This is a genomic window from Mariniflexile sp. (assembly GCF_041583155.1).
GTDB lineage: Bacteria > Bacteroidota > Bacteroidia > Flavobacteriales > Flavobacteriaceae > Mariniflexile.
Window position 1 is genome coordinate 1 of record NZ_JBFHGK010000025.1, and the last position, 56,584, is coordinate 56,584.

A 56,584-nucleotide genomic window follows, 5' to 3' on the forward strand; every position below is an offset into this window, starting at 1 on the left:
ATTATGGGTAACTATAATATGGGACTTATTACCAACAACGAGCGTTACAACCAGGTTATTGATATCTGGACTTCTACAAATGCGGAATTGACTGAATTGTCTATGAAACGTATTCGTGAAGACCAACAAGGATTCAACTCGGTGTTTATGATGCTTGATTCTGGAGCTCGTGGATCTAAAGAACAGATTCGTCAGCTAACAGGTATGCGTGGATTAATGGCGAAACCAAAAAAATCGAATGCAGGTGGTGGAGAGATTATTGAAAACCCGATTCTTTCTAACTTTAAGGAAGGTCTTTCAATTTTGGAATACTTTATCTCTACGCACGGTGCTCGTAAAGGTCTTGCGGATACGGCTCTTAAAACGGCCGATGCTGGTTACTTAACACGTCGTTTAGTTGACGTTTCTCAAGATGTTATTATTAACACAGAAGATTGTGGAACATTAAGAGGTGTTGAAGTTGAACCATTGAAGAAAAACGATGAGATAGTTGAAAAACTTGAAGAAAGAATTGTTGGACGTGTTGCCTTAAATGATGTTTATGATCCATTAACAGATGAGTTATTAGTGGCTTCAGGACAATTAATTGAGGATGATATTGCTAGAAAGATTGAAAATTCTCCAATTGATAGTGTAGAAGTACGTTCAGCACTAACTTGTGAAGCATTGCAAGGTATTTGTGCTAAATGTTACGGTCGAAACTTGGCTACTGGTAAAATGGTACAACGTGGTGAAGCTGTTGGTGTTGTAGCTGCTCAGTCTATTGGTGAGCCAGGTACTCAGTTAACACTTCGTACGTTCCACGTAGGTGGTATTGCAGGTAACATTTCAGAAGAAAATAAATTAATCGTTAAGTTTAACGGTATTGCTGAAATAGAAGACTTAAAAACAGTTAAAGGTAAAGATAATGAAGGTAATGATGTTGATATCGTTATTTCTCGTACTTCTGAACTTAAATTGGTTGATAAGAAAACAGGTATTACATTAAGCACAAATAATATTCCTTACGGATCTACTTTATTAGTTAAGAGTGGAGCAGAATTAAATAGAGGCGATGTTGTTTGTACATGGGATCCATATAACGGTGTAATTATTTCAGAATTTGCTGGAAAAATTAAATACGAAAATATTGAACAAGGTGTAACATACCAAGTTGAAATAGATGAGCAAACAGGTTTCCAAGAGAAAGTAATTTCAGAATCTAGAAACAAGAAATTGATTCCAACACTTCATATTGAAGATGCTAGTGGTGAAACAATTCGTTCATACAACTTACCAGTTGGTTCTCACTTAATGATTAATGATGGCGAGAAAATCGGTGTAGGTAAAATTTTAGTTAAAATACCTCGTAAATCTGCTAAAGCAGGGGATATTACAGGTGGTCTTCCACGTGTAACGGAGTTGTTTGAAGCTAGAAATCCTTCTAACCCGGCTGTTGTAAGTGAGATTGATGGTGTTATTTCATTCGGAAAAATTAAACGTGGTAACCGTGAGATCGTTGTAGAATCTAAATTAGGTGAAGTTAAAAAATACTTAGTGAAGTTATCGAATCAAATTCTTGTTCAAGAAAATGATTATGTTAAAGCTGGTATGCCTTTATCTGATGGTTCTATTACTCCAGATGATATCTTGAATATTAAAGGCCCTTCGGCGGTTCAACAATATTTAGTGAACGAAGTACAAGAGGTATATCGTTTACAAGGTGTGAAAATTAATGATAAGCATTTTGAAGTTGTTGTAAGGCAAATGATGCGTAAAGTACAAATTATTGATTCTGGTGACACATTGTTCTTAGAAGATCAGTTAGTACATAAAGATGATTTCATTCAAGAGAATGATGCTATATTCGGATTAAAAGTTGTTGAAGATGCTGGAGATTCTTCAAATCTTAAACCAGGGCAAATTGTAACGCCACGTCAATTAAGAGATGAGAATTCAATTTTAAGAAGAGAAGATAAGAATCTTGTTACGGCTAGAGATGCAAAACCTGCAACAGCGACACCAATATTACAAGGTATTACTAGAGCATCGTTACAGACGAAATCGTTTATTTCGGCAGCATCTTTCCAAGAAACAACTAAAGTACTTAACGAAGCCGCAGTTGCTGGTAAAGTTGATAGTTTAGAAGGCTTGAAAGAAAATGTAATTGTTGGACACAGAATTCCAGCAGGTACAGGTATGCGTAAATATGCAAACATTATTGTAGGTTCAAAAGAAGAATTTGACCAAATGATGCAAGTAAAACAAGAATTAAATTATAATTAATTAAGAAGCCTGCAAAGGTAGGAATCTATAAAATAAAGCCTTCTTGTAATTTAACTTGAAGGCTTTTTTAATTAAAAAAAAGATTATGGCAGACGAAAAAGAAGGTCCAAAACCAGGACAAATAAATATAGAGTTAGATGAAAAAGTAGCCGAAGGAACTTACTCGAATTTGGCTATTATAAATCATTCTGTATCAGAATTTGTAGTAGATTTTGTTAATATTATGCCGGGTGTTCCAAAAAACAAAGTTAAATCCAGAATAATTTTAACACCGCAACATGCTAAACGATTAGTTAAAGCTTTGACTGAAAATGTAGCAAGGTTTGAAAGTGCACATGGTGAAATCAAAGATTATGAGCAGCCTCCAATGCCTTTAAATTTTGGGCCAACGGGTCAAGCATAAAAATTAAAAATCCCTTTGAGAATATCAAAGGGATTTTTTTATAATGATGATTTTATGAAGCGTGTTTGTTTATGTTTTCGCGATAGGACAAGGCACCTGATGGACATCTTTTTATTTGCTTTATAATGCGTTTCGTTTCAGTGCCTTCTAAATTTATCCATGGTAGAATACTTGTTCTAAAAACCTCCGATAATTCTCTAGCACATTTTTCTGCATGTATGCACTTGCAAGGCTCGTAACTAACGGTTATTTCGTTATTACTGAATTCGTTTTTATAAGATTCCATAGGTTTTCAAGTTTTGGGTGCTAAACTTCTATGTGATTTTGATATTATTGGAATAATACTATAAAAATAGTTATTTGATAATTAATTATATTAAAAATTACGAATACCTTATTTTGTGCAGAAAAATAATCGTTGAAAAACTAAAATTCTGATGTAAAATGGAATTTTAAAGTTGGATATGTTTGTTGAGTCATTTGTAATGAAAACGCTGAATCGGCCAAAAATACCAATTGATTTTGTTTGTCCTTAGCCAAATATCGTTGTTTAACTCTAATAAATTCTTTGTACTCATCAGTTTTAGAATTTTTAGGGTCTACCCAGCAAGCTTTGTAAACATTTAAGTTTTCATAAGTACATTTAGCGCCATACTCATGTTCTAAACGGTATTGTATAACTTCATATTGAAGCGCACCAACAGTACCAATTACTTTTCTACCATTAAGTTCTAAAGTAAATAATTGTGCAACACCTTCGTCCATCAATTGGTCGATGCCTTTAAATAATTGTTTTGATTTTAATGGGTCGGCATTATTAATATACCTAAAATGCTCTGGAGAGAAACTAGGGATGCCTTTATAATTAATATTTTCGCCTTCAGTTAAAGTATCACCAATTTTAAAATTCCCAGTGTCATGTAAACCCACAATGTCTCCAGGGTAGGATATGTCTACAATTTCTTTTTTCTCTGCAAAAAAGGCATTCGGGCTAGAGAATTTCAATTTTTTACCATGGCGAACATGTAAATAGGGCTTATTTCTTTCAAAAGTTCCAGAAACTATTTTTACAAATGCTAAACGGTCTCGGTGGTTCGGATCCATATTAGCATGAATCTTAAATACAAATCCAGAAAATTTATCCTCTGTAGGTTCTACTAAGCGTTCTTCACTATGTTTAGGTCTTGGTTTAGGAGCAATTTCTGTAAAACAATCTAGCAACTCTCTAACTCCAAAGTTATTTAAAGCTGAGCCAAAAAATACGGGTTGTAAATTACCATCTAAATAAGCTTGTTTATCAAATTGGGGATAAATACCTTCAACTAATTCTATTTCCTCGCGTAGGGTTTTTGCGGCTTTATCTCCAATAAGTTTATTCAATTCAGGAGCTTCTAAATCTGAAATTTCAATGGTTTCTTCAATGTTTTTTCTGCTATCGCCACTAAACAGATTAATGTTTTTTTCCCAAATATTATAAATTCCTTTGAAATCGTACCCCATGCCAATTGGGAAACTTAGAGGCACTACCTTTAATCCTAATTTTTGTTCAATTTCATCCAATAAATCAAAGGCATCTTTACCTTCACGATCCATTTTATTTATGAATACAATCATGGGGATATTGCGCATACGGCAAACTTCTACCAGTTTTTCGGTTTGCTCCTCAACACCTTTAGCAACATCTATAACAACAATAACACTATCAACAGCAGTTAAGGTTCTAAACGTATCTTCAGCAAAATCCTTATGCCCAGGCGTATCGAGAATATTGATTTTAATTCCGTCATATTCAAAAGCTAAAACAGAAGTAGCTACGGAAATTCCACGCTGACGCTCAATTTCCATAAAGTCACTAGTAGCACCTTTCTTTATTTTATTACTCTTTACTGCACCAGCCTCTTGTATGGCGCCACCAAATAATAATAGTTTTTCCGTTAAGGTTGTTTTACCTGCATCGGGATGGGAAATAATACCAAATGTTCTTCTTCTGTTAATCTCTTTAATAAAACTCATAAGTATTGCTGAAAATAGTGTGCAAAGATACTGTATAAATTAGTATTTCATAATTATGCTTTTAGATTTTATATTAAGATTAATAATTAATTGTTTGTATTTTTGTTTTCTATGGAAGAAGAAAAAGTAATTCTTGTTAACGAGAAAGACGAGCAAATAGGGACGATGCCAAAAATGGAGGCCCATGAAAAAGCGCTGTTACATCGGGCATTTTCGGTATTTGTTTTTAATGATAAAAAGGAGTTGATGCTCCAACAACGTGCGGCTCATAAATACCATTCGCCGTTATTATGGACTAATACTTGCTGTAGTCATCAGCGTGTTGGAGAGAGCAATATTCAAGCTGGAAAACGCCGTTTAATGGAGGAAATGGGATTTGTTGTAGATTTGGAAGAATCTATTTCGTTTATATATAAAGCGCCCTTTGATAATGGTTTAACTGAACATGAATTTGATCATATTTTAATTGGTCATTTTAATGAAACTCCAATAATCAATCCAGATGAGGTTGCCAGTTGGAAATGGATGCCTTTGGAGGCTGTAAAGCATGATATTTTAAAGCATCCCGAATTATACACGGAATGGTTTAAAATTATTTTCGACAAATTCTACGAACATATAAATATTGGCAAATGAAAGTAAAAGTAAGTCGTAAAGCTCATTTTAACGCAGCGCATCGTTTGTATAGAAAGGATTGGTCCGATGAAAAAAATACGGCTGTTTTCGGTAAGTGTAACAATCCTAGTTTTCATGGTCATAATTATGAGCTAATTGTTAGTGTTACCGGTGAAATTGATAAGGATACAGGCTTTGTTATAGATATGAAAGTTTTAAAAGATATTATTAGAGATGAAGTTGAAGAGGCTTTTGATCATAAAAACTTGAATATGGAGGTGCCTGAGTTTAGTGATTTAAATCCAACAGCTGAAAATATAGCGGTAGTAATATATAATAAAATAAAGCCTAAAATAGATTCTAAGTTAGAACTGGAAGTAATGCTTTTTGAAACGCCACGAAATTTTGTGTCTTATTCAGGAAGTTAAAAACGAGTTTAATTAAAAAATTCCCAAGTATTTTTCTTGGGAATTTTATTTAACAAGCAGTTCTGTTTGTTTTAAGATATTTGGTTTCTAAAGGGAAATCAAACAATGCACTACAAATCCGTTCCTGGTTATTTGTGTTTTCTTTTGCTTTTGTTACGGTTATATTTACCCAATAACCTTCTTTTGTTTTCTTTACTAATTGGGCTTGAATGGTAAGTTTATCGTTTACAAATGCATTTTTATACATTTTAAATTTGAAATCGCCAACATCAGGAATGTCTTGTAAATAAAATTCTCTTATGGGGTAGGTAGCAACAGTTTTAATTTTGTCGTAAAGCGCATTAGGTAATAAAAACCCATTAGGGTTACTTATTTCTTTAGTTACTATAAAAGGTACGTTTGTGTTTAAATGTGTGTTCATAATGTTTTTATTTAAGGGTGTAATAAAGGAGTTAAGTTGTGATTGCTATAGGTGCAATACATTGCTTTTGAGGCTAAAGTGACATAAATAATAACTTGAAGATTCAGTTTAATCGCTTGTAATGTTTTCATAGTTTTTAAAATTTAAAGGGTTAAAATAAAAAAGGTGCCTTGTAAAAAGCACCTTATTGATATAATTGTAATTGTTTTGATTTATCGTTTATTCAAGATGCATGTAGTATTTAGGTACGACCATATAGAATGTCGCCGACTTATCCTGTTGAAGGATTCGGTTACAAATCTGGGTATATGACATCTTTATTGTGTTCATCTTCCACCAAATGTAATAATAATTTTTATAAAATAGTGTGCTTTTATGTGAAATTTGACTAAGATTAATGTAATTTTGCATGAAATTAAATTATTTGAATTATGGCAAATGTTAGAAACCTAAAAAAAGATATTAATTATGTTTTAGGTGATATTATTGAAGCAGCGTATGTATGGGAGTTAAACAACCCAAGTGAAGACAACACAAAAAGTGAAGCGATTGTTGACGAGGCAATTGAAACTTTTGATGCATTAATAGCTAAAGTAAACGCTAAGGATGTAGACAACGCAAAGGCTCATTTTAAGGCAATTAGCGAAGAACTTGAGGCTAAAGGAAATGCATTGATTGAAAAAATTAATAAATTAGGATAAAATTTTTACTGGAGTGCTTGCAAATTTAATTTTTGCGCTTATATTTGCACCCGTAAAAACGCCGATGTAGCTCAGCTGGCTAGAGCAGCTGATTTGTAATCAGCAGGTCGTGGGTTCGAGTCCCTCCATCGGCTCTAAAAAAAAAAGACCTTTCACAAGAAAGGTCTTTTTTTGTTTATATACTTATAATTTTATTCTTCAGAATCCTTAATCTTATCTATATATTCTTGTAATTCTTTGCCGTATTTGGAAGCTTTTACTTTAGGAGTTAAAGATTTGTTTATGGTGTCTAATAATTTAATGTTCGCATCGTAAATTTCAGTCATTGCAAGGTATGGAGCTACTTCACTGTCCTTATGGTTTAAAGCGAAGTTAACTGTAAATAGATAGCGTCTTTTTATATTGTTTTCAGACTTTCTTACAACTTGGTTGGATCTTGTTGTGTCTCCCGCTCTTTTAGCTTCAAAATCTTCCTTAATTAATTCCAAGTTTTCATGATTGAAACGGGTGATCATGGATTTATATTCTTCATAAACTTTTTGTTGCGATGAACCTTTTATTTTGGCATCATATCCGAAATTTTTTAGGGTTGTACTTATTTCGGTAACACCTTTGTCGGCAAAAAATACAATACGGTCTTTTTCTGAACTGTTTTTGTCTAAAAATAAATAAAATACCTCAGGAGAATCTAAAGGCGCATGTAATTCAACTTCTGAATTACCATTGATGGCAACCGTATCGATAGTTATTAAGTTTTCATTTTTAATCTTTTTTAAATGAAGTACACCTTTCTTTAGTCCGTTTACATTTACTTTAACGATTAAATCGCTTTGTTCTTTGCTACATGCTGTAATTAGTAGTACAAGTAGAAAGTATAAAATCTTTTTCATGAATTAAATTATTGTTTTGAAAAGCAAATATCTTATAATTATCATTTAAAAGCTAATTGCTTTTGTTTTTTTAAATAACAAATAAATGCATAATGTCTTCGGTTTTTATAAGATAATTTAATGGTTTTAGCATTTTTGGCACAGTAGTTGTTAAGTAGATAAATAATAGTTCTTATAAAAAATTTATTGAGTGGTTACTTTAAATTTCAAGAACCTATTTCATATTTTTGGTTAGTTAGTTAGTAAAAAAGCACCCTATTTGGGTGCTTTTTTGTTTATTATTGATTACTGTATTTTTCTGAATATCGCTTCCAGAGTGTTGTTTGATGTGTTTCTAAACTTAAAAGGCGCCCATCAATAAAAGCATGAGTTATTATATTGGTACGCATATCTAGGGCGTCACCTTCAGAAATAAATAGTGTAGCACTTTTACCGCTATCTAAAGTTCCATACATATGGTCTATACCTAATATTTTCGCTGGATTAAGCGTTATTAATGTTAATGCATCTTCTTTGGAAACACCATGAGCAACGGTGGTGCCTGCATAAAAAGGAAGATTTCTAACGCTTGCTCGTTCATGGTCGCCACTTGATTCTAGGGCCACAACTATACCTTGGTCTAATAATAATTTAGCCGATTTATAGGGTAAATCGTAATCATCATCATCGCTATTTGGTAATGAGTGCACACGCATGAGTACCACAGCAACGTTATTGTCTTTTAAAATATCTGTAACTTTATAAGCTTCTCTTCCGCCAACAATAACAAGATGTTTTACATCTTTAGATTTTGCTAAGGTAACGGCATCTATAATTCCCTTTTCATCATCAACATGAATATATAGTTTTTTTGAACCATCAAAAATACCTTGTAAAGCCTCAAATGGGAGGTTAGTTATTGTTTTTTCACCTTTATTGAAAGCGATGGTGTTTTCAAAATAGCTTTCAATTTCTGAAACTTGTTCGGAGTATTTTTCGTTTGGTTTTAATGATCGGCCTTCACCTAACCACGCACGACTTCGGGTAAAGTTACTTGGCCAATTTAAGTGAATACCATCATCTACTTTTATGGCAGCATCTTCCCAGTTCCATGCATCAAATTGTACTATAGAGGATGAGCCAGATATGCGTCCGCTTCTAGGGGTAATTTGTCCTAAAAGCACACCGTTAGGTCTCATGGTTTCTACAACTTTAGATTCTGCATTATAGGCTATTAAACTTCTAATATGTGGATTCCATTCTCCTAGTTCGGCCTCATCATTGGAAGCACGCACAGCATCAACCTCAACCAGTCCTAGGGTGGCATTTGGTATAATAAAACCTGGATAAATATGTTTTCCTTTGGCTTGTATTATTTCCATGCCAGTAAGATCTATTTTTGTAGCAGAAACGTCATTTATAGAATTTATTTTTCCATCTTGTAAAATAATCAAGCTGTTTTCTATAATGGTTCCATTACCAACATGAGCGGTTCCACCTGTAATGGCAATGGTTTTAGTTTGCTTTTCAGCGGGTGTTTGTTGTGCTATTAAAACTAAAGAACACAACATTGATATATATGTTATTACTAATTTCATTTTCAAATTTTTTAAATTTCGTTATCCATTGTATCGCAATGCATTAATTCTTTTTCTTTCTTTTTAATAGGTTGTGTTTTTAAACCTTTGTTTTTAGCTTGCATCATCAAATTAATAAGTTCACTTTTTTCTTTTTGAATTTCAGAACGTATCATTTCATCGCGTTTTAAATCGAAATATGTAACACCTTCAATTATCGTTTTTTCAGCCTTAGCGTAAACTGAAAGCGGATGGTCTGTCCACAACACGACATCAGCATCTTTTCCAACTTTAATGCTGCCAACTCTATGGTCTATATGTAAAAGCTTTGCTGGATTAAGTGTTACAAATTTCCAAGCTTCTTCTTCATTTACACCTCCATATTTAACCGATTTAGCGGCTTCTTGGTTTAAGCGTCTAGACATTTCTGCATCGTCACTATTAATGGCAACCGTTACCCCTGCATTGTGCATGATGGATGCATTGTAAGGGATAGCATCATTCACTTCATATTTGTAAGCCCACCAATCACTAAAGGTAGAACCGCCAACACCGTGAGCAGCCATTTTATCGGCTAGTTTATAACCTTCTAGAATATGTGTAAAGGTGTTAACTTTGAAGTCGAATTTTTCAGCAACCTTCATAAGCATGTTAATTTCACTTTGTACATACGAGTGGCATGAAATAAAGCGTTCCTTGTTTAAAATTTCAGCTAAAACTTCTAGTTCAATGTCCTTTTTATATGGTTTTCCACTTTTCTTTAGGGCGTCATATTCTTTAGCTCTGCTAAAATAGTCGATATACAATTGCTCAACTCCCATCCGTGATTGAGGAAACCTTGAATAACTTCCCCAATTCGATTGTTTTACGTTTTCACCAAGAGCAAATTTGATGAATTTTGGTGTGTTAGTATAAATTAAGTTGTCTGCAGATTCTCCCCATTTCAACTTAATAATTGCCGAACGCCCACCAATGGCATTTGCAGAACCGTGTAACACTTGAATAGAGGTTACACCACCTGCAAGATCTCGGTAAATATTAGTGTCTGTTTCGTCAAGTACATCTTCAATGCTTACTTCAGCTGAAGAATTTTGTCCGCCTTCATTAACTGAAGCAGTTGCAAGATGCGAATGCTCATCAATAATACCAGCAGTTAAATGTTTCCCTTTGGCATCAACGATGGTAGCTCCTTTTTCAGAAAGATCTGTTCCTATTTTAGCTATTTTCCCGTTTTTGATAAGCACATCGGTGTTTTGCAAAATACCTTCCTTTTCATTAGTCCAAACCGTAGCATTTTTAAATAATAGGGTTTCTTGTTTTGGTAATTCTGAAAAACCATAAGCCTTATTTGGGAAGGTGATAGGATGCAATTTATTATTTGTTTTAGCTTCCTTTTTATCCTCGGATTTTGATTTTGTGTTTTCTTCCTTTTTTAATTTGGTAACATTAAAGGGAAACGTATCGCCGTTAGGTAAAATGTATTTTCCGCTTAGCGTATTTGCATTTTCAGCCTTAGCTACAATTCTAATAAAATCTTGTTTGGTTGAATCTATGGTCGTTAAGGAAATGTTTAGCCAATCTTCATCATAAGTTATTTTAGAACCCAAGGTTTTTTCATTAGTTGTGATTTCGAGTTTAGGTTTACTTAGCTCGCCATTTATTGAAATTTTATAGGTATCTCCGTTGGCTGTAAATTCATAATTACCTCTAATATCTTTTTTGTTGAAATCTTCGAAGCTATTTTTTTCTCCACGAACCCAATTTTCATAAAGTGTGGTTTTTTCGTCAAAAATATCACCTGAAGTAATTAAAAAATTGGCTAAACTTCCGTTTTTAAGGGAGCCAATTGTATCCGATTTTCCAATTAATTTAGCAGGGTTTATGGTTAAAGCTTCCAAAGCCTTTTCTTTGGTTAAGCCCGCTTCAATAGCTTTTTGTAGGTTTTCTTTAAAATCTTTTGTCGATTTTAAGTTATGCATGGTGAAAGCAAATGTAATATTGTTATCTGCTAAAATTTTTGGGTTTGAAGGCTTTTGGTTCCATGCGCGCATGTCCTCTAAACTTAAGGTAGAAGCTAAAAAGGTATTTTCAACATCATAAGCATCAGGAAAATTTAATGGTAAAATGATGTTGGCGTTAGTGGATTTAATATCTGCGATGCGTTCGTATTCATCGCCACCACCAAGCATAATGTATTGGATGCCATAAGCGTCACCAACCTTATCTGCGCGCATAATATTAGCCCTGCTGCCTGCTTCAAAAATCTGTACTAGATTTTTGTTTTTGTTTAAAGCTTCTAATGACAAATCTTTGGTTTTTATATTGCCTTTAGCATACCAGTCTGCATCAATATAAAGCTGTTTTAGTAATGCAATGCTACCCATTATGGATGAAGGATATGATTGATTTGAAGTTGCACTTTTACTAAATGAAAGGTATTGAGCAGAATTTTGGTCTATAATTCTAAGTTCACTACTTGCCTCTGAATTTAATGCAACTAATGCACCAGTACCTCTAACGATACCGTCTTGAATATGGGTGTTTACCACTCCAAAACCAGCTTTAAGTAATTCGGATGCATTTTTGGAATCGAATTTTAACTTGTCAAATCCATTGTTTTCAGGCATTACGTGGTCATTCCAATAATAACCACTTCTAGTAGGTTCGTATTGAGATGTTCTTCCTTGCGACTCTCTTTTTGGTTTTTCTATACCGAAACTGGAATAAATATCTATAAAAGAGGGGTAAATACTTTTACCAGTAGCATCGATAATAACCGAATTTTTTGGAACTGATACCGTAGCTCCCGAAGCTACAATTTTTCCATCTTTAATAAGTAGTGTGCCATTTTCAATAACTTGCGTAGGGGTTATAAAAATTTTGGCATTTGTAATGGCGGTGTAATTAGTGTTTTTGGCAACCACACCATCATTTTTTGGGAAGTAGTCTTGGGCATTTAAAACTAAGGTGCACACCATAGTTAAAAAAGCGAGTTTTCTTTTTAACATATTTTAGAGTTTGTTTTGGTTAAAAATAGAAAAATTAAGATTTAGTTAAATAATTCTTAGCGTTTTTTAACTTTTCATAAAGATTTTTCATTAAAATAATTAACCAACAAGGCAACTACATAGCTGTAGCTTTCCATACCTTTGGATTGGTTATTAGCTTTGAGGTAAGAACTATAGGATTTTTTAAAAAGAGGTTCCAAAGGGTTTTCGTAGCTATCCCAAAAATCGCGCGCTTCTTGGTAATTTTTTAAAATACCTTTATTAACGCTGCTAAAAAGTTCTTCAAACAAGACTTCATCACGTCTGTAAATTTCATTCAGGCAAAAACGTAGCGCAAAGGTATAGCCTGAATACTGAAAATACAGATCATCGTGATTCATCGCGGCTAAAGATCCAATAAAATTGGCTTCATTCTCGGCAGCATATCCAACCTGATGAGCCATTTCATGCGATGTAGTGGTTGGAAATAGATAAATAGGTATTAAAGCATCAACATGTGCTTCGTTAGTGAGCGGATTTAAATAACCACTAAAGCCCATATAGGTTAAAGGGTAACTGAACAAGGATCTCTTGGCGCTTTCTGGATGATATTCTAAATTAGGAAAGGTGTTTTTAAGATTTGTATAACCCAGAGCAGCCATATTTAAAATTTCGCTTTTACTGTACGGAATGTCAATTTTTACGGTATCGTTTCCTGCAATTTCAAAATATAAGGCATTCGATTTTGCTATAATTTTTTTAGTTACCGAAATCAATTGTTCTGTATTATAATCACTTTTTAAATTTAAACTTTTGTGTAACGGTAATCGATAATAGTTTAACCCCCAAAAAAAATGGAAAGCAAAATATATAATGGAGACAGCACTTAATACATCTATAAACCACTGTTTGGTGTCTTTTCTTAATCGTTTTCGGTTTTTAAAAAACCATCTTAAAATATAAATTATAGCTAAAGTGTAAACAATATCTCCAAACGAAAAAGGCAACCATCCTAAAGTAAAACTAAGTGTTTTAGAAATGTAAGGGTAAAGGCCTTCACTGTAATATGCTTCTATAAATTCCGGATATTTTGAAAGCCATTTTACCGTTAGGTACTGTGGTATCAATAAGATGGCGATAATCGTTTTGGTGTTTTTCAGCATGCCTCAAAAATAGGAAAATGTTTATTAATCCTAATTAGTTATATTACCTTTGTGGAACTTAAATTAAAGATGATGAATACAGAAATACGACAACTGGAACCAAGAGAACTTTGGAATAAATTCGCCGATTTAAACGCCATACCACGTCCTTCAAAAAAAGAAGAAGGGGTTATTGCTTTTATGAAAAATTTTGGAAAAAATTTAGGTTTGGAAACCATTGTAGATGCTGTTGGTAATGTTATTATTAAAAAACCAGCAAGCCCTGGCATGGAAAACCGAACCACAATTGTTATGCAATCGCATTTAGATATGGTTCACCAAAAAAATAATGATACTGTTTTCGATTTTGAAAATCAAGGTATTGAAATGTATGTGGATGGTGACTGGGTTCGTGCTAAAGGAACAACCTTAGGCGCAGATAATGGATTGGGAGTTGCTACCATTATGGCTGTTTTGGAAAGTTCTACAATTCAACATCCTGCAATTGAAGCTTTGTTTACTATTGATGAAGAAACTGGGATGACAGGGGCTAAAGGATTGAAAGGTGGTTTGCTTGAAGGTAAAATTCTTTTAAATTTAGATACAGAGGAAGATGATGAAATAGGTGTGGGATGCGCCGGAGGAATTGATGTAACTGCAACCCGAACTTACAATGAAGAAGAAACCCCTGAGTTTAAGATAGGGTTTAGTATTGAGGTTAAAGGTTTGCAGGGAGGCCACTCTGGTATGCAAATTCATGAAGGTTTGGGGAATGCTAATAAGATTATGAATCGTTTGTTGTTTGACGGTTTTGAGAATTTTGGTTTACGTATTTCTGAAATTGATGGCGGTAGCTTGCGTAATGCCATCCCTAGAGAAAGTAAGGCTATTGTAGCTATAGATGCCATTCATGAGAATACATTTTTAGCAGAAATTAACGACCATGCTGAAATTATAAAATCAGAATTGAAAACCATGGAACCTGATTTAAAAATCGAGGTTTCTAAGGTTGAAACTCCAGAATTTATTATGGATTTAGGTGTTCAGGAAGGTTTCACAAGAGCTATGTATGCAGCCCAAAACGGGGTATACCGAATGAGTGCAGATATTCCAGATTTAGTAGAAACTTCAAATAATATAGCGAAAGTAGTTGTTAAAGAAGGCGAAATTTATGTAGGTTGTCTTACACGCTCGTCTGTGGAAAGTTCTAAAACGGACTTAGCAAATACGTTGCGTTCAACTTTTGAATTAACTGGTTGTGAGGTAGAATTTTCTGGAGACTATCCAGGTTGGACTCCTAATATGAAATCACCAATTTTAAAAGTGCTTTCTAAAATATATAAAGATATGAATGGGGAAGAGGCGCATGTTGCTGCCTGCCACGCCGGATTAGAATGTGGTATTCTTGGGCAAAATTATCCGGAAATGGATATGATTAGTTTTGGACCAACCATAAAAGGAGCGCATTCTCCCGATGAGCGTGCTCAAATTTCATCGGCTCAAAAATATTGGAAATTTGTTTTGGAGATATTGAAACAGATTCCTGCTAAATAATTGCCATTTTAAAATAGTTTTAAAAGGTAGTCCTTTGAATTAAGAGTTTCTTTAAAAGACTACCTTTTTTATGTAATTATTTTGTTCTTTTTAATATTTCAACATTTTTTAATTTGTCCGATTTTGTTTTTATTTCATCACTGTTTTCAAATATTTTATTTAGTTGTGAATTAAACAAAAGGGTATTTTTTTCTAAACTAGGACATTTAGCTAAATCTTTCTCTAATTGAATTTTAACGTCGTATAAGGATTGTATTTGATTTTCTTGAGTTGTAATTTGAGAGGTTAAATCGGTTATTTTAGTTTCATAGCTTATTATAGCATCTTGTAGTTTGTTAACCTGCTCTTTACTTGCTTTAATTTCTATACCAAACACTTTAAATTCTTCGGCATTTGTTAGTAAATGTTGTAATTGTTCCTTAAAAACAAATAATGCTATAACAGCTACTAATGCCCAAATTAAAGTTTTATACGGAAAACTTGTTTTTTCTTCCATGATATTGGTTGGCTTTATATCTTGTTCAATTTGTTTATAATGAAGCTATTAAGTCTTCATTCGTGTTTAAGTGTGTTTCTGTTTCCGCTAATCCCGTATCATGCAAAAAGGTGTTTGAAAATAGTGCCATCATCTCATAGCCTAATAAAGCTCGTCGGAATTGTTTCCATGCGTTAACGGTTTCCTTGCCATACATATGGTTTACCAAATCGGGAAAAGACCAATCGCTATTTTTTCCCCAATGAATGGTAAAAGGGATGTTGTTTTGCTTCAAAACTTCTATCATTCGCCTAGAATACTCCGTAAGACTCATTATTTTTCGTGTTTTTTTCCATAAAACACCATCAATTTCTAACATACAAGTTATTGGAAATTTTGTAAAACCAAGAGTAGCCTTAGTTTGTTTAACAAATCGCATGGCAAATATCCCTGGAATTGGACCTTCATTTTTAGTTAAGTCGGCAAGTAATTTCATGGCTTTAGAGGAGTCTTTATGATGAATGCCTACAGAACAAGCAAACGCAGGACCTTGGTATGGTGCATCCCAAAAAATTTCAGGAAGTGTACCAATTAATTCTTCATCTACCGTTGGCATGATGGTTTTTCGCAACTTTTTTACCAACCAAGGAATGCTTTTTGGGAAATTCTCCGCCATCTTTGTGAATAGGTGAATTAAATCACGATATAAGGATTGTTTAATTATCGGGAAAGGGTCTTTGTAGTCTGTTCTAAATGGCTTTTTATACATTAACTCCACAACGTACTCAGATTCGGTGCTGTACGGATTTATAAAAACTTTGTAATGATAAGGCGTTAACCCAAGTCCATCGAAAGTAGTTTCTTCAGGGATTTTAAAGGCGGAATTTTTAAAATCTAAAGTATCAGCCAGTTTTAGCGCTACATCTTTATTAATTTTTTTTACGTAACGCTTTAATAGAAATCGAGGTTCTACTTCAATCACAATACCATGCACAAAGCCGAAGCCTCCTAATCCAACCAAAGCGGCATTAAATAGGTGGTCGTTTCTTATAATTTTTGAACTAATTTTTTTAGCAAACGTATCATTTAGAGCTGGTTGGGTGTGACGTTCCAAATAAACAACATCGGTTTCGTTTGGGCCAATTATTAAATTTAGTCCAACCACATAATCCTGCACTGCACCAACCTGTAATGCCGAACCATGAACCCCCGTTGAAATACATCCTGCCAGGGTTTGTCCATTGCTAGCTCCTGTGGTTTTTAAAGATTTTCCGTGGGAAGAAAGTACTTCTGAGGCTCGTTTAATAGTTGTGCCACATTCAAACAAGAATAAGTTGGAAGCTTCAAAGCTAGTATTGGCATGGCAATTGGCCTCAACAATGGGGATGTGGATATTCATGAAGCCATTATAGTGCATTCGGTCTTTATGACTTGCAATGTGGTTCATGGACCAAGCAGAACCATAGGCTCTAAAACCTTCATTAGCGTCCTTGGTTTCTTTAATTAGCCTTCTAATTTCCTTGGCAGCATCATTAAAGCGATCTAATTTATCGGGCATATTACCATCGCCTTCTAATTCGGTGATATAAAGCTTTTTTAGGGGAAAGGGACCATTGTTGTGTAGGGTATCCCATGCTTTTAAGTTATGTGTTTTTGTAGTTGCCATAATGTTAATTTACTGGTTTCATGCACACGTATTTGATTTTCATTTTACGTTTTTTACCAAAAGTTACCATGCTTAATAACGAGCTTCCAAAGGTGTTTTTAAATTCTACGGTGTGAAGTTTTCCTGTTTTACATTTATCGGTTTCTTTAATGAGGTATGTGAAATCTTTAGAAGTCATATCTATTTTAATTACTGTGTCAACTTCTACAACTTCCATATTTCTATAATAATCATCGCGATTAGAAATAGGGTCGGGTTGCGGTGTACCATTGATGCTTCGCAACCTAATGGAATAACAAGAAGTGAGTAGGCTAGAAATTACTATTAAAACGATTATTTTGAAGGTGTTTTTCATGATTTCAACATATTAAATTTCATTTTATAATGACTTTACACGGATTTTAAACGTTTTAAGGTATCTGCAGCGAATTGTGGCCCGAAATTATTGGATAGTGCTAATGATTCTTCTCGACCTAACGTATAAAATAAGCTATTTACATTCTCGGGTGCATAGCATAAAATTAAATCGGTTAATACATTGTAAGCACCCTTGGTTTGTTTGTTGGAATCGGTAAGCCCACCATAACTGGATGAAGCAAAACTTGAACAGTTTTGCAATTCATTTTTATGGTTTATATAACTTTTTCCTGCTATAACTTGACAGCCTGCTGAATAATTAGTACTCCCAATACCAGACCAATGTATATTTATAGAAGCGTTTACCTGCATGCCTTTAAGGTTGCCGTTATTATCTTTTACCTTTAAATCATCATCGGTTAGTGCGTTATCATTATTCCAATCCCGAAGAATCATTACGCCTCTTGGGTCTTTGGGTTTTAGAGCTCGATAAATTTTTTGTTCTTCCGAAATTTTATGCCAGCCAAAACGGTATTCATGTTGTCCTTCAATTAAAAAAGCTTCGTCGCTTCTTCCTGCCATATTTACACTGGAATCTGTGGAGCCCCAAAATGTGAAAACCATGCCATTTATAAGTAAAAAGAACAAATCGTCATTCTCCCGTCTTATAGTACTTTGAGTCTGATTTCGTCTTACGCCTATGAGGTGAATATCCTTAGTGTTAAACGTCCAATCCGAAGGTTTTTTGGTGGCATATGTTTTTGATAGACTGTTTAAGTGTTTTAAAATAGGACCTGGATTCGATTCATAATGCTCTTTAGCTTTATGCAATAAATTCACCCACTCGGTATAAGTTTTGGTTGGGTTGCTTGCGCTAATGTTACCCCATTCTGATACTTTATTTTCGCGTTGCCAGCGTTCAACATGTTTCATAGTTCCAGAACCTACAATGCCATCGGGAACCATATCTGTTACGTGGTCTATGCTTCTCACGTATTCCTGAAATAATCGAACGGCAGCTTGAGTTACATATCCAAAAACACCATCAAAAGCACAACGAGGCATAAAGCCTGCTTTGTGTAAAAATTGTTGTAGTTTCAAAACTTGACTGCCTTCATTTTCACGGAATGAACGCCATTTAGTTCTGTCGTCATCTCTAAACGTTACTTTTCCAATTAATAAACCATCTATATGAAACGGTTTAAGGTACTTTTGTCGGTTAGTTGGTTGTTTACCTCTGTCACAATCTCCTAAAAATAAAGCTGCCATAATTTTAATTTTTATAGTTAATTAATTCATTTTCGATAAGTTTTAAACATTTTCTAACTTTTTCAATTTTTACATAGTGAAGTAGGAAACCAATTTGTTCTATCTCAATACTTATGTAGCGTGGACTGTATAATTGTTGAAAAATTTGTTTGTACCACATTAAGATGGTTTCCTCGTGATGGTTTTTGTTATTCGGATTGATTAATAAAATGGCATAACTAACCTCGGTCATGCCAATTAGTACTGAAATATCTAAGTCTGCTTTATCAAATTCATCAAGTTCTTTGTATAAATTTTCAAGAAACTCTTCAAGGTTTTTAACATGTTTAAAGGCTTTACTTTTCTGTAACTGTGGCAATAGTTTTTCATTACCCAAACTTTCAAGAACAAATGCAGTAAATATCATGTTGGAAAGGGCATCAAGGTATTGTCCGCTAAAGCGATCATCTGTGGCGTCTAGAGCTTCATTATAGTATTCAAAAGCTATTTTTAAATATTCAATTTCTTTTTTGGAATCTAAGTATTTGGCGGTGTGTTTATAGGTGTTACCAACAATATTCAAACGTCTGGCGTTACGTCCGGCCAAGGTTAAAAATTCTACGGTGGCAATGTACTTGGAAATAACCTCATTTACCGCATCAGGTTTTTTTGATTCTTTAGCCTTTAAAATATCACTTTTTACTACTGAAGAGAGCACCATACAATATTGTTCTAAAGCCTTAATGGAATAATTGCCATTATCGTGAACGAATAAGTTTGTGTATTTTTCATAGGCCACATTGCTCATGCCTAATTCGTCGTAAATCATCGCTTCTTTTTCAAGTACCATGGCATCTAGTAAATTGGATTCTTGGGCTAAGGTTATGTATTTATCCAATCGGATTTGTGCAGAATTTTTATCTTCTTTTTTATCTCGGATTGCAATTAGTAAATTGTCTAAATCCGTATGTATCTGGGATGCCACAACATATTCCTCTTTGTTTTGATTTAATCGTGTTCTATCTCTGAATTTATAAAATTGATTTCCATAACACTGATAAGCACCCCAGGTATTAGAATTACGGTATTTCTGATAACATTCCAAACGAGCCATTTGTACGGCGTTACCAAAATTGTAACCTTGGAACATACGCTCGTAAAAGGTTTCAGAAAATACTTTGGCAGCACCATCATTTACAGCCCAACCAGAAATGATAATGGCTTTAACGCCCATTTCAATAAGCTGGGTACCTATGTTGGCTGCTAAACGGTTCCGATTTTTACTATAAACATCGTCTTCAGCGTCAAGAACGCCAGAATAGCAACAATTTATAAAAATGAAATCGGGAACATAACCAATTTGATTTATCATAGCCGGGTCTATACAGATACCACTACCTATAGCTATACCCACATTACAATGTTCCGGATCGTATACACCATGGCCAGCAAAATGCATTATTTTGTAATGCTTGTTAAAAAGCTCCATCATAATGTTTTTAGCATTGGAATTTATTAAGGTATTAGTATTGTAGCCTGCTTTTTTTAGTTTAATGGCAACCCATTCGGCCTCCGCCTTGGCTGCTGGTAATTGCGGCAGTTCTTTTTGGTTGTAAATAGGGTCTCCCACAATGAAAGCCTCTATGTTATTTAAGGATACTTGGTTGTAGCGTACGGAATCTTCAGTAATAAGCTGTCTTATAAAACTTGAGGTGACCGAGGCAGGTGTTTCCGAAGCTGTATTGTCGTGTAATAATTCCCATGGGATTTGGGCTGCATGTTTGTCTAATTTTAAAACCAGATTGTTTTGATCTCTAAACTTTGTTTTGAAATCGTTGGGGACTAACATTTCAAACAAGGATTTGGATAATCGGACGTCCCAAGTTGAACTCGAAGACATTTCTTTTAGTAAATGATTAATTTTAAACAATCCGATACCAACCATTTCTTGCTCTACTCGAGCCAAACTGCTAGAAGAAAAATATTTAAATCCTATAATTTCATGTTCTTGGCCACAGGTTTTATCGTCGTTTTCAACACTATCAATGTGCAAATTGTACCACCAATCATATTCATTGGAATGGAACATTCTGCGTTTTTTAGCACCGGCTCGTTTTGTAATACCTTTATTCAATATGAAAGGAATACGATCGTCTGTGCCTTGTTGTCGCGATAAACTGAAATAGGCTTCACTAGCATAACTTTCGTAATAATTTATTATTTCAATTTCTTGAATTACCTCTAGGCCTTCTTTTGTATCTAAAATTTGATTATTGGCTTTTGAAACACCTAGTAAAATACCTTTTACAGAGTCTTCTACAGATAGTTTCCCGTAACCACTTCCAATTAGCACGAAGGATATACCTTTGGCGTATTTTTTGGCTCTAGAAAGCGTGTAGTTGTCGCGCATAAACATGGCATATTTAAGTGTGGCCTGTTTTACCGCATTTGAAAGTAGGTAATGGGTAAGACCTTCGGTACTTCCCAATCCACATACAATGGCGCCTTTTGGTTGGGTGTCTAAGTTAAAAAACACTTCACTTTCTCCAACCTGTCCTGGATAATAGCCAATACCCATTCTTTGTGAAAGACGTTTTTCTAAATAATTATCCAGAGCTTTTTCGGCACTTAAAATAAGGTCCATAAAGAAATGCCCCACCATAACGGGGTAGGAGGCTACCCTTAAATCGCCATGAATAACCTTAACATTGAAATAAGAATTTTTTGCTTTTTCCTGTTTTTTTATGTCGAAAATAGCATTGAGTACGGCATCGGAATTGTAAGCAGGTTCTGGTGCTTCATACACTTCAGAAATAACTTCTCCACCTCTTGATGCCGGTTTTTGGGTACTAAGTGCATTGGTGCTTCCAGTGGACAAAATTTCAGAAATCCCTTGAAAGATTTCAGGATCGTTTGCCAAATCGCCATGCGATGTTTGGGAATAAAACAAATGATTACTCCCCAGCAATTGTTTCGGGATTCCCGATGCCCAAGTAACACTGCCGTCTCCAAAAGATGTTGCCTTGTAAACTAATTTTCGTTTACTTGATAAAAAACGATTTTGTAAGCTGTAATCAAATACGGTTTTGTCTGCTTGTCCGCAGATGTAAAATATGTTTTTAAAGGTTTTTTCTTCTAAAGCATTTAGGTAGTCCTGAACATTTTTTCTATAGTCTTTAAACCCCGACAACGATTTTGTGTTGGTGTCTGGGTTCGGCATATTTTTTAAATCCGCTTCACTATCTAAGTCTTTCCAAAATTTAGGATCCCAAAAATCACGATTTGTTCCTTCTTCAATAGGTAACAATTCAAATATACCTGGATATTTCCAAAATATTTTTAAGAGGTCCGCTCTATTATTTTTAAAATCGATTGCGGCTAGTTGCTTCACTCTACTGCTATGGCCTGTAAGCACTTCCATTATTAAATAGGAGCCGAGCCAAGGGGTGCCCAACATGATGAATTTATTAGATTCGTTTCGGTTAAATTCCGACCATACATTGGAAAAATCCATCATGAGTTGGCGAACAAGTAACCCACCCATAGAATGAGCAATGATATGAATTTTTATGTTTTGATATTTTAATACAGATTCTATTTTGTCTTTTAAAATTTTTGCTGCGTCTTTTAAAGATTTTCGCCAATCGAATTCCATCGTAATTACATCGTATTGCTCTAAAAGATGTTCTGCTAAATTGTTGTAATATTTTTCAATAACGCCCGTTGCTTCTACATTACTGGCACTTATATTCAGGCTCTTGGTTATACCACCATCATTTAACTTTCGCATATCTACCCAGAGGTGGTCGCCGTTATGCGCTATGGTAGAACCCATGATACCTGGTACAATTATAACCACATCTCTCGTGATTTTTTCGGGAGCATAGCGAATGCCTTTAAGAGAAAGTGCATCTAATAATACACCGCGTTCACCATTAATATATTCCGATTTTGTAAACAAGGTTACATGGTTTTGACTGGATGCATTTAAAGCTTCTAAAATAGCCGGGCAGGAGCCATTTTCTGAAAAATAATTAAAATGATTGGTGTCGCTACCTTGCGAAACATGTTTATAGATGCCATTTTTTCTAACAACACCATGTTCCATGCGTCGGGTGTCTACCACCAAATCGTTTGCTTCCTGATAAAATAGATTTGCAAGGATTACTTTTAAAGAACTGAAGTTGATACCACCAACTTCCGAATCACCTGCAATATTATATAAGTCACTTTCTACCACCGAGCCAGAAATGTTCATCATTTTTTGAAACATGGATTCAGGCATCATGGCATTTAAGCCAGGTAAGATGTCTGGGTTATCTTTTTGACTAACCAGTTCTAGAAGAAATCCTTTAACCGTATGGTACAGTGGATTGGCTATGCCAAACGCAATAGAAACGGCATTTAAAAACAAATTAAAAAAATGATCTATACGACGTGAAAGTATAGTGGTTCCGCTAGCCGGAGCAGCAACACGTATCACTTTATTTACCGTTAGTTTTTTGTTTTTAGCTATTTTATTAATAGCCTCCATGAATTCGTAATGTGCTTTTTCGCCTTCACTTTTTAGAATGTTTATTTCATTGGTACTAAATCCTACAACGTTGTTTCTATAATCGCATTTTGCTAATATATCTGCTACAAGACCGCCTCTAGAATGACTTATTATGTCTATAGTACATCCATTAGGACAAGCATTTAAAAAATCCAAGGCATTTTGAAGAGGACTTACGGAAAGGGTATAATGATCCAAGGCCCAAATTCGGTTGCCATATTTACCAACAATATCATTCCATGCAGAGTTGTTACTGTTTAATTTTTGAAATGCATCCATGGATGTGGATAAGGTACCGTGAAGCAATAGTAAAAAAGGCTTTGATGTATTACTAGGTGGGCTATACTTTATTCTTTTAAAATTTGAATCTACTAGATATAAACCAGGATTTGGTTGAATTTTTTTATCATAAGATTTAGCTAAATCCATAATAGCAACTTCGGCCACTTTTTTAGGAGAAAAAACGCTAAAAACTTTAACCAAAGCACGTTTTATAACACCACGATTGGCATCTTCGGATATAATTTGTATATCGAAAATATAATCTTCGGCTGCTAATGAACGCTTGGCTAAGGTTTTATTGTCATAAATAGCTTGTACATCTTCTGGATGTCCAATCCACTCCGTGTTATCAGTGAACTGAATGGCAATAAGGTCATTTTCTTCAAGTTTAATGGTGTTAATAGTATTGTTGGAACGATTTGAAGTCACCTCAATGTAAGATTTTAACTCAAATTGTTGTTCAAGCGTGTTAGGAATCGTGTGGTTAAACGATTTCACATCATGCTCTATTCCTAATATTTTAGCCGTTTTAGTCATAGTTTAGTTTTTAATATTTAAAAAAGGAATTCTAATTCTGGTAAGCTTGAATAAATTGAAGATAGACTGCTTTGAAAAAGTGTATTCAAAGTGGTAAAGGTGAATTTGATTATATTCATAGCAATTTCAATTTTTTAATCTTTAAAAAATAAAGCACTTAACAAATTCTAGATTTTTAATCTTAGAATATGCCAGGTCAACATGAAATGTATGCGCATAAATTTCATTTATAAAAAATGATTTTATAATACACATTGCTATTAAAAAGTAATAAGTGGGGGACTAATAAAAATTAGGTGTAGGGAATGATTTAAAATTAATAAATTAAACCTAACTATCAAAGAATTAATGTGTTATTTTATTTTTGTGTGTAAAATTACATCATTTTTGGAGGCCATGGAATCTAGGAAACTCACTGTTTAAGCCTTCTAACGTATTAATTGAAAATGCTTGTTAAAACTAAAAGCATAGGGTATAATAGTAAAATAAATGGAAATTGAAATTGAAGAAAATGGATTTATGGTACAGGATCATAGCCCGATCCACCCCAAGGGTGACAACTAAAAATACGTTTTATTGCTAACCAGCCACCTTTAAATAATCCATGTTTTTGTAATGCTTCTTTGGTGTAATGGGAGCATGTAGGTTGGTATCTACAAGATGCAGGTGTTAATGGTGATATTACGGTTTGATATACTTTTATCAGAAATAGGAATGGGGCTATGAGTAATTTCTTCAAAATTTTGGTTTAGTTGTTTGTTATTAAGTTGTTTAGTCGAAACAGACTATTTAACTTAACAACAAACGACATTAAGATAAATTAAACTAGGACAAACTAAAAGTTGTGCCTTCTTTTCCATCTTTTAACATTATACCAGCCTCGGCCAATTCATCACGAATTTTATCCGATAAAGCAAAGTCTTTATTGGCTCTTGCTTCTTGCCTTAATTTAATTAAAATATCAACGGCGCTTGATAATTTATCGGTGCCTGATTCTTTTTTAGTCACATTTTCTAAACCTAAAACATCAAAAGTAAAAATGTTGATAGTGTTTTTTAAAAGGGCTAAATCTTCCGCAGTTACCGAAGCAGTACCTTCTTTTATTTGATTAATATATTTTACGGCCTCAAATAAATTAGCAATTAAAATAGGTGAGTTAAAATCATCATTCATTGCATTATAACATGCTTGTTTCCATGTTTGAATATCTATTGTTGAGGTTTCTGAAGCTTTTAAATTATCTAGAAAATTAATAGCGTCCATTAATCGGAAAAACCCTTTTTCACTTGCCAATAAACCATCATCTGTTAAATCGAGAACGCTTCTGTAATGTGCTTGAGCTATAAAAAATCGAATTACGCTTGGTGCGAATGCTTTGCTGAAAAATTTATTATTTCCAGAAAGTAATTCATCAGGGTTAACGGTGTTTCCTGTGGATTTAGACATGCGTTGCCCGTTTAACTCTAGCATATTAGCGTGCATCCAGTAATTTACAGGCGATTGCCCTTTGGCTGCTTCATTTTGTGCAATTTCACATTCGTGGTGTGGAAATTTTAAATCCATACCACCACCATGAATATCAAATTGGTCACCAAGATATTTTGTGCTCATGGCAGTACATTCTAGGTGCCAACCAGGAAATCCGTCACCCCAAGGTGATGGCCAACGCATAATATGTTGCGGCTCCGCTTTTTTCCAAAGTGCAAAATCTTGCGGATTTTTTTTATCACTCTGTCCGTCTAATTCGCGTGTGTTGTGTATTAAATCTTCTAACTTACGTTTGCTTAATTTTCCGTAATCGTTGGTTTCATTAAATTTATGAACATCAAAATACACGGAACCGTTTACTACGTAAGCGAATCCGTTATTAATTATGTCTTTTATAAGTTCAATTTGTTCAATGATGTGCCCAGTTGCCGTTGGCTCTATACTTGGTGGTAAAAAATTGAACGTGTTTAGTATATTATGAAAATCTACGGTATAGCGCTGTACTACTTCCATAGGTTCTATTTGTTCTAATCGTGCTTTTTTGGTGATTTTATCTTCACCAGCATCGGCATCATTTTCTAAATGACCTGCATCGGTAATGTTTCTTACATAACGCACTTTATAACCTAAATGCTTTAAGTAGCGAAAAATCATATCAAACGACATGAAGGTTCTAACGTTTCCTAAGTGCACATTACTATATACGGTTGGTCCACAAACATACATCCCAATATAACCTTCCGTAATGGATTTGAATGTTTCTTTGGTGCCGGTGAGTGAATTGTATATTTTTATTTGATGGTCTTTGTATAGTTGCATACCAGTTCTTGGTTGGTTTTTAGTTCTTGGCTAGCAGTTGTTGTTTCAATTCGACTTAACAACTCTCAATTCAAAAAACAAACATTTTAGAATTTTGTTTCTAATTTTATATAATCCAAAAATTCTCTTCGAGTAGATTCTTCTTTAAATTTTCCACCAAATTCTGAAGTTACGGTACTACTTTCAATATCGCGGATACCTCTTGAATTCACACATAAATGTTTGGCATCAATAACGCAGGCAACATCATCTGTATTTAAAACTTCTTGAAGTTCTTTTACAATTTGGATGGTGAGACGTTCTTGAACTTGCGGACGCTTTGCGTAGTAATCAACAATTCGATTCATTTTTGATAAACCTACAACCGAGCCATTTGATATATAAGCAATATGTGCTTTTCCAACAATAGGAAGTAAATGATGCTCGCAAGTTGAATATACTGTAATGTTTTTTTCAACAAGCATTTCACCATATTTGTATTTGTTATCAAAGGTAGATGCACTAGGCTTTCTTTTTGGGTCTAATCCTCCAAAAATTTCTTTAACAAACATTTTAGCCACCCGATTTGGTGTGCCGTTTAAACTATCGTCTGTTAAATCTAAACCTAAGGTTTCCATAATGTGGCGAACATCATCCTTAATTATTTCTATTTTTTCTTCATTAGTAAGTTTAAAAGCGTCGGCTCTTAAAGGTGTATCGGATGAGGTTCCAATATGATCTTCTCCTAATGATTCAAATTCTTCTATGTTGTTTTCAATTTTCATGTATCAACTAAGTCACTATTTTAGGGTGCAAAGATAAGTAAAACACTTTTCTTATGTTTTGTATTATTGAACAAATAATTTTCTTGGGTTTGTCGGCTTTAAATACATCTAATTACATAAAAATAAAAAAGCTTGAATATTTAAATTCAAGCTTTTAAATATTTTCAAAATATTGTTTTAAATATTGAAACTTAAAGAAAAAGTTATGTTGGAGTTTGTTCTGTCTATAATTGCAGCATCGGTTAAGCCAACATTGTATAATGGCGTTTCATTTGTGCGATTAGCTTGGTCATAAGTTATATCCAATTTGGTGTTTCCAAAGTTATAACCAATACCTAAGGAATAGCCTGTTAAATCGCCAACGGTTACTCCATCTCTATATGGACTTTCTTCAAAACGATACCCACCTCTAAAACTAAACTGATTCACTTTGTACTCACCACCAATTCTATAAGTGGCAGCATCGGTTAAAGTGTTGGTAATGTTTGTATTTTGATTTGCAAAAAACGTATCTGAAGTTGGTTTAAATTTTGTTTTACTATAATCTTTTTTAGAATAATCAAAACTCAATAAGCCTTGTGTTCCAAATACATAAGCTAAACTTCCTGTTATTTTTGAAGGGGTTTGTAGTTTGTATTGTGGATACACATTAACAATATCTCTTATATAATGAATATCATCTGCGGCTTCATTAGTATTTATATACTGTGTAGTTTCTTCTTCTATGGTGTACCAGGTAGGAGAATCGAAGGTTAATCCAACTCTAAATTCTTGACTTACTTTTAAGATACCACCCAATTGAAATGAAAATCCGTTTCCTCTGGTTGATAAACTGTTATCAAAATCAATTTCTGTAATTAAATTACCATTTGAATTGTCTTCCAATAATGATGACGTACGATTGTAATTAATAAAATGCGAATTAAGATTTACACCCAAATATAAGTTGTCTTCATATTGGGTTGCAAAGTTGAATGAAATTTTTCCATTGTAACCTGTTGACGCATAAAGATAATCGTGATAAAAATCTCCTGCATTCACATTAGCATAATATTCAGTATTATTATCGTCGTTAGTAACAGGCTCAAGTATGTACGATTGATAACCTAAAAAAGCTTGTTGTGGTTTAAAACCATAGCTATTTCCTATGTTATTGTATGCTACTTCAACATAACGACCGTTTAATGAAATGTCTTGTAAGTGAACACCGTTTGCATAGTCGTAAAAGTAGCTGGCAATGGAGTTACTAAAATTACCATCATCATTAGTATTTAAACCAACAGCATTCCAAGTATCATCGTAATTATTGGTTCTTTCATAGGCAATTCCAAAAGTGAATTTGCGCCATGGTGAATTACTCCTTGTAGCAAACACAAAAGAAGCACCACCTTGGTTAACATCAAAATTAGAATTCCCACTAGTTGTTAATCCATTAAAATATCTTGTATCGTTATTAAAATCAACATTTGAAAGTGAAAACGATGCGTGACTTTGGCTAAATACTGCCGCGCCAGCAGGATTTATACTTACGGCACTCATATCACCACCCAACGCGCCAAATGCACCACTTAATGCTCTAAAACGAGCAGTTCCTTGAATTTCACTTTGTGAATATCGTAATGCATCCGAGATGTCTTGTGCACTTAAAGAGTACACTGATAATATGCCTATAAGCAGTAGGTTTAACTTTTTCATAGATTATATTTTTTGTTTTTACAGGTGGGATATGACTTCCATAAATGCTATTTACTGATTACTGAAAAGATATTATGGAAGCTTTATTTTTTTTATTTCGTTTTAATAGATTTATCCGCGACGTCCTCCGCTACTTGAAGAACCAGAACTTCTGCTAGAGCTACCGCTTGAAGTGCTAGAACGACTTGATGAAGAGGAACTAGAACTTCTACTTGGTGTGTAAGACGAGTTGTTCGAAGAAGAAGGTGTTGAATAAGTTCGTGAACTCGTATTGCTGCTTCTTGTTGGTACATTAATAGTACTAGAACTTCTTCTCACTGTAGAGGATGACGATCTTGATGTAGAATTCGCCGAAGGTGTAGTATAAGTTCCGGATCTTCCTGTATTTGAGTAAACACGCGTTCCACTTGAATAGTTTTTACTAGTATTATAAGAAGCCGTTGGAGAACTTGTTCCTACACTGCTTCTTCTTGTGGTTGTATTATATTTTGAAATATTACTAGAAGTAGTACCAGAGCTAACACCGCTACTTCGTCTGGAAGTGCTGTAAGCACTGTTATTTACATTGCCAGAATTTGTTGCGTAATTACTGCCTCTTCGGCTTGCGCTGTATGAAACATTGCGTCTATCATATACTCGGTTATTGCCGTAGTACACATTATTATATCTATAGTTTCCGTAATATCCGTAAGGGTTTCCGTAGTAACCATAAACCCAAGGGTCATAAAAACCCCAATTATTGTAGTAACCACCATAAAAACCAGTGTTCCAGTACGGGCTGTAGCCCCAATTGTTCCATCTATTCCAACCCCAATTTGTATAGCCAAAACCAAAACCTGCATTCCAGCCCCAATTGTTCCAACCCCAATTGTTCCAACCATTATCTATATAGTTTATGGTTACACTAGAATTTGTTTGTCCCCAACCACCATAACCTTGGTAATCATTATATAAGGTGTCGTTTTGCACATAATTATCGCTTTCATAAGCGTCAATATCTGTAAAAATTTCATCATTAGGCATCATGTATTCAGTTTCTAATGATTTGTTTTTAAAATAGTTTTGATAATAATTGCTATTTGAATTTTGAGGTGTATCAACAACAGCATCTTCATAAACCACGGTTCTTGTTGTACTTCCGTAAATACCATCACTTTCTACCCCAACATATTGATAAGAACCACATGAGTATAAGCCAAGTACTAAGCTAAGAATTGCCAAGTATGGCATTTTTTTAATTAAGTAGGTTTTAAATTGCATATCTCTTGATTTTTATTGTTGAACATAACAAAAATAGTTAGTTTTGCTGAACTATTTTTATATTTAACATAGACACAATATTTGTGCCAAAACAACAATATGAGTAAAAAACTTACTAGTAGGGCGGAAGATTATTCCAAATGGTATAATGAATTGGTTGTGAAAGCAGACCTGGCGGAGAATTCAGCGGTTCGTGGCTGCATGGTCATTAAACCTTATGGCTATGCTATTTGGGAAAAAATGCAAGCAGAATTGGATAAAATGTTTAAAGAAACAGGACACCAAAATGCTTATTTTCCATTATTTGTGCCTAAAAGTTTATTTGAGGCAGAAGAAAAAAATGCCGAAGGTTTTGCGAAAGAATGTGCTATTGTAACGCATTATAGGTTACAAGCCGATCCTGATAAGCCGGGGAAATTACGTGTAGATCCTGAAGCCAAACTGGAAGAGGAGCTTATTGTAAGACCAACAAGTGAAGCTATTATTTGGAACACTTACAGAAACTGGATACAATCTTATAGAGACTTACCTATATTAATTAACCAGTGGGCCAATGTGGTGCGTTGGGAAATGCGTACCCGTTTGTTTTTGCGAACAGCAGAGTTTTTATGGCAAGAAGGACATACAGCTCATCAAAATAAAGCAGAAGCTATGGCGGAAGCAAGATTGATGAATGATATATATGCAACTTTTGCTGAAAATTTCATGGCGATTCCTGTAGTACAGGGGGTAAAAACTGAAAGTGAGCGTTTTGCAGGTGCAGATGAAACCTTTTGTATAGAAGCATTAATGCAGGATGGAAAAGCATTACAAGCTGGAACATCGCATTTTCTTGGACAGAATTTTGCGAAAGCGTTTGATGTTAAGTTTGCAACAAAAGAAGGCACACAAGATTATGTATGGGCAACTTCATGGGGGGTTTCAACCCGATTGATGGGGGCTTTAATTATGACGCATAGTGATGATAATGGATTAGTACTACCTCCAAGTTTAGCGCCTAACCAGGTTGTAATTGTACCTATATATAAGAGTGAAGAAGAATTTGCAGCAGTATCTGAAGTCGCAAATAGCATTTTAAAAGACTTAAGAACAAAAGGTGTTACAGTTAAGTTTGATGACAGAGATACACAGCGTCCGGGAGCGAAGTTTGCACAACATGAACTACAAGGAGTGCCTTTGCGTATTGCCATTGGACCAAAAGATTTACAAAATGGCACCGTAGAGCTAGCCAGACGCGATACCTTAACTAAATCGGTGGTTTCTTTAGATGATTTAACAATCACTGTTGAAAATTTATTAAAAGAGATTCAAGAGGCATTATTTAAAAAGGCTTTGGATTTTAGGGATTCTCATATAACAGAAGTGAATTCTTTTGAAGAATTTAAAGATGTTTTAGAGAAAAAGACAGGATTTATTTCAGCGCATTGGGATGGTACCAATGAAACGGAAGAAAAAATAAAAGAGCTTACAAAAGCCACTATTAGATGTATTCCTTTGGAAATGAAGGAGGAAGAAGGGCTGTGTGTGTATTCTGGAAAACCTTCAAAAGGAAGGGTATTATTTGCAAAAGCATACTAATTAAATTTTTTTTTAAAAAAGTTTGTCAAGGTGTTGCAACATTTAAAAATAGTTGTATTTTTGCATCCGCAATGGAAACGTTGTGAGTTATTTGAAAAATGCAAAGCAAAAAAAAATTAAAATTTAAGTTGTAGATTTAAAAATTAAATTTATCTTTGCGCACTCAAAACAAAATGGCCCGTTCGTCTATCGGCTAGGACGCCAGGTTTTCATCCTGGTAAGAGGGGTTCGATTCCCCTACGGGCTACAATTTTTTAAAAAGAAATATAAAGTATAAAATGGCAAATCATAAGTCAGCATTAAAAAGAATTAGAAGTAACGAGGCTAAACGTTTAGTTAACAAGTATCAGCATAAAACAACTCGTAATGCTATTAAAAGATTACGTGAATTAACTGATAAAGCAGAGGCTGAAGCGTTATATCCATCTGTAGTATCTATGCTTGATAAATTAGCTAAGAAAAATGTTATACATTTTAACAAAGCGGCTAATCTTAAGTCTGGATTATCTAAGCACATTGCAGCGCTTTAAGATAAGCATTTTAAAAATATTTAAAAGCTTCTCAATTTTGAGAAGCTTTTTTTTTGACTAATAATTTTAGTTACGGATTTACGTACTAAAAAATAAATAGTAAAATCATTTAAAAAATTACCTTATTTGATTTCTAAAAAATTAAATTTGCAATTATAACGAGTTAATTATTCACATAATATTACCCCTTTGGAAAATAAAGCTGCACTTAAATTAATAGACAAAATTCTGGATGATCTGGATAAAACTGGTATTAATACAGATACATTAATTGATGACATTAAAAAATTAAGAACTTATGCTTTAGAAATGCAAGTTCCGTTAGTAGTAAAGGTTCTTAGGCTTACCTATGAACATATTGAAGCTAATGAAACATTTCTTATTCCTATGCTAGTTGATGAAGACGCAGAGGAGGAGGTTATTGTAGAAAATGAGCCTGTTGAAAGTTTAAAGTATTTAATAGCGCTTACAAGAAACTTAAATAATAAAATTAATATTGCCGATTTAAAGGAATATAGAGATCTTTTAAACGCTTATTAAACGTTATTTAATATAGATTATAAAAAAGACTGCTAAGGATAGCAGTCTTTTTCGCTTTAACCAACTTTAAGTGAAGAAACAACAATTTGGGGTTTTTTGTTTAAATCATCATTTTATTTATCGTTAATGTGTTAAGGAAGCTTTTAAGGCATATTTTCGCCTCTTAACTCTCATGAATTTTGTGACTTTTAGTTTGTAGTACTCATACATAATTATAAAACTTATTACTGCACTTACAACAAAGAACACTATAAATTTTACCTTAAAATAGATAAGTCCAGCTAATATACCTCCAGAAAGATAAGCAATGGCAATAGCCAATAATACACTTAATTTCCCTCTTAAGAGTTTGTTATTTCGGTATTCCTTTTTAGTAAACATGGCTGTAAGTATACCTACATCGGTTGTTAATCCTGTTAAATGCGTCACTTTTACAGAAAAGTTTGAGATGCTGGCTGTTAATCCATTTTGTAACCCCATTGCAAAAAGCATTAAGCCAATCATTATTTCTGTTTCGGTTAGTGTCTCCAAATAGAAAAAATGCCCATAAAATCCAACGCCAACAAGGCAAATAATTTCCAATATGAGGGGAGCCGAATGAGCAAAATAGGAGTTCTTTTTATTGAAATTTATAATAATTAAGTTAGAAGTGAAATTTCCAATGAAAAATAGAAATATCCAGGCGAATACCACCGAAGCCTGATACCAGTTTCCTTTAGATATTTCTTCGGCTAAAATCGCATAGTGACCTGTTACATTTGAAGTAAATGCAAAAAACACTATCAGCGACGTTACATTTACCATACCAGCTGAGAATGCGGATAACGATCCTAGCTGTATATTATCCCTTAAGGTTCTGTTATTACTATGTTTTCTGAGCATATTCTTTATCTTTAATTCTTTCAAATATCATCTTAACAATGCCTTTTGCTTGTATGTCCGAGCTAAAATGCAATACCATTCTATCTTCATCCAGAATTTGAATATTGTAATGTTCTACCTTTTCAGAACTGTGATTCAGTTTTAAAATATTCCCTCTTCCTTTTAGAGTCCACGTAAGTACTTCGTCTTTTTTATCTTGATTTAAGGCTAATAATCCATTTGGTTTAAAGTTCCAAACTTCTGCTTCGTGTATAATTAAATCTTTACTTATCTCGTTTTTTATAGATTTATTTATCTTTTTTCCAAATATTGTATTATCCACCTTTTCATATTCCCACGACACTTCTTTCCATTTACCTTGAATGTTTGCTGTAGGGGGTATTAAGGTCATTGTGTTATAGATTGCTATAATAAATCCAATTGCCAATAACGTTGTAGATAAAAAAGCAATATGGACTATGTTTTTTAAATTCATGATCATGAAGTTATAAGTTTGAATAAACTGCTGTGCGTTACAGGAGCATTTTCTTTTACACATTGAACGGTTGATATGTGTAAATCGGACTTTCTAATAAATGTTGTTATGTTAAAACCTCCCTTAAATTTGTTATCGAAATAGGTGTCATCTTCTGGAATTACACTATGGGTTGCACGGTGAGATGAGATGAAATTGTTGAAGGCATTTTGATTGAAGCCATGAAAAACGTCAATTTTAAATGAATTGATTTTAGACTTGTATTTATTTGAAATAATTTCCTTAGCTTCAATAAAATCTTCATCTTGGAGATTCAAAATAAATTTGTTCTTAGAAAGATAAAGAAGATCCATGGCAGACCAAGGTAGTTTTTTACCATAGGCCAAAATAATATTGACTTTTGATTCTTGTTCATCATTTAATGCGTTTTTAACTAACGAAAGTGAATCAATTGTGAAGTCTGTTGGAATAAGAATTGTTTTCATAGATTGTGCTTTTTTTTTATTGTTTTAAGCAAATCTATCCCAGTGATTTTAGAAGGGTTTTAAAATGAGATTAAAATGTCATTAGAAAAGATGTTAAGAAAATTTAAAAAGAGGTAATTTAATTTCAACTACGGTACCTTCATTTTCTTTTGAAGACACGGTTAATTCTCCGTTGTGAAGCTTAATAACATTTCGTGTAAGGGGTAGGCCGATGCCATAGCCTTCATGAATACCAACGTTTGAGGCTCTAAAGAACGGATCGTAAATATAAGGCATGTCTTTTTCTGGAATACCTATGCCATTATCCTTAACAATAACAATAGCATATTTTTCTGAAACGGCTAAGGCAATATTTACATCTTTTTTGTTGGAGTACTTACAAGCATTCATTATTAAATTAGAAAGTGCAAGTTCTAATAGTTGGGAATTACCCATAACTTTTAGTTTATCTGAAGTTTCAGGAAGCAAACTAAAATCTATATGTATTTTAGTATTACTATATAACTTTTCTACGGTTTGCACGGTATCAATAAGAACTTGGTCAACACGTAATAGTTTATTTTTTTGAACTTTGCCATTAAAACCAGTTTGGGCTAAGTACAAAAGTGCTTGGGTTTTTTTACTTAGTTTTTCGGCTTCTTCTAATATATTGTTTAGCGAGTTTATATATTCTTCAGATTCGCGTTTTTTTGTAAGTGTTACTTCTGCTTCTCCTATTATATTAGTTAATGGAGTGTTTAGCTCGTGCGAGGCATTACTAATAAAATTGTTTTGTGTTTCAAACGATGTTTCCAGCCTATTTAGCATGTTGTTGAAAGTAAGGGCAAGTAATTTTAGCTCAGATTTTTTTTGAGGCACCTCCAACCTTAAATTTAAATTTTTAGTACTTATAGAGTTCATACGGTTTATAATACGCTTTAACGGCCTAAACACTAAGCGGGAAAAAAAGTATGAAATAAGAACAATTATTATAATTGAAAATATTACGGCTGTAATTAAAGAATTCCTTAAATAGGCCATATGGTGGGTGCTATAATAATTTTCAGCTGAAGCAAAAACTAAATAGTTTTTGTTTTTTGATGAGGTATAGTAAACTAAGGAATAAAATGTTTTATCATTTTTATAAAATGCCCGTTTCTCATTAATACCTCTATTAATGAATGAATTGGGAAGGTTTGTTTTTTTTAATTCATTTTGATGATTATCGGATGATAAGTCTATAATGGTAATTTTTTCATTCGGGAGTTTTTCTAGATATTCACGCCTTATTTCTTTTATTGCTTTTACATCGTTGTCTTTTTCTAGCTGAATGGTAGCAGAAGTTATGGCTCTGATTTCTAGTCGTTTGAAAAAATCGTCGTAAGCATAGTCAGCTATAGAATAGTAAATAAATCCACTAAACATTAAAGTGAATAAAAGAAAAATAGACGATAAGAAAATAATTATTTTATTTTGTGTTTTCATCCGATTCTTTTAGAACGTACCCCATACCAATAATGGTTTGAATGAGTCTTGTTGGATTTATTCGTTCTAGTTTTTTTCTAAGGTAATTGATATAAACATCAACCACATTAGTACCTAAATTGAAATTAATTCCCCAAACATTTTCTAAGATAGTATTTCTTGAGATTACACGTTCTTTGTTTTTTAAAAAAAGAAGTAATAATTTATATTCTGTTAGAGTTAAGTTTAGCTCTGTTCCATTTCTTTTAGCGATTTTTTTAGAATCATTAACTTCTATGTCCGCATATTTATAGATGTCATCGTCATCTAATTTATATTCGTAATCTTCAGAGCGTCTTATTAAACTATTTATTCTAGCGGTGAGTTCAATAAACTTAAATGGTTTTACCAAATAATCGTCTGCGCCACTATTAAGTCCATGTGCTATATTTTCCACACTGCCCAAAGCAGTTAAAAATAAAATGGGAGCTTGTTGTTTGCTATTTCGGATTGTTTTGCATATTTCAATCCCGTTGATATCAGGAAGCATAATATCTATAATGATAATACTGAATTTATTACCAAGGGCCCACTCAAGACCCTGATTGCCATTTAAAGCGACTGTAACCTCAAAACCTAGTTCAGAAAGACCTTTGTTTATAAAAGAACAGACCTTTATATCGTCTTCAATTAATAGAACCTTTTTTCCTGTATTAGGCATAAGACAAGGGCAATTTTTTAAAATGGAAAAATAATAAAAAAAGATGTTTTTCTTTTAAATTTATGAAAAACATCTTTTTTATCTACTATAAAGTTTAACCATTCATTGAGATTAAAAACTCTTCGTTGTTTCTGGTTTGTTTGAAACGGTCGTTAATAAATTCCATGGCTTCTACAGGATTCATGTCAGCTAGGTATTTACGCATTACCCACATACGTTGTATGGTGTTTTCGTCTAATAATAAATCGTCACGACGCGTACTTGAAGATGTTAAATCGATAGCAGGGAAAATACGACGGTTAGATATTTTTCTATCCAACTGAAGTTCCATATTTCCAGTTCCTTTAAATTCTTCAAAAATAACTTCATCCATTTTAGAACCTGTTTCCGTAAGGGCCGTAGCAATAATGGTTAAAGAACCACCATTTTCAATGTTACGAGCAGCACCAAAGAAACGTTTTGGTTTGTGTAGTGCATTAGCATCAACACCACCACTTAATATTTTACCAGATGCTGGCTGAACGGTGTTGTAGGCTCTTGCTAAACGGGTTATGGAATCCAAAAGGATGACCACATCATGTCCGCATTCTACCAAACGTTTTGCTTTTTCTAGAACGATATCGGCAATTTTTACGTGTTCGTGTGCTTCTTTATCAAAGGTAGAGGCAATAACCTCACCACGTACATTTCGTTGCATATCGGTTACCTCTTCCGGACGCTCGTCAATAAGTAAAATCATTAAATATACTTCAGGATGGTTGGCAGCTATAGCGTTGGCAACATCCTTTAATAACATGGTTTTACCAGTTTTTGGTTGTGATACAATCATACCACGTTGGCCTTTTCCAATAGGGGCAAACAAATCCATAATTCGTGTGGAAATGGTACTTTGTTTTTCAGCAATATTGAATTTTTCCTTTGGAAAGAGTGGGGTTAAATGTTCAAAAGACACACGGTCTCTTACCACTTCTGGTTTCTGACCATTAATTCTAATAACTTTAATTAATGGAAAATATTTTTCACCTTCTTTTGGTGGGCGTACATTACCTAATACAGTATCTCCTTTTTTCAAACCAAATAATCTGATTTGCGATTGCGATACATAAATATCATCCGGAGACGATAAATAATTATAATCAGATGAACGTAAAAACCCATAACCATCTTGCATAACATCTAAAACACCTTCACTCTCAATAATGGCATCAAATTCAAAATCTGGTTCGCGGTAACGGTTTCTAGTATCTTTATTCCCAGAATCAACATTACCATTTTTTTGGTTTTTATGTTGATTTTGATTTGGGTTCTGATTTTTTTGAGGCTGGTTATGTTCTCTTTTCTGAGGTTGTTTTTGCTGATGCTCCTTAGAACGGTCCGTTTGATTTTTTTGTTTCGGTGCGTTTTGTGGCGGATTTTGTTCCTCTTTCGCTTCCGGGGTAGGTGTGTTAGTAGTATCCGTGGCTTCAGTCTTAGCCTCTATAACAGTTTTGGTCTCTTGGGTTGTAGCCTCTTGTTTTGCAGGCGTATTTTTAACAGGTTTAGCAACACGTTGTCTTGGTCTTTTTACCACCTTTTTTTCAGGGGCACTTTCAGTAGCGGGTGCTGTAGGCTCTATTACGGCCTCAATTGCTTTTGGGTTCGCAGCCTGATGGTCTAGTATTTGGTAAACAAGATCCGATTTTTTTAGAGAACGGTACTTAGGGACCTTTAATTTTTGTGCAATCTCTTGTAAATCAGAGAGTTTCTTTTCGTTTAATTGAGAAATTTCAAACATAAATGTTTATTGAATATGTGTTTTGACTACTAATTTTGAGTTGTTCTGAAAAAAAAATGAGTTTTTTATTCTGAAGAATTAACAACCTCTACTTGTGGGTGTTGAGAATTATATTGCAATTATACGACTTTATTTTAATTTTTTACACTAATTTTTTAAAAGAAACTATTATTTTTGCGGTCGAGTAAATAATAAATTTATGTTACAACGCATCCAAACAGTTTACCTTTTTATAGCATTTCTTGCAAGTGCGGGGTTAATTTTTGTGTTACATTTATGGGTAACCAATAGCGATGTTGTGGTGTATGCTAAAGATAGTTTATTGTATTTGAGTCTGTTTTTAGGTTCGGCAATTCTATCCGTAGTATCTATTTTTAATTATAAAAACAGGAAGTTCCAATTTGTTTTGGGACGCCTTAACATGATATTAAACTTTATTTTATTAGGATTTTTTGTATATCAATCTCTAAATGTATCTGGAGAAACGGCGGTTTCTGAGAAAGGTATTGGGATGCTTATTCCTATTGTTTCTATCGTATTTTTGGCCCTTGCCAATAAGGCCATCAAGAAGGATGAAGATCTCGTAAAATCTGTAGATCGATTGCGATAAACCTTATATCTTAGTAGTATTAGTGCGTTAAAACCCAAAGTGAAAACTTTGGGTTTTTTTTGTTCCTTTCAGTTGGCTTAAGTGCTGTTTTTTATTTTACGGGCGTTACCCTAACGGGTCGGGCTATCCGTTACAAGTCCGCGCTCGTTCCTCGCTGTGGGCTTTTCACTGCTATCCCTAACGTATTTATCCGCCTTTCAAAACCTTTAAATAAAGAGCGCTGATACTTGGCAAGGTAGGAGTTTAAAAGGCATTTTGTTAAAACAAAAAAGTCTGGAATAGTTCCAGACTTTTTCAATTTTACCTCGGTAAAAAATTACTTTATTTCAACAAGTTCTAAATCGAACGTTAAATCGTGTCCTGCTAATGGGTGGTTAGCATCAATAATAATGTGCTCAGGGTGTACTTCAGCTACACGAAATTGTACTTCCGTACCATCAGGGTTTCTGGAAGCTAATCCCATTCCTACTTCCGGAGTCATATCTGGTGGTAATTGGTCTTTTTTAACTTCATGAAATAACTCTTGTTGTATATCGCCGTAAGCTTCAGCAACAGGAATATTAATCGTTTTCTTCTCATTTACCTTCATGTTCACCATGCCTTTTTCAAAACCAGGAATTAACATGCCTTGGCCTAAAGTAACTTCTAAAGGTTCTCTTTCTAAAGAACTGTCAAAAACCTGACCATTACTTAATTTTCCTGTGTAATGCACTCGTACGGTGTCATTCTCTTTTACTTGACTCATAAATAAATATGTTTTCTGTTTTTAAATAGCTGTAAAGCTACAATTAATCAATTGAATGCCATAATCTGAGACAATTAATGCTATAAATTGCATGAATATTAATACAATTGGTTAATTAATGTAAGTATAGTTTTATTTGAAAAAAATGTTCTTTTAATTATTTAGAAAATTCAATCACTTCCAAATTATCAATTTTAGTACCATCAATGGTGAAACGCAGCATAGTACGCACTTTATGAAAACCGTGTTTTCCAACAGCTCCAGGATTCATGTGTAACAAGTTTAGTTTTTTATCTTGCATTACCTTTAAAATATGTGAATGTCCACAAATAAAAAGTTTAGGCGGGTTGGCTCTAATGGCGTCGCGAACACGCACATTATAAGCGCCCGGATACCCCCCAATGTGGGTAATCCAAACATCAACACCTTCGCACATAAAGCGGTTGTGTTCTGGAAATTCGCCACGTATTTTAGCTTCATCAATATTACCCCAAACTGCACGCAAGGGTTTCAAGGCCTTAATGGCATCGGTAATTTTTAAATCACCAATATCGCCAGCGTGCCAAACCTCGTCGGCTTGTTTTACGTGTTTTAAAACAGCATCATCTATATAACTATGGGTATCGGAAAGGAGTAATATTTTTGTCATTATGCGTTGTAGAATTCGGGGTAAAGTTATTGATAATTGTGTTAATTAGTTGTAGGGATTTGATGATAGATTTTGGTTTGCTTTGTCGGAAAAAAAGCCGAATTTCGTTTAACATTTGATATGTAACATTAAAATGATTTCACATCTAGTCGTTGTGCGTAATTTAACGATAAATGTAAATAACTATTAATGGTAAAAGTATTATGAAAATACATTTTAAAAGACTATTTGTCTTAATGAATCTTAAAATAACTCTTCTAATATCCTTTTTTCTGATAATAAATAGCTCATATAGTCAACGAATGGAAATTAAACAAGATAATTCATTTGGTTGTATTCAATTCAAAAAGGAAAATGATAATCGAATTTATTTAGAGGCATCTTATGATAAAGAAAATTTTCAAATGATGTTAGATAGTTACTCTTGGTTTTCAGCTTTGCCGTATGAATGGACGGTGAATAAATGGAAATTTAAAAAAACTCCTTACATCTACACAACAAGAGACATCAATAACAAACGCCAAAAAGTAAAATTAAGATTAATGGACAAAATTAAGATTTCAAATACTTTTTCAGCCTCTAACTTTTACATAAATCCAAAAAAAACTTTGGATAAATACAACTTAGGTGTTTTGGGAAATGATTTCTTAGACGAATTGAATTGGAAAATCGATTTTACAAATCGAAACTTATGTTTTGATAACAAATATTTTAATGTTTCAAATTTAGAGGTTAAGAATAAATTTAAAAAAACTGATTTCCCTTGGTTAACAATTAAAATAGGTGAAATAGAGCATAAAGTAATAATTGATTTGGGTGCCTCACAGGAAATAATAATTCCATTAGATAGCAAACTAGGAACATGGCTAATTTCTACTTACAATTTGTCATCTAAATTAGTTAAAACTGGAGGAGCAAATAGTGAAAAATTAATTGATGAACTTTATGAAATAGAATTGGATTCAATTCTAATTGAAGAAGCGTTAATTCGTAATGTCCATATTCAAATAAGAAAAAATACCAAAGTCTCATTAATTGGTTGTGAATTTCTAAAGAGAGGAGTTTTGTATTTAAACTATAAAACCCCAGATGAAGATTTTAATGAAATTGGTTTTGAATTTTATAAAAAATAGCGAGTTTAATATTAAATCAAGGGTCTGTAATTTAATAAAAATCAGTTCTAAACCGAAAGATAAGTGCTTTTTAATCCGCTGATTTCATACACGCAAACCATTAAACGAACACCGCCAAGAAAAACAACCATTACTTCAAAACCTGCTCTTCAAAGTTTTCCGACTTTGTGGGATACCTATAATTAAGGTCTCACGTTAATTATAAACAAACAAATTTGATCTGAAACTTAAACCCGCGTTAGGGATTGCAGTGAAAAGCCCACAGCGGAGGAACGGAGCGAGGACTTGCAACGCAAAGCCCGCCCCCTTGTGGGTAACGCCCAAATGCAAACTAATCTTTTAATATTTAATTAAGACTCCGCTCTTCCAAGGAATAACAAAACTGTCTATCTTTGCTTTTTTAATAAAAGCACAAACCAAATTGCGATATTTTATAGAACTTTCTTATAACGGCACGGCGTATCATGGTTGGCAAAAACAACCTGAAGCTATTTCGGTACAAGCGGTTATTGAAAAAGGATTGTCTTTACTGTTGAAGGAAAATGTTTCTATTATGGGTGCTGGGAGAACTGATACCGGGGTGCATGCCAAACAAATGTTTGCACATTTTGATACGGAACTGGTTTTTAACGAAACTAATTTGGCTTATAAACTGAATGCCTATTTGCCTAAAGATATTGCCATTGCTGCTATTTTTAAGGTAAAAGCCGAGGCGCATGCCCGTTTTGATGCATTAAGCAGAACGTATTTGTATAGAATTGCTTTGAATAAAAACGTCTTTAATTTTGATAGTGCGTATTTCGTGAAGCAGGATTTGGATGTTGAAAAAATGAAGGAGGCTTCGAAAATTTTATTTCAGTACAATGATTTTCAATGCTTCTCTAAAGTAAATACCGATGTGAAGACATATAATTGCGAACTCATGCAAGCCAATTGGTTTTTTGAAGCCGATGAGCTTCATTTTATTATTAAAGCCGATAGGTTTTTAAGAAATATGGTGCGTGCCGTAGTTGGTACCATGGTTCAAATTGGACTTGGTAAGCTGCAGGTTGATGATTTGCATAGCATTATAAAATCTAAAAACAGGAGTGAGGCTGGGTTTTCGGTACCAGCGCATGCCTTGTATTTAACTGAAGTAGAATATCCCAACGATATAAAAATATAATGACCAAAGAGAAGGAAACTATTTTCGATTTCACATTATTTAAACGTTTGTTTCAATATATAAAACCCTATAAGCTCATTTTTTTTAGTTTGATAGTATTGGTTTTATTATTGGCGCTTTTAACTACGGCTACGCCCTACATTACCAAATACGCTATCGATAATAGTATTGCGGTAAAAGAGCCTGAAAGCTTTTTGTTTTATGTGCTTATCATGTTTGGGGTTTTAATTTTACAAACGGTGTTTCAGTTGTCCTTTATTTTTTATGCGGCCTGGTTGGGGCAAAATTTGGTGAAGGATGTTCGGGTGAAATTATTCAACCACTTGCTAAGCTTTAAAATGAAGTATTATGATAATTCTTCGGTAGGTGTGCTTATTACCAGATCGGTAACCGATATGGAACGGATTGCCGATATTTTTGGCCAAGGCTTATTTACTATTTTTAGAGATTTACTTGCTATGGTAGTGGTTTTCGGGGTAATGGTATATATTAATTGGCGATTGAGTTTGGTGGTTTTCATAATGCTGCCTTTATTAATGTATGCTACCAGAATTTTTCAGAAATACATGAAAGTGACTTTTGAAGAGGTTAGAAATGAAGTGTCTAATTTGAATTCCTATGTACAAGAGCGTATTACCGGTATGAAAATTTTACAACTTTTTACGCGCGAAAAAATTGATTACAAAAACTTTACGATTATAAACGACCGACATAAAAAAGCCTGGTTGAAAACCGTTTGGTATAACTCGATTTTCTTTCCCTTGGCGGATTTGGTTTCGTCTATCAGTATTGGTTTAATTGCCTGGTATGGTGGTTTAAATATTGTTTTGAAAGGCACCGAAGTGTCGCAGGGTGATTTAATTGCTTTTGTTATGTTTATCCCCATGTTATTCCGTCCGTTACGTCAAATGGCTGATAATTTTAATACTCTGCAAATGGGAATGGTGGCTGCAAATCGGGTATTCAAAATTTTAGATACCACATCGCAAATTGACGATAGCGGGACTCATGTTGCCGAACATTTTAAAGGAAACATTCTGTTTGATAAAGTGTTTTTTAATTATGTGGAAGACGAAGCGGTTTTAAAAGGTATTTCATTTGATGTGAAAGCGGGTGAAACCGTGGCCATTGTTGGTGCTACCGGTGCTGGAAAATCGACTATCATTAATTTATTAAATCGTTTTTATGAAATAAAAGGCGGTACGATTTCTATTGATGGATTGGATATTAAAAAAATCACATTAGCATCTTTACGCACCCAAATTGCTGTTGTTTTGCAGGATGTGTTTTTGTTTGCCGATACAATTTTAAACAACATTACCTTGAATAATCCAGACATTACAGAAGCCCAAGTGGAAGCTGCGGCCAGAGATATTGGGGTGCATAATTTTATTGCTAGTTTGCCTGGGGGATATCATTATAACGTTAAGGAACGTGGTGTGATGTTATCTTCAGGTCAGCGTCAGTTAATCTCCTTTTTGCGAGCCTACGTTACGAAACCAAGTATTTTAGTTTTGGATGAGGCAACTTCATCGGTAGATTCGCATTCCGAGCAACTCATTCAAAATGCTACCGATAAAATGACGAATGGCAGAACATCCATTGTTATTGCTCATCGATTGGCAACGGTTAAAAAAGCTGACAAAATTATTGTGATGGATTCTGGTAGTATAGTGGAAGAAGGAACGCACGATCAACTTCTTAAAAAGGAAAAGGGTTATTACAAAAACTTGTATGAAGTGCAGTTTTTAAAAGAGGAAGTTGTTTAGGCTAAATCTTTTTTCACCATTAAGTTTAATTCGGTAACATCATCAAAAACAACAAATTCACCATCCTTAAAGTAGGAGATATGCCCTGTTTCCTCACTAACTACAAGTGCCAAAGCATCGGTTTTTTCGGTAACACCAATAGCTGCTCTATGGCGTAAACCAAAGCGTTTAGGAATTGTTTTTTCATTATTCAAAGGCAGGATAACACGTGTTGCTTTTACAATATTATTACTAACAATAATAGCACCATCGTGTAACGGACTGTTTTTAAAAAAGATACTTTCAATAATAGGTTGTGTTACTTTTATATTCATTTCATCGCCCGTAGTGGTTAAGAAATCTAGGTTATTATTGCGTTCAAAAACAATTAAGGCTCCTGTTCTAGAATTAGCCATTTTCACACAAGCCGATAAAATGGCATCTACATTGGTTTCATCGGTATTTTCGGTTTTTAAAAATTTAAACTGTTTGAAAATTTTACCGCGCTTGCTAAAATTGGTAGAACCAACCATAAGTAAAAATTTTCTAATTTCTGGTTGAAATACGACAATTAATGCAATGATTCCAACCTTCATAAACCCACCAAAAATGCTAGAAAGCAATTCCATATTTAGGAAATTGGTAAGTTGCCATACCAAATAAATGATGATGATTCCAATAAAAATATTAATGGCAACAGTACCTTTAATAAGTTTATAAATATGGTAGAGCAGGAGTGCTACAAGAATGACATCTATTATGTCTATTACCGATAATTTTAGAAGGTCATTAAAAATTTCCAAGGCGAAATGGGTTTTGGTAAATTTAGTAAAATATGGTTAATTAAAAATGAATTCTTCGTTGGATATGGTTAAGTGTTTTAAATCTAGTGCCTGCATCATGGATTTAAAAGTGATATATTCCTGGAAAGATAGATTTTTGTGGAAACATAAAAAGATTTCAACGGGTTCTTGGTAATTGGTTAACAGAGTGTTGAGTTGTTTGGTAACATTAGATTTTTTTAAAACCAATGTGCTAATATTAAAAAGCGGAAATTCTACATATATTTCTTCGGAAGCATTAAAATCGATCTTCATTTTATTAGAAAAATCTAAATCAGAGTTTTTTGCAACATAGTCATTAAACGACTCCAAATGGTAAGTAACGTTGGTGAACTCCATAAAACCTAAATTTGTTATACTGGTATCGTTACAAGTGAAATAATTTTTAGAGTTTTCAGTCTTATGGCTTGAATTGGCCTTTTTGTCTTGCAGGAATTTAATTTTAGGAACAACCTGCTCTAAGCTTAATCGTTTGTCTACATTAAATACCCAGTTCGTAGAACTTATAAGGTTTTTTCTGTTGAGTTCTAAACTATCGGGTTGTGTTTCATCATAAAATAAATAGGCCGCTGAAATGTCGTTAACCTCTGAAATTTCAGATTTATTAATTTCAGGAAGTTCAATAACTTTATCCTTTGCACATGAAAATATTAAGAAAAAAGACATAAGAATGAAGGCTGTATTTTTCATGTTATTAGTTTAAAGATTCAACAAGTTTAATAGTTTCCATAGCTTCTTTTACATCATGCACACGCAAAATGGAGGCGCCCTTTTGTAATGCGATGGTATTTAAAACACTGGTGCCATTTAAAGCCATGTCAGCCGTAGTTTCCAAAGTTTTGTAAATCATAGATTTTCGAGAAACACCTACCAGTAAGGGTTTTTCAATCATTTTAAAAAGCTCTAGTTTGTTTAGTAGCTCAAAATTTTGTTCTATGGTTTTTGCAAAACCGAATCCAGGATCCACAATAATATTGATAATCCCTAATGCTTTGGCTGCCGCAATTCTTTCAGAAAAATAAAGTAAAATATCTTTAGTAATGTTGTTGTAATTACAATGTTGTTGCATGGTTTTAGGCGTGCCCCTCATGTGCATCATGATGTAGGGAACTTGTAATTCTGCCACCGTTTGCAGCATATTGTCGTCCAGTTTTCCTGCGGAAATATCATTAATTAATGCAGCGCCCACTTCAACAGCCTGTTTGGCAACCTCACTTCTAAAAGTGTCGATTGAAATTAAGGTTTCAGGAAATTCTTTTAATACTAATTTTAAAATTGGTAAAATACGGTTTAGTTCTTCGCTTTCCGAGATATGGTCTGCATTTGGTCTGGAGCTATAGGCACCCATATCTATAAATGTGGCACCATCCTTAAGCATCTGTGCTACATGCTTCAAAATGGTAACTTCCGTTTGATACTTGCCACCATCGTAAAAAGAATCGGGGGTTATATTTAAAATACCCATCACTTTTGGTGATGATAAATCAATAAGGGTTCCTTTGCAATTTATAGTCATAATCAATTACCCACTAATACATGAATGTTTTTTTTCTAAAGAATGAACAATTCAAAATTAGGTATTCAAAGTCAATTTTGTATTAAAAAAACAATTATTTGTGTATTCATGGTAACTTTGAAAAACATTTGAACGTTCAACTTTGAACTTTAAACAATTTAAGCGAAATTTACACAAAATTCAATCCATTACATGCAAGATACATCAAAACAATATGATGCCGTAATAGCTACCTGTAAAAGTTTATTTGTTAAAAAAATGTCCGATTACGGTTGTGCATGGCGCATTTTGCGTTTACCATCACTTACTGATCAAATTTTTATTAAAGCGCAACGCATTCGTGGATTGCAGCAAAATGCCGTTAGAAAAGTGGATGAAGGTGAGGCGAGTGAGTTTATTGGTATTATAAATTACAGTATCATGGCCTTAATTCAGTTAGAAAAAGGCGTTGCAGAGCAACCCGATTTATCTAATAAAGAAGCCACCGAATTATATGATAAACATGTAGCCATCACCAAAAAATTAATGGAAGATAAAAACCATGATTATGGTGAAGCTTGGCGCGATATGCGTGTAAGCAGTTTAACCGATTTAATTTTACAAAAATTATTACGTGTTAAACAAATTGAAGATAATAAAGGGAAAACCTTAGTTAGTGAAGGCATTGATGCAAATTATCAGGATATGATAAATTACGCCGTTTTTGCCATGATACATTTAAATGAATAAATAGTAAAAAGAATAATCAACAGAATTCAATAAAATTTTTTATTGGAATTTAAATTTTGGAATCTCCATGAAGGTATTAGTAGCAATAAGTAGAATATTTGTAGGTGTTTTATTCATCATTTCGGGATTAATAAAACTAAATGATCCGCTGGGGTTTTCGTATAAACTTCAAGAATATTTTAGTGTCGAAGTTTTAAATATGCCGTATCTAGAGCCATATGCCTTAATTTTTTCGGTATTGGTTGTTGTTTTTGAAGTGGTTTTGGGCGTGTTTTTAATTATTGGTTACAAACCCAAATTTACGGTTTGGAGCTTGTTGGTAATGATTGTGTTTTTTACATTTTTAACTTTTTATTCAGCCTATTTTGATAAGGTAAAAGACTGCGGTTGTTTTGGAGATGCCTTGGCTATGACTCCTTGGGAAAGCTTTTCTAAAGACGTTGTTCTTTTAGTGTTTATACTTATTTTGTTTTTCGGAGTCAAACACATTAAACCTGTATTTACTAGTTTATACACTACTATCTTGGCACTTTTAAGCTTTATTTTCAGTTTTTGGTTGGGTTATCATGTGTTAATGCATTTGCCGGTAGTAGATTTTAGAGCATATAAAATTGGAAACAATATTCTGGAGGGTATGTCTATTCCAGAGAATGCACAAAAACCTATTGTAGAATATGCTTGGAAGTTTAATGTAAATGGTGAAGAAAAAGTAATTACCACCGATGGTTCATATCCAGATGTGAAAGGTGATTTTGTTAGTGTTGATACGAAAGTAATTGATGAAGGTTATAAGCCTCCTGTTGTTGATTTTTCTATTGAAAGTTCGGAAGGCGAAGATTTTACCCAGCACTATCTTTCAGAAGAAAATGTAATTATTGTTGTGGCATATAACTTGGAGTCCATGGAAAAAGCTGGTGCTGTGAAGCTAAGAAGTATGTCTGATGAAGCTTTGAAAAAAGGCTACAAGGTAATCGGTTTAACAGCTTCAGCCGAAGATGTTAAACAAAGAATTAAAACAAAATATCGCTTGAATTTTGAGTTTTATTTATGTGATGAAAAAGCACTAAAAACGATTGTACGTTCCAATCCTGGGGTTTTAGAGTTAGATAAAGGCACCATCAAACAAAAAGTTCATTGGAACGATTTGGAGGATTTGAAATTGTAATTGTTAATTACAGTTTTCAGTCGCAGTCACTGTTTTCAGTTAAACAACTCAACAAAAAACTATTTGATAAACTATATTTTAAATAAAATCACTTACGCACTGCTTACATTGTTTGGGGTGGTAACCGTTATTTTCTTTTTGTTCAATGTACTTCCTGGAGATCCGGCGCAAATGATGTTGGGGCAGAATGAAGGCAGTGAACAACTAGCTATCGTTAAACAAAAATATGGCTTCGATAAACCTATTAGTACCCAGTATTTCTATTATTTAAACGATTTGTCGTTAATATCTTTTCACTCAAAAAAAGAAGGAGATTATACTTTTTTGAAAAAGGATAAATATACAGCAGCCCCTTTATTTTCAATTGGAAATATCACAACAGTTTTAAAGTTTCCGTATTTACGTGAATCTTTTACCAAGCAAGGGAAAAAGGTGACTCAGGTTTTAGGGGAAACCTTGCCGAATACGTTCGTGTTAGCGGTTTCAGCCATTGTTATTGCCATGTTCATAGGTATTGTTTTAGGTATTATTTCTGCTTTGTATAAAGACCAATGGCTTGATAAAATCATTCAAATTTTCAGTACGCTTGGTATGAGTGTTCCGTCTTTTTTTAGTGCTATTTTATTTGCCTGGTTTTTTGGTTTTGTGCTTCATAACTATACCAATTTAGAAATGACAGGAAGCCTATATGAGTTGGATGATTTTGGAGAATCCAATCATCTTAAGTTAAAAAATTTGATTTTACCGGCCATCGTTTTGGGCATTCGCCCGTTGGCAGTTGTTATTCAACTCATGCGAAATTCATTATTGGAAGTGTTTAATCAAGATTATATCCGTACCGCAAGAGCCAAAGGTTTAAGTGAATTTCAAATTATAAAAAAGCATGCCTTAAAAAATGCCTTAAACCCAGTGGTAACAGCAATTTCTGGTTGGTTTGCTTCTATGTTGGCAGGAGCCGTTTTTGTGGAATACATTTTTGGATGGAATGGTTTAGGAAAAGAAATTGTAAACGCCTTAAACACCTTAGATTTGCCTGTAATAATGGGGTCTGTACTGGTTATTGCCTTACTTTTTATTATAATCAATATTTTTGTAGATATAATTTACGTTTGGTTAGACCCTAAAGTAAAACTTCAGTAAATTTGCATGTCTTTGAAATAAAAAAAGAATCCTTCTATATGAGTAAGCTAAAATATATTATCATACTATTCTTAAGTGCTTTAAGTTGTAAAGCACAAGAAACACCAACGACATTTTCAGAAGCGGCATTAAATGATACGTTTGTTACCTTGGAAGGCAACTCTTTAACCTTCCAATCGATTTTAGATACGAACAAAGGAAAAAAGATTGTTATTGATGTTTGGGCGTCATGGTGTAGTGACTGTATCAAGGGTATGCCTAAAGTGAAGAGCTTGCAAAAAGAATATCCAAATGCTACCTATGTGTTTTTATCGTTGGATAAGACGCAGGATGCATGGAAACGAGGGATTGAAAAATACGAAGTGAATGGTCAGCATTACTTTATGGAATCTGGTTGGAAAGGGCCTTTTGGAGAATTCATAAAGTTAGATTGGATTCCTAGATATTTGGTAGTAGACGAAAATGGCAGCATAAAACTGTTTAAAGCTATTGAGGCAGACGACAAAAACATAAAAAATATTTTATAAATTTTAATAAAAATCCCTTCCATTAAAAAAGGGTAAACTAAAAAATGAGACAACAAATTGTAGCAGGAAACTGGAAAATGAATAATGATTTAGCACAAACTGAATCTTTAATTACAGCTTTAAAAGCGCAAACAAAAACATCAAACGCAGAAGTAATGGTGGCGCCAACGTTTACAAACTTGTGGCAAGCATACCAAACGTTAAAAGACAGTACTATTGAAGTAATTGCACAAAACATGCACTTTGCAGCTAATGGAGCTTATACAGGTGAAATTAGTGCAAGCATGCTTCAAAGTGTTGGTGTTAAAACTGTTATTTTAGGGCATAGTGAGCGTCGTGAATATTTCGGTGAAACTGATGCTATTTTGGCTAAAAAAGTAGATGCCGCTCTGGCTAGTAATTTACGTGTTATTTTCTGTTTTGGCGAAGTATTAGCCGATAGAAAATCAGGAAACCATGAAGCTGTTGTAGAAAGCCAAATTAAAAATGCTTTATTTCATTTAGAGGCTTCAGCATTTAAAAACATAGTTTTGGCATACGAGCCTGTTTGGGCAATTGGTACTGGTGAAACTGCAAGTCCTGAGCAAGCACAAGATATGCATGCGTTCATCAGAAAAACTTTAGCCAATAAATATGGCGCTGATGTAGCAGATAGCGTATCTATTCTTTACGGAGGTAGTGTAAAACCAAACAATGCAAAAGAAATTTTTGGAAAGCCAGATGTAGATGGTGGTTTAATTGGAGGTGCTGCACTTAATGCAGACGACTTTTTCGCTATTGTAAACGCGTTTTAAGTAATTAAAAAAAATTATAGTAATTTCAATTTTAAATTGAATTTAAACATGGGCGTTACCCCGAGAAAAATCGGGGTCGCGCTTTTTGTTATATCTTTTTTTCGTTCCTCTAAAAAGGATGCCACTTCAATCGCTAACGCAAATCACAACAAGCATCAACATTCATATTTCAAACATCTTTAATCAGAATTCCTTATGTCCAACATCATATATATAGGTTACGACTTTAAAGTAACACCATTGCAGCCCGGAGTAGAAATTTTAATTGCCGAACTAGGTTATGCTGGTTTTGAAAGTTTTGTAGAAACGGAAGAAGGTGTAACAGCCTACATTCAAAAAGATGAATGGCATGATGCTATTCTTAATGATGTGGAAATTTTAAATTCTTCAGAGTTCAAAATAGATTTTACTTTCAATGAAATTGAACAAACCAACTGGAATGAAGAATGGGAAAAGAATTTTAATCCGATTTTAGTAGATAATGTATGTTCCGTCCGTGCACCATTTCACGAGAAACCGGATACAAAATACGATATCATTATTGAACCAAAAATGAGTTTTGGAACAGGGCATCATGAAACAACACACATGATGATTCAGCACATCTTGAATACGGATTTCACTGATAAAACCGTGTTGGATATGGGATGTGGAACTGGAGTTCTAGCCATTTTAGCGGAAATAAAAGGCGCAAAATCTGTGGATGCAGTAGATTATGATAATTGGTGTTACCTAAACAGTATTGAGAATGTAGAACGTAATAATTGTAAAAACATTACTGTTATTGAAGGCGATGCCAGCGTTTTAGCAGGTAAGAAATATGATATTATTATAGCTAATATTAATCGTAATATTCTATTAAATGACATGGAAACCTATGTTTCATGTTTGAATAGTGATGGCATGATGTTTTTAAGTGGTTTTTACAATGATGATATTCCTGTTATCCAAGAAGCTTGTGAAAACTATTTGTTAAAATTTGAAGAAAAATTAGAAAGAAACCATTGGGTTGCCTTAAAATTTTTAAATTAGTAAAAACTTTTGACTTATGAGTACTAAAGAAAAAACATTTGAAGAGGTACTGCTTCAGGAAGAAGTACTTACACAAAATGAAATTGTGTTACATAATGATGATGTTAACACGTTTGATCATGTTATAAATACACTTATTTATGCATGCGAGCACACTGCAGAACAAGCCGAGCAATGTGCACTTTTAGTGCACTACAAAGGAAAATGTACTGTAAAAACGGGTGTTTACGACGAATTGAAACCACGTTGCAGTATGTTACTTGAAGCAGGATTAAGTGCTGAAATCGTTTAGGAGTTCATTCTGCCTATTGCACAACTAACTAAAGATTTTGCTTTGGTGCTAAGTGCGTTTTTATCTCCAATTATGGGGTATCCCAAATTATGAAGCAATGCTTTTGCCTCTAATAGACATGTCTCATTGTCATAATTAAACGAAACACTTTCCGTTTGATTATTGACTACCACATCGGTTATGCCTTCTAGTTTTGATAATTTATTGGTGATGGTATTGGCACAACCATGACATTTTAAATTTTGAATTACCAGTAGTTTATTCATAAGTTATCTATTTTTGGTTTCTTAAAGAAGCAACTCAAAAATAGATAACTTATATAAGTTGTTGTGTGACTTTTGTCACATTTGGTAAATTAAGTTGTAAAACGCTGTTTAATGAGGTAGTTTGTCTTTTATAACTCCATAAATAAAAGTGCCTAAAACCGCAGCTGCTATCACGATTATCATGCTGTAAACTCCAGTGCCAAGTATAATATATAAAGGTCCTGGGCAAGCACCTATAAGTGCCCAGCCTAAACCAAAGATGGTACCTCCTACAATATATTGCACAAATCCATTTTCTTTTTTAGGCACCGTGATGTTGGTTTTTTCACTGTTTTTCAAATTGAATTTTTTTGATAGTTGTAGAAAAAGTATACCACTGGCGATGGCTGTTCCAATAATACCGTACATATGAAAAGATTGAAAACGGAACATCTCATAAATCCGATACCATGATACGGCTTCCGATTTTACTAAAACAACACCAAAAAGAATCCCAACTAATAGAAACTTTAAATATTTCATAAACTAAAAATTAAGGGTAAAATAAAGTTAGTCATTATTAATCCGCCTATAAAAAAACCAATTACAGCAATTAAAGATGATTTTTGAAGGCTACTTAATCCGGTAATTGCATGTCCAGAAGTACAACCATTGGCGTAACGCGTACCAAAGCCAACAAGTAAGCCACCTATAATAAGAAGAAGTAGGCCTTTAGTTGAGGTTATAGCTTCAAGATTATACATTTCGCTTGGCACTAGGGTAGCGCCAGCATTTTCGAAACCTAATTGTTTTAATTCTGTTATAGTGGTAGGATTTAAATCAGTAATACTTTCATTTGATAAAAATTGTGTTGCGATAAATCCTCCGATGATAGCACCCAAAACAACCGTTAAGTTCCAAGATTGCTCTTTCCAATTAAGTTTGAAAAAGTTAGATACTTTACCTGCACCCGCAATGGTACACATCGTTTTTAGGTTAGAAGACATGCCAAATGTTTTTCCAAAGTAGAGGAGGAGTGCCATTACCAAAGAAATTAAAGGACCAGAAACATACCATGGCCAAGGATTTAAAATATAATTCATGTTTTTTATTTAGGTTAAAATGCTTATTACAAATACTTTAAGTTTTGTTGTGCGTTTTAATTTATAATAACTCTTAATTAAGTGTGCAAATTTAATGGAAAATTTGGTTTTGTTTTAATAAAAATGCTATATTTGCACCCACAAAAAAGGCCTCGTGGCGCAACTGAATAGCGCACTTGATTACGGCTCAAGAGGTTACTGGTTTGAATCCAGTCGAGGTCACTAAAAGCTAATATAATTAGCAACAAAACCATGTAAGTCTTATGATTTACATGGTTTTCAGGTTTTTAGGAGTACATAAGATTTGAATTGATTTGATTTTAAATGTGTGCTAAAAGGATACCTTTTTTCAAAGTGTGTGCTTAGCCCACACTTTGATCAAATTACTTCATTGAATTAGAATAGTTGATTTGACTTTCGTCTCGATAAATGTTTAATAATTTAAAGACGACAACTATGCGTACAAAACACACTTTTTCAACACTATTTTTAGTGCAAAGTTCTAAAGCAATCAATAGCGAAGCGCCACTTTATGCAAGGATTACAGTAAACGGTAAACGAATTGACATTAGCTTAAAAAGGAAAATTCCTTTACATCTATGGGACAGTGCCAAAAAGAAGGCACGAGGTAATTCAAGGGAGGCTCGACAAATCAACCAGTATTTGGCTCAGGTGCAAACACAACTTTTTCAATGCTACCAAGATTTAAAATTCAAAGGAGAACTTATCACGGCAAAATTGATAAAGGAAATTTATTTGGGTGAAGATGAAAACTCCAAGACACTCCAAAATATTTTAGAATACCATACGAGTAAAACGGAAAACACATTTGCTTCTGGAACTGTACGAAATTTTGGGGTAACTGAAAGATACATTAAAAAGTTTCTCAACAAACACCTAAACACTACAGATGTTTATCTTAATAAGCTTGATTATAAATTTATTTGTGATTTTGAAAATTTCCTTCACAGCTATTGGCCAAAAGGCCATCCAAAAGCAATGGGCAATAATACCATAATGAAACACATTCAAAGATTACGAAAAATGGTAACGCTTGCCTTTCATTTAGAATGGATAGATAAAGACCCTTTTGTTAGATGGAAACCAACTTATGAAAAAACCGATAGACCTTATTTGACGGAAAATGAACTATCAAATATTGAGTCCTATCAGTTCTCAATAGAAAGGCTAGAACGAGTAAAAGATTTGTTTGTTTTCAGCTGCTATACCGGTATTTCATATATTGACCTAATGAATTTAACAAAAAACAATATTCTTAAAGGGATAGATGGTAACGATTGGATATTTACGAATCGTCAAAAAACTAAATCTTCTGTTAAAGTTCCGCTATTAGAAAAAGCACAATATCTTATTAATAAATATCAGGATCATCCTATGTGCCAAATAACTGAAACTTTATTTCCTAATATCACCAATGAAAAAGTTAACTTTTATCTCAAGGAGATTGCAAATGCAGTAGGTTTGAAAAAGAACCTCACTTTTCATATGGCTCGACATACATTTGCCACCACTGTTACTTTAAGTAATGGAGTTCCAATTGAAACGGTTTCTAAACTTTTAGGTCACTCTAAGATAGCTTCAACACAAATATATGCAAGAGTTATTGAGCGAAAAGTCAGTGATGATATGCAAAAGCTAAAGGAGCAACTTTTGAAAGCCAAGAGTAATTCAGATAAAGTTAACCATAAATTGTAATTAACCACTAAAGTGGATGGGACGGATGATGAGAACCATTAAAAGCGGATAATTTGAACCAGATCATTTACGGCTTTAAACTAATACAATACAATGAGTTATAGATAATTTAACTATGTTCACTTTTTTTCGCCGAGGGTGGTGTTTTCTTGCCGTTTTTTGCAACTTTGTGTGATACGTTAAATTAAAGCCAACGTTTATGTGTATGGAAAGTTGCGTGTATGTATGCGTGGATTTTCCGAAGGAAAATCAGACGCTAGCAAACAAAGCAACTAACATTGTGCAAGCTAAAAATAGCAATTTTTCATACACGGTGTTAGGCACTGGCTTCTCATATTTTCTTTTGTCTCAAATTATATAGGTCAATAAATTTGTGTAATTCATCTTCCATGTCGGCAGTAGGAAAATATTTTTTCATTTCTGTATCAAATTCTATCCATTTTTCTAAACCAGCATCCTTGGCAAAGGAAAATATATTTTGCTCTAAACTCTCAGTTTTTTTTGATAGACTATCATCTTTTATTTTGTGGCTGTTTAGCATACATTCTCCACAATATACTATAGTTAGTAGAGTTTTATATTCCTCTTTTGTAAATTCTATTTTCATGATTTTATTCAAATGGCTCTTTTGGGAGTTTTTTTAAATTTTTTATATATCTATCATTATCAAATGGTTTACCCATTTTAATAATTTCAAACAATTCTATAGCCACACATTGTCCTATCATCTGTCGGGATTGAAAGTCATTGTATCCATTCATTGTCAATTTGTTATATGTGATTTTTGTTTCAGGAGGGTCATTATTTTCCAATTGATTTTTTACTATTTCTAGAATCTGCTCTCGTAATATTTCATTATTTTTCATGGTCAAACGGATTTTCCA

The 56,584-nt window shown here is 33.7% G+C and carries 53 protein-coding genes, 3 tRNA genes and 1 pseudogene; 24 read left to right on the forward strand and 33 right to left on the reverse strand.

Annotation, left to right across the window (positions count from 1 at the left end; genetic code table 11):
• Both ABYI63_RS10300 and ABYI63_RS10305 read left to right on the forward strand, forming a co-directional pair.
• A pseudogene (locus ABYI63_RS10300) lies at positions 1 to 2,265 on the forward strand (DNA-directed RNA polymerase subunit beta'); the annotation flags it as partial.
• An 85-nt stretch (positions 2,266 to 2,350) separates the two neighbouring features.
• Entirely contained in the window at positions 2,351 to 2,668 is a 318-nt protein-coding gene (locus ABYI63_RS10305) for a DUF3467 domain-containing protein (RefSeq protein WP_372756168.1), read from the forward strand.
• A 52-nt stretch (positions 2,669 to 2,720) separates the two neighbouring features.
• On the opposite strand, the gene ABYI63_RS10310 is transcribed toward ABYI63_RS10305, so the two are convergent.
• Positions 2,721 to 2,954 carry a (4Fe-4S)-binding protein gene (locus ABYI63_RS10310; RefSeq protein ID WP_372756170.1) on the reverse strand — a complete coding sequence of 78 codons (234 nt, stop codon included), beginning with the start codon at positions 2,952 to 2,954 and terminating at the stop codon, positions 2,721 to 2,723.
• Positions 2,955 to 3,094: 140 nt separating this feature from the next.
• A complete protein-coding gene (locus ABYI63_RS10315; RefSeq protein ID WP_372756172.1) occupies positions 3,095 to 4,681 on the reverse strand; it encodes a peptide chain release factor 3 in 1,587 nt (528 codons plus the stop codon).
• A gap of 111 nt (positions 4,682 to 4,792) precedes the next feature.
• On the opposite strand from ABYI63_RS10315, the gene idi reads away from it, so the two are divergent.
• Positions 4,793 to 5,317 (forward strand): isopentenyl-diphosphate Delta-isomerase, encoded by a 525-nt coding sequence (idi, locus tag ABYI63_RS10320; RefSeq protein WP_372756174.1) that lies wholly within the window; start codon positions 4,793 to 4,795, stop codon positions 5,315 to 5,317.
• Complete coding sequence (locus tag ABYI63_RS10325) at positions 5,314 to 5,724, forward strand: 6-pyruvoyl tetrahydropterin synthase family protein (RefSeq protein ID WP_372756176.1); 411 nt, start codon at positions 5,314 to 5,316, stop codon at positions 5,722 to 5,724. The genes idi and ABYI63_RS10325 overlap by 4 nt, the downstream gene beginning before the upstream one ends.
• A 49-nt stretch (positions 5,725 to 5,773) precedes the next feature.
• Here ABYI63_RS10325 and ABYI63_RS10330 read toward each other — a convergent pair whose 3' ends face one another.
• The gene (locus ABYI63_RS10330) at positions 5,774 to 6,145 is read right to left on the reverse strand and encodes a hypothetical protein (protein ID WP_372756178.1); all 372 of its coding nucleotides are present in this window, start codon (positions 6,143 to 6,145) and stop codon (positions 5,774 to 5,776) included.
• Positions 6,146 to 6,576: 431 nt separating this feature from the next.
• On the opposite strand from ABYI63_RS10330, the gene ABYI63_RS10335 reads away from it, so the two are divergent.
• Positions 6,577 to 6,846 carry a hypothetical protein gene (locus tag ABYI63_RS10335; protein ID WP_372756180.1) on the forward strand — a complete coding sequence of 90 codons (270 nt, stop codon included), beginning with the start codon at positions 6,577 to 6,579 and terminating at the stop codon, positions 6,844 to 6,846.
• 60 nt (positions 6,847 to 6,906) lie between these two features.
• Positions 6,907 to 6,980, forward strand: a tRNA-Thr gene (locus ABYI63_RS10340).
• A gap of 57 nt (positions 6,981 to 7,037) precedes the next feature.
• On the opposite strand, the gene ABYI63_RS10345 is transcribed toward ABYI63_RS10340, so the two are convergent.
• The 4 genes from ABYI63_RS10345 to ABYI63_RS10360 all read right to left on the reverse strand — a co-directional run bounded on the left by ABYI63_RS10345 (position 7,038) and on the right by ABYI63_RS10360 (position 13,442).
• Entirely contained in the window at positions 7,038 to 7,736 is a 699-nt protein-coding gene (locus ABYI63_RS10345) for a DUF4369 domain-containing protein (protein ID WP_372756182.1), read from the reverse strand.
• 278 nt (positions 7,737 to 8,014) lie between these two features.
• Positions 8,015 to 9,313, reverse strand: a complete 1,299-nt coding sequence (locus tag ABYI63_RS10350; protein WP_372756184.1) for an amidohydrolase family protein — start codon at positions 9,311 to 9,313, stop codon at positions 8,015 to 8,017.
• 11 nt (positions 9,314 to 9,324) lie between these two features.
• Complete coding sequence (locus tag ABYI63_RS10355) at positions 9,325 to 12,300, reverse strand: amidohydrolase family protein (RefSeq protein ID WP_372756186.1); 2,976 nt, start codon at positions 12,298 to 12,300, stop codon at positions 9,325 to 9,327.
• Between the two features lie 74 nt (positions 12,301 to 12,374).
• Positions 12,375 to 13,442 carry a DUF3810 domain-containing protein gene (locus ABYI63_RS10360; protein WP_372756188.1) on the reverse strand — a complete coding sequence of 356 codons (1,068 nt, stop codon included), beginning with the start codon at positions 13,440 to 13,442 and terminating at the stop codon, positions 12,375 to 12,377.
• Positions 13,443 to 13,514: 72 nt separating this feature from the next.
• Between ABYI63_RS10360 and ABYI63_RS10365 the strand changes: the two genes are divergently transcribed.
• Entirely contained in the window at positions 13,515 to 14,975 is a 1,461-nt protein-coding gene (locus ABYI63_RS10365; protein ID WP_372756190.1) for an aminoacyl-histidine dipeptidase, read from the forward strand.
• A 76-nt stretch (positions 14,976 to 15,051) separates the two neighbouring features.
• Here ABYI63_RS10365 and ABYI63_RS10370 read toward each other — a convergent pair whose 3' ends face one another.
• From ABYI63_RS10370 to ABYI63_RS10415, 10 genes are all read right to left on the reverse strand, one after another.
• Entirely contained in the window at positions 15,052 to 15,471 is a 420-nt protein-coding gene (locus ABYI63_RS10370) for a hypothetical protein (RefSeq protein WP_372756193.1), read from the reverse strand.
• A 34-nt stretch (positions 15,472 to 15,505) separates the two neighbouring features.
• Complete coding sequence (locus tag ABYI63_RS10375) at positions 15,506 to 17,116, reverse strand: FAD-linked oxidase (RefSeq protein WP_372756195.1); 1,611 nt, start codon at positions 17,114 to 17,116, stop codon at positions 15,506 to 15,508.
• A 4-nt stretch (positions 17,117 to 17,120) separates the two neighbouring features.
• The gene (locus ABYI63_RS10380) at positions 17,121 to 17,471 is read right to left on the reverse strand and encodes a hypothetical protein (protein WP_372756197.1); all 351 of its coding nucleotides are present in this window, start codon (positions 17,469 to 17,471) and stop codon (positions 17,121 to 17,123) included.
• A 35-nt stretch (positions 17,472 to 17,506) separates the two neighbouring features.
• Positions 17,507 to 18,742, reverse strand: coding sequence for a peptidoglycan-binding protein (locus tag ABYI63_RS10385; protein WP_372756199.1), 1,236 nt, complete (start codon positions 18,740 to 18,742; stop codon positions 17,507 to 17,509).
• A gap of 4 nt (positions 18,743 to 18,746) precedes the next feature.
• Entirely contained in the window at positions 18,747 to 24,095 is a 5,349-nt protein-coding gene (locus ABYI63_RS10390; protein ID WP_372756201.1) for a CHAT domain-containing protein, read from the reverse strand.
• 517 nt (positions 24,096 to 24,612) lie between these two features.
• Positions 24,613 to 24,837, reverse strand: a complete 225-nt coding sequence (gene yidD, locus ABYI63_RS10395) for a membrane protein insertion efficiency factor YidD (RefSeq protein ID WP_372756275.1) — start codon at positions 24,835 to 24,837, stop codon at positions 24,613 to 24,615.
• 83 nt (positions 24,838 to 24,920) lie between these two features.
• Positions 24,921 to 26,402, reverse strand: a complete 1,482-nt coding sequence (gene cysS / locus ABYI63_RS10400; protein ID WP_372756203.1) for a cysteine--tRNA ligase — start codon at positions 26,400 to 26,402, stop codon at positions 24,921 to 24,923.
• An 86-nt stretch (positions 26,403 to 26,488) separates the two neighbouring features.
• A complete protein-coding gene (gene folE / locus ABYI63_RS10405; protein ID WP_372756205.1) occupies positions 26,489 to 27,166 on the reverse strand; it encodes a GTP cyclohydrolase I FolE in 678 nt (225 codons plus the stop codon).
• Positions 27,167 to 27,343: 177 nt separating this feature from the next.
• Entirely contained in the window at positions 27,344 to 28,861 is a 1,518-nt protein-coding gene (locus tag ABYI63_RS10410; protein ID WP_372756207.1) for an OmpP1/FadL family transporter, read from the reverse strand.
• 111 nt (positions 28,862 to 28,972) lie between these two features.
• Positions 28,973 to 30,121, reverse strand: coding sequence for a hypothetical protein (locus ABYI63_RS10415; protein ID WP_372756209.1), 1,149 nt, complete (start codon positions 30,119 to 30,121; stop codon positions 28,973 to 28,975).
• Positions 30,122 to 30,220: 99 nt separating this feature from the next.
• On the opposite strand from ABYI63_RS10415, the gene proS reads away from it, so the two are divergent.
• From proS to ABYI63_RS10435, 4 genes are all read left to right on the forward strand, one after another.
• Positions 30,221 to 31,699, forward strand: coding sequence for a proline--tRNA ligase (gene proS, locus ABYI63_RS10420; protein ID WP_372756211.1), 1,479 nt, complete (start codon positions 30,221 to 30,223; stop codon positions 31,697 to 31,699).
• Positions 31,700 to 31,874: 175 nt separating this feature from the next.
• Positions 31,875 to 31,946, forward strand: a tRNA-Glu gene (locus ABYI63_RS10425).
• 31 nt (positions 31,947 to 31,977) lie between these two features.
• A complete protein-coding gene (gene rpsT, locus ABYI63_RS10430) occupies positions 31,978 to 32,229 on the forward strand; it encodes a 30S ribosomal protein S20 (protein ID WP_372756213.1) in 252 nt (83 codons plus the stop codon).
• Between the two features lie 189 nt (positions 32,230 to 32,418).
• Positions 32,419 to 32,769: a hypothetical protein gene (locus ABYI63_RS10435; protein ID WP_372756215.1), complete on the forward strand. Its 351-nt coding sequence runs from the start codon at positions 32,419 to 32,421 to the stop codon at positions 32,767 to 32,769.
• A 123-nt stretch (positions 32,770 to 32,892) separates the two neighbouring features.
• On the opposite strand, the gene ABYI63_RS10440 is transcribed toward ABYI63_RS10435, so the two are convergent.
• From ABYI63_RS10440 to rho, 6 genes are all read right to left on the reverse strand, one after another.
• On the reverse strand, positions 32,893 to 33,651 hold the full coding sequence (locus ABYI63_RS10440) for a YoaK family protein (RefSeq protein WP_372756217.1): 759 nt from the start codon (positions 33,649 to 33,651) through the stop codon (positions 32,893 to 32,895).
• Entirely contained in the window at positions 33,635 to 34,126 is a 492-nt protein-coding gene (locus tag ABYI63_RS10445) for a hypothetical protein (protein ID WP_372756219.1), read from the reverse strand. The genes ABYI63_RS10440 and ABYI63_RS10445 overlap by 17 nt, the downstream gene beginning before the upstream one ends.
• Positions 34,127 to 34,128: 2 nt before the next feature.
• The gene (locus ABYI63_RS10450; protein WP_372756221.1) at positions 34,129 to 34,611 is read right to left on the reverse strand and encodes a hypothetical protein; all 483 of its coding nucleotides are present in this window, start codon (positions 34,609 to 34,611) and stop codon (positions 34,129 to 34,131) included.
• A gap of 93 nt (positions 34,612 to 34,704) precedes the next feature.
• Positions 34,705 to 36,075 (reverse strand): ATP-binding protein, encoded by a 1,371-nt coding sequence (locus tag ABYI63_RS10455; protein ID WP_372756223.1) that lies wholly within the window; start codon positions 36,073 to 36,075, stop codon positions 34,705 to 34,707.
• Positions 36,059 to 36,775 carry a response regulator transcription factor gene (locus ABYI63_RS10460; RefSeq protein ID WP_372756225.1) on the reverse strand — a complete coding sequence of 239 codons (717 nt, stop codon included), beginning with the start codon at positions 36,773 to 36,775 and terminating at the stop codon, positions 36,059 to 36,061. The genes ABYI63_RS10455 and ABYI63_RS10460 overlap by 17 nt, the downstream gene beginning before the upstream one ends.
• A 94-nt stretch (positions 36,776 to 36,869) precedes the next feature.
• Positions 36,870 to 38,549, reverse strand: coding sequence for a transcription termination factor Rho (rho, locus tag ABYI63_RS10465; protein WP_372756227.1), 1,680 nt, complete (start codon positions 38,547 to 38,549; stop codon positions 36,870 to 36,872).
• Positions 38,550 to 38,748: 199 nt separating this feature from the next.
• Here rho and ABYI63_RS10470 point away from each other — a divergent pair, with 199 nt between their 5' ends.
• Positions 38,749 to 39,159, forward strand: coding sequence for a DUF4293 domain-containing protein (locus tag ABYI63_RS10470; protein ID WP_372756229.1), 411 nt, complete (start codon positions 38,749 to 38,751; stop codon positions 39,157 to 39,159).
• A gap of 316 nt (positions 39,160 to 39,475) precedes the next feature.
• Here ABYI63_RS10470 and ABYI63_RS10475 read toward each other — a convergent pair whose 3' ends face one another.
• Both ABYI63_RS10475 and ABYI63_RS10480 read right to left on the reverse strand, forming a co-directional pair.
• A complete protein-coding gene (locus ABYI63_RS10475; protein WP_372756232.1) occupies positions 39,476 to 39,904 on the reverse strand; it encodes a peptidylprolyl isomerase in 429 nt (142 codons plus the stop codon).
• Between the two features lie 157 nt (positions 39,905 to 40,061).
• Positions 40,062 to 40,553, reverse strand: a complete 492-nt coding sequence (locus ABYI63_RS10480) for a metallophosphoesterase (protein WP_372756234.1) — start codon at positions 40,551 to 40,553, stop codon at positions 40,062 to 40,064.
• A gap of 302 nt (positions 40,554 to 40,855) precedes the next feature.
• Between ABYI63_RS10480 and ABYI63_RS10485 the strand changes: the two genes are divergently transcribed.
• The 3 genes from ABYI63_RS10485 to ABYI63_RS10495 all read left to right on the forward strand — a co-directional run bounded on the left by ABYI63_RS10485 (position 40,856) and on the right by ABYI63_RS10495 (position 44,620).
• A complete protein-coding gene (locus tag ABYI63_RS10485; RefSeq protein ID WP_372756236.1) occupies positions 40,856 to 41,686 on the forward strand; it encodes a hypothetical protein in 831 nt (276 codons plus the stop codon).
• A 421-nt stretch (positions 41,687 to 42,107) separates the two neighbouring features.
• Positions 42,108 to 42,851: a tRNA pseudouridine(38-40) synthase TruA gene (truA, locus tag ABYI63_RS10490; RefSeq protein WP_372756238.1), complete on the forward strand. Its 744-nt coding sequence runs from the start codon at positions 42,108 to 42,110 to the stop codon at positions 42,849 to 42,851.
• Positions 42,851 to 44,620 carry an ABC transporter ATP-binding protein gene (locus ABYI63_RS10495; protein WP_372756241.1) on the forward strand — a complete coding sequence of 590 codons (1,770 nt, stop codon included), beginning with the start codon at positions 42,851 to 42,853 and terminating at the stop codon, positions 44,618 to 44,620. Before truA ends, ABYI63_RS10495 begins: the two co-directional genes overlap by 1 nt.
• Here ABYI63_RS10495 and ABYI63_RS10500 read toward each other — a convergent pair.
• The 3 genes from ABYI63_RS10500 to folP are packed head-to-tail and all read right to left on the reverse strand — an operon-like array spanning position 44,617 to position 46,957.
• A complete protein-coding gene (locus ABYI63_RS10500) occupies positions 44,617 to 45,402 on the reverse strand; it encodes a diadenylate cyclase (RefSeq protein WP_372756243.1) in 786 nt (261 codons plus the stop codon). The genes ABYI63_RS10495 and ABYI63_RS10500 overlap by 4 nt on opposite strands.
• Before the next feature lie 36 nt (positions 45,403 to 45,438).
• The gene (locus ABYI63_RS10505; protein WP_372756245.1) at positions 45,439 to 46,131 is read right to left on the reverse strand and encodes a hypothetical protein; all 693 of its coding nucleotides are present in this window, start codon (positions 46,129 to 46,131) and stop codon (positions 45,439 to 45,441) included.
• Between the two features lie 4 nt (positions 46,132 to 46,135).
• A complete protein-coding gene (gene folP / locus ABYI63_RS10510; protein ID WP_372756247.1) occupies positions 46,136 to 46,957 on the reverse strand; it encodes a dihydropteroate synthase in 822 nt (273 codons plus the stop codon).
• A gap of 192 nt (positions 46,958 to 47,149) precedes the next feature.
• On the opposite strand from folP, the gene ABYI63_RS10515 reads away from it, so the two are divergent.
• From ABYI63_RS10515 to ABYI63_RS10545, 7 genes are all read left to right on the forward strand, one after another.
• A complete protein-coding gene (locus ABYI63_RS10515) occupies positions 47,150 to 47,686 on the forward strand; it encodes a DUF1599 domain-containing protein (protein ID WP_372756249.1) in 537 nt (178 codons plus the stop codon).
• Positions 47,687 to 47,753: 67 nt separating this feature from the next.
• Complete coding sequence (locus tag ABYI63_RS10520; RefSeq protein WP_372756251.1) at positions 47,754 to 48,851, forward strand: BT_3928 family protein; 1,098 nt, start codon at positions 47,754 to 47,756, stop codon at positions 48,849 to 48,851.
• Positions 48,852 to 48,914: 63 nt separating this feature from the next.
• On the forward strand, positions 48,915 to 49,991 hold the full coding sequence (locus ABYI63_RS10525) for an ABC transporter permease (protein ID WP_372756253.1): 1,077 nt from the start codon (positions 48,915 to 48,917) through the stop codon (positions 49,989 to 49,991).
• A gap of 38 nt (positions 49,992 to 50,029) precedes the next feature.
• On the forward strand, positions 50,030 to 50,518 hold the full coding sequence (locus tag ABYI63_RS10530) for a TlpA family protein disulfide reductase (protein ID WP_372756255.1): 489 nt from the start codon (positions 50,030 to 50,032) through the stop codon (positions 50,516 to 50,518).
• Positions 50,519 to 50,562: 44 nt separating this feature from the next.
• Positions 50,563 to 51,312 carry a triose-phosphate isomerase gene (gene tpiA, locus ABYI63_RS10535; RefSeq protein ID WP_372756257.1) on the forward strand — a complete coding sequence of 250 codons (750 nt, stop codon included), beginning with the start codon at positions 50,563 to 50,565 and terminating at the stop codon, positions 51,310 to 51,312.
• A 195-nt stretch (positions 51,313 to 51,507) separates the two neighbouring features.
• Positions 51,508 to 52,344 (forward strand): 50S ribosomal protein L11 methyltransferase, encoded by an 837-nt coding sequence (gene prmA, locus ABYI63_RS10540; protein ID WP_372756259.1) that lies wholly within the window; start codon positions 51,508 to 51,510, stop codon positions 52,342 to 52,344.
• Between the two features lie 16 nt (positions 52,345 to 52,360).
• Positions 52,361 to 52,636: an ATP-dependent Clp protease adaptor ClpS gene (locus ABYI63_RS10545; protein ID WP_372756261.1), complete on the forward strand. Its 276-nt coding sequence runs from the start codon at positions 52,361 to 52,363 to the stop codon at positions 52,634 to 52,636.
• Here ABYI63_RS10545 and ABYI63_RS10550 read toward each other — a convergent pair.
• From ABYI63_RS10550 to ABYI63_RS10560, 3 genes are all read right to left on the reverse strand, one after another.
• Positions 52,633 to 52,902, reverse strand: coding sequence for a heavy-metal-associated domain-containing protein (locus ABYI63_RS10550; RefSeq protein ID WP_372756263.1), 270 nt, complete (start codon positions 52,900 to 52,902; stop codon positions 52,633 to 52,635). The genes ABYI63_RS10545 and ABYI63_RS10550 overlap by 4 nt on opposite strands.
• 108 nt (positions 52,903 to 53,010) lie before the next feature.
• Positions 53,011 to 53,424 (reverse strand): DUF6691 family protein, encoded by a 414-nt coding sequence (locus ABYI63_RS10555; protein ID WP_372756265.1) that lies wholly within the window; start codon positions 53,422 to 53,424, stop codon positions 53,011 to 53,013.
• Positions 53,421 to 53,984: a YeeE/YedE family protein gene (locus tag ABYI63_RS10560; protein WP_372756267.1), complete on the reverse strand. Its 564-nt coding sequence runs from the start codon at positions 53,982 to 53,984 to the stop codon at positions 53,421 to 53,423. The genes ABYI63_RS10555 and ABYI63_RS10560 overlap by 4 nt, the downstream gene beginning before the upstream one ends.
• Before the next feature lie 148 nt (positions 53,985 to 54,132).
• On the opposite strand from ABYI63_RS10560, the gene ABYI63_RS10565 reads away from it, so the two are divergent.
• Positions 54,133 to 54,206, forward strand: a tRNA-Arg gene (locus ABYI63_RS10565).
• Positions 54,207 to 54,440: 234 nt separating this feature from the next.
• Complete coding sequence (locus tag ABYI63_RS10570) at positions 54,441 to 55,700, forward strand: site-specific integrase (protein ID WP_372756269.1); 1,260 nt, start codon at positions 54,441 to 54,443, stop codon at positions 55,698 to 55,700.
• Between the two features lie 331 nt (positions 55,701 to 56,031).
• Here ABYI63_RS10570 and ABYI63_RS10575 read toward each other — a convergent pair whose 3' ends face one another.
• Both ABYI63_RS10575 and ABYI63_RS10580 read right to left on the reverse strand, forming a co-directional pair.
• The gene (locus ABYI63_RS10575; protein ID WP_372756271.1) at positions 56,032 to 56,307 is read right to left on the reverse strand and encodes a hypothetical protein; all 276 of its coding nucleotides are present in this window, start codon (positions 56,305 to 56,307) and stop codon (positions 56,032 to 56,034) included.
• Between the two features lie 4 nt (positions 56,308 to 56,311).
• Positions 56,312 to 56,584 (reverse strand): hypothetical protein (locus tag ABYI63_RS10580; RefSeq protein ID WP_372756273.1); only part of this gene is annotated, 273 nt, incomplete at its 5' end.

Coding starts and splice junctions, on each gene's coding strand:
- ABYI63_RS10305 (WP_372756168.1), top strand. CDS start 2,351: ATGGCAGACGAAAAAGAAGGTCCAAAACCAGGACAAATAAATATAGAG.
- ABYI63_RS10310 (WP_372756170.1), bottom strand. CDS start 2,954: ATGGAATCTTATAAAAACGAATTCAGTAATAACGAAATAACCGTTAGT.
- ABYI63_RS10315 (WP_372756172.1), bottom strand. CDS start 4,681: ATGAGTTTTATTAAAGAGATTAACAGAAGAAGAACATTTGGTATTATT.
- idi (WP_372756174.1), top strand. CDS start 4,793: ATGGAAGAAGAAAAAGTAATTCTTGTTAACGAGAAAGACGAGCAAATA.
- ABYI63_RS10325 (WP_372756176.1), top strand. CDS start 5,314: ATGAAAGTAAAAGTAAGTCGTAAAGCTCATTTTAACGCAGCGCATCGT.
- ABYI63_RS10330 (WP_372756178.1), bottom strand. CDS start 6,145: ATGAACACACATTTAAACACAAACGTACCTTTTATAGTAACTAAAGAA.
- ABYI63_RS10335 (WP_372756180.1), top strand. CDS start 6,577: ATGGCAAATGTTAGAAACCTAAAAAAAGATATTAATTATGTTTTAGGT.
- ABYI63_RS10345 (WP_372756182.1), bottom strand. CDS start 7,736: ATGAAAAAGATTTTATACTTTCTACTTGTACTACTAATTACAGCATGT.
- ABYI63_RS10350 (WP_372756184.1), bottom strand. CDS start 9,313: ATGAAATTAGTAATAACATATATATCAATGTTGTGTTCTTTAGTTTTA.
- ABYI63_RS10355 (WP_372756186.1), bottom strand. CDS start 12,300: ATGTTAAAAAGAAAACTCGCTTTTTTAACTATGGTGTGCACCTTAGTT.
- ABYI63_RS10360 (WP_372756188.1), bottom strand. CDS start 13,442: ATGCTGAAAAACACCAAAACGATTATCGCCATCTTATTGATACCACAG.
- ABYI63_RS10365 (WP_372756190.1), top strand. CDS start 13,515: ATGAATACAGAAATACGACAACTGGAACCAAGAGAACTTTGGAATAAA.
- ABYI63_RS10370 (WP_372756193.1), bottom strand. CDS start 15,471: ATGGAAGAAAAAACAAGTTTTCCGTATAAAACTTTAATTTGGGCATTA.
- ABYI63_RS10375 (WP_372756195.1), bottom strand. CDS start 17,116: ATGGCAACTACAAAAACACATAACTTAAAAGCATGGGATACCCTACAC.
- ABYI63_RS10380 (WP_372756197.1), bottom strand. CDS start 17,471: ATGAAAAACACCTTCAAAATAATCGTTTTAATAGTAATTTCTAGCCTA.
- ABYI63_RS10385 (WP_372756199.1), bottom strand. CDS start 18,742: ATGGCAGCTTTATTTTTAGGAGATTGTGACAGAGGTAAACAACCAACT.
- ABYI63_RS10390 (WP_372756201.1), bottom strand. CDS start 24,095: ATGACTAAAACGGCTAAAATATTAGGAATAGAGCATGATGTGAAATCG.
- cysS (WP_372756203.1), bottom strand. CDS start 26,402: ATGCAACTATACAAAGACCATCAAATAAAAATATACAATTCACTCACC.
- folE (WP_372756205.1), bottom strand. CDS start 27,166: ATGAAAATTGAAAACAACATAGAAGAATTTGAATCATTAGGAGAAGAT.
- ABYI63_RS10410 (WP_372756207.1), bottom strand. CDS start 28,861: ATGAAAAAGTTAAACCTACTGCTTATAGGCATATTATCAGTGTACTCT.
- ABYI63_RS10415 (WP_372756209.1), bottom strand. CDS start 30,121: ATGCAATTTAAAACCTACTTAATTAAAAAAATGCCATACTTGGCAATT.
- proS (WP_372756211.1), top strand. CDS start 30,221: ATGAGTAAAAAACTTACTAGTAGGGCGGAAGATTATTCCAAATGGTAT.
- rpsT (WP_372756213.1), top strand. CDS start 31,978: ATGGCAAATCATAAGTCAGCATTAAAAAGAATTAGAAGTAACGAGGCT.
- ABYI63_RS10440 (WP_372756217.1), bottom strand. CDS start 33,651: ATGCTCAGAAAACATAGTAATAACAGAACCTTAAGGGATAATATACAG.
- ABYI63_RS10445 (WP_372756219.1), bottom strand. CDS start 34,126: ATGAATTTAAAAAACATAGTCCATATTGCTTTTTTATCTACAACGTTA.
- ABYI63_RS10450 (WP_372756221.1), bottom strand. CDS start 34,611: ATGAAAACAATTCTTATTCCAACAGACTTCACAATTGATTCACTTTCG.
- ABYI63_RS10455 (WP_372756223.1), bottom strand. CDS start 36,075: ATGAAAACACAAAATAAAATAATTATTTTCTTATCGTCTATTTTTCTT.
- ABYI63_RS10460 (WP_372756225.1), bottom strand. CDS start 36,775: ATGCCTAATACAGGAAAAAAGGTTCTATTAATTGAAGACGATATAAAG.
- rho (WP_372756227.1), bottom strand. CDS start 38,549: ATGTTTGAAATTTCTCAATTAAACGAAAAGAAACTCTCTGATTTACAA.
- ABYI63_RS10470 (WP_372756229.1), top strand. CDS start 38,749: ATGTTACAACGCATCCAAACAGTTTACCTTTTTATAGCATTTCTTGCA.
- ABYI63_RS10475 (WP_372756232.1), bottom strand. CDS start 39,904: ATGAGTCAAGTAAAAGAGAATGACACCGTACGAGTGCATTACACAGGA.
- ABYI63_RS10480 (WP_372756234.1), bottom strand. CDS start 40,553: ATGACAAAAATATTACTCCTTTCCGATACCCATAGTTATATAGATGAT.
- ABYI63_RS10485 (WP_372756236.1), top strand. CDS start 40,856: ATGGAAATTAAACAAGATAATTCATTTGGTTGTATTCAATTCAAAAAG.
- ABYI63_RS10495 (WP_372756241.1), top strand. CDS start 42,851: ATGACCAAAGAGAAGGAAACTATTTTCGATTTCACATTATTTAAACGT.
- ABYI63_RS10505 (WP_372756245.1), bottom strand. CDS start 46,131: ATGAAAAATACAGCCTTCATTCTTATGTCTTTTTTCTTAATATTTTCA.
- folP (WP_372756247.1), bottom strand. CDS start 46,957: ATGACTATAAATTGCAAAGGAACCCTTATTGATTTATCATCACCAAAA.
- ABYI63_RS10515 (WP_372756249.1), top strand. CDS start 47,150: ATGCAAGATACATCAAAACAATATGATGCCGTAATAGCTACCTGTAAA.
- ABYI63_RS10520 (WP_372756251.1), top strand. CDS start 47,754: ATGAAGGTATTAGTAGCAATAAGTAGAATATTTGTAGGTGTTTTATTC.
- ABYI63_RS10530 (WP_372756255.1), top strand. CDS start 50,030: ATGAGTAAGCTAAAATATATTATCATACTATTCTTAAGTGCTTTAAGT.
- tpiA (WP_372756257.1), top strand. CDS start 50,563: ATGAGACAACAAATTGTAGCAGGAAACTGGAAAATGAATAATGATTTA.
- prmA (WP_372756259.1), top strand. CDS start 51,508: ATGTCCAACATCATATATATAGGTTACGACTTTAAAGTAACACCATTG.
- ABYI63_RS10545 (WP_372756261.1), top strand. CDS start 52,361: ATGAGTACTAAAGAAAAAACATTTGAAGAGGTACTGCTTCAGGAAGAA.
- ABYI63_RS10550 (WP_372756263.1), bottom strand. CDS start 52,902: ATGAATAAACTACTGGTAATTCAAAATTTAAAATGTCATGGTTGTGCC.
- ABYI63_RS10555 (WP_372756265.1), bottom strand. CDS start 53,424: ATGAAATATTTAAAGTTTCTATTAGTTGGGATTCTTTTTGGTGTTGTT.
- ABYI63_RS10560 (WP_372756267.1), bottom strand. CDS start 53,984: ATGAATTATATTTTAAATCCTTGGCCATGGTATGTTTCTGGTCCTTTA.
- ABYI63_RS10570 (WP_372756269.1), top strand. CDS start 54,441: ATGCGTACAAAACACACTTTTTCAACACTATTTTTAGTGCAAAGTTCT.
- ABYI63_RS10575 (WP_372756271.1), bottom strand. CDS start 56,307: ATGAAAATAGAATTTACAAAAGAGGAATATAAAACTCTACTAACTATA.